The sequence below is a fragment of the Litchfieldia salsa genome, assembly GCF_900104555.1.
GTDB classification, from domain to species: domain Bacteria; phylum Bacillota; class Bacilli; order Bacillales; family Bacillaceae_L; genus Litchfieldia; species Litchfieldia salsa.
The window spans coordinates 185,559-243,229 of the sequence record NZ_FNJU01000005.1; the positions used below are offsets into that span (position 1 = coordinate 185,559).

General features: G+C 34.6%; 60 protein-coding genes (2 of these 60 cut by a window edge). 30 read left to right on the plus strand and 30 right to left on the minus strand.

Annotated features, from left to right (window positions below; genetic code table 11):
• Window positions 1-640, plus strand: the 3' portion of a protein-coding gene (locus tag BLQ56_RS12290) for an HD domain-containing protein (RefSeq protein WP_090854504.1). 20 nt of this gene lie to the left of the window's left edge; only the last 640 of its 660 coding nucleotides appear in the window; its start codon lies beyond the left edge, outside the window; it ends in the stop codon at window positions 638-640.
• Window positions 641-781: 141 nt separating this feature from the next.
• Here BLQ56_RS12290 and BLQ56_RS12295 read toward each other — a convergent pair whose 3' ends face one another.
• On the minus strand, window positions 782-1,111 hold the full coding sequence (locus BLQ56_RS12295; RefSeq protein WP_090854508.1) for a MerR family transcriptional regulator: 330 nt from the start codon (window positions 1,109-1,111) through the stop codon (window positions 782-784).
• Between the two features lie 253 nt (window positions 1,112-1,364).
• On the opposite strand from BLQ56_RS12295, the gene BLQ56_RS23535 reads away from it, so the two are divergent.
• From BLQ56_RS23535 to BLQ56_RS12310, 4 genes are all read left to right on the plus strand, one after another.
• Window positions 1,365-1,502, plus strand: coding sequence for a hypothetical protein (locus tag BLQ56_RS23535; protein WP_175490286.1), 138 nt, complete (start codon window positions 1,365-1,367; stop codon window positions 1,500-1,502).
• 99 nt (window positions 1,503-1,601) lie between these two features.
• Window positions 1,602-1,766: a Fur-regulated basic protein FbpA gene (locus BLQ56_RS12300; RefSeq protein WP_139163090.1), complete on the plus strand. Its 165-nt coding sequence runs from the start codon at window positions 1,602-1,604 to the stop codon at window positions 1,764-1,766.
• Window positions 1,767-2,295: 529 nt separating this feature from the next.
• Window positions 2,296-3,741, plus strand: a complete 1,446-nt coding sequence (locus BLQ56_RS12305) for an ABC transporter permease (RefSeq protein ID WP_090854513.1) — start codon at window positions 2,296-2,298, stop codon at window positions 3,739-3,741.
• A gap of 14 nt (window positions 3,742-3,755) precedes the next feature.
• The gene (locus BLQ56_RS12310; RefSeq protein WP_238457255.1) at window positions 3,756-4,457 is read left to right on the plus strand and encodes an ABC transporter ATP-binding protein; all 702 of its coding nucleotides are present in this window, start codon (window positions 3,756-3,758) and stop codon (window positions 4,455-4,457) included.
• Between the two features lie 173 nt (window positions 4,458-4,630).
• On the opposite strand, the gene BLQ56_RS12315 is transcribed toward BLQ56_RS12310, so the two are convergent.
• The 5 genes from BLQ56_RS12315 to BLQ56_RS12335 all read right to left on the minus strand — a co-directional run bounded on the left by BLQ56_RS12315 (window position 4,631) and on the right by BLQ56_RS12335 (window position 11,835).
• Window positions 4,631-6,040: a sensor histidine kinase gene (locus BLQ56_RS12315; protein ID WP_090854519.1), complete on the minus strand. Its 1,410-nt coding sequence runs from the start codon at window positions 6,038-6,040 to the stop codon at window positions 4,631-4,633.
• Window positions 6,030-6,731 (minus strand): response regulator transcription factor, encoded by a 702-nt coding sequence (locus BLQ56_RS12320; protein WP_090854522.1) that lies wholly within the window; start codon window positions 6,729-6,731, stop codon window positions 6,030-6,032. Before BLQ56_RS12320 ends, BLQ56_RS12315 begins: the two co-directional genes overlap by 11 nt.
• 193 nt (window positions 6,732-6,924) lie before the next feature.
• On the minus strand, window positions 6,925-8,076 hold the full coding sequence (locus BLQ56_RS12325) for an acyl-CoA dehydrogenase family protein (RefSeq protein ID WP_090854524.1): 1,152 nt from the start codon (window positions 8,074-8,076) through the stop codon (window positions 6,925-6,927).
• A gap of 115 nt (window positions 8,077-8,191) precedes the next feature.
• Window positions 8,192-11,371, minus strand: a complete 3,180-nt coding sequence (locus tag BLQ56_RS12330; protein WP_090854527.1) for an MMPL family transporter — start codon at window positions 11,369-11,371, stop codon at window positions 8,192-8,194.
• Window positions 11,368-11,835: a MarR family winged helix-turn-helix transcriptional regulator gene (locus BLQ56_RS12335; RefSeq protein WP_090854530.1), complete on the minus strand. Its 468-nt coding sequence runs from the start codon at window positions 11,833-11,835 to the stop codon at window positions 11,368-11,370. Before BLQ56_RS12335 ends, BLQ56_RS12330 begins: the two co-directional genes overlap by 4 nt.
• A gap of 482 nt (window positions 11,836-12,317) precedes the next feature.
• On the opposite strand from BLQ56_RS12335, the gene BLQ56_RS12340 reads away from it, so the two are divergent.
• Window positions 12,318-12,542, plus strand: a complete 225-nt coding sequence (locus BLQ56_RS12340; protein WP_090854533.1) for a YppG family protein — start codon at window positions 12,318-12,320, stop codon at window positions 12,540-12,542.
• Between the two features lie 92 nt (window positions 12,543-12,634).
• Here the strand turns inward: BLQ56_RS12340 and BLQ56_RS12345 are convergent, their stop codons facing one another.
• Complete coding sequence (locus BLQ56_RS12345) at window positions 12,635-12,793, minus strand: YjcZ family sporulation protein (protein WP_090854537.1); 159 nt, start codon at window positions 12,791-12,793, stop codon at window positions 12,635-12,637.
• 52 nt (window positions 12,794-12,845) lie between these two features.
• Window positions 12,846-12,947 carry a YjcZ family sporulation protein gene (locus BLQ56_RS12350; RefSeq protein ID WP_090854540.1) on the minus strand — a complete coding sequence of 34 codons (102 nt, stop codon included), beginning with the start codon at window positions 12,945-12,947 and terminating at the stop codon, window positions 12,846-12,848.
• Between the two features lie 173 nt (window positions 12,948-13,120).
• Here BLQ56_RS12350 and BLQ56_RS12355 point away from each other — a divergent pair, with 173 nt between their 5' ends.
• Window positions 13,121-15,250, plus strand: a complete 2,130-nt coding sequence (locus BLQ56_RS12355; RefSeq protein ID WP_090854543.1) for a GDYXXLXY domain-containing protein — start codon at window positions 13,121-13,123, stop codon at window positions 15,248-15,250.
• Window positions 15,251-15,558: 308 nt separating this feature from the next.
• On the opposite strand, the gene BLQ56_RS12360 is transcribed toward BLQ56_RS12355, so the two are convergent.
• Window positions 15,559-16,230, minus strand: coding sequence for a phosphatase PAP2 family protein (locus BLQ56_RS12360; protein WP_139163091.1), 672 nt, complete (start codon window positions 16,228-16,230; stop codon window positions 15,559-15,561).
• A gap of 141 nt (window positions 16,231-16,371) precedes the next feature.
• Here BLQ56_RS12360 and BLQ56_RS12365 point away from each other — a divergent pair, with 141 nt between their 5' ends.
• The gene (locus BLQ56_RS12365; RefSeq protein WP_090854549.1) at window positions 16,372-17,574 is read left to right on the plus strand and encodes a M20 family metallopeptidase; all 1,203 of its coding nucleotides are present in this window, start codon (window positions 16,372-16,374) and stop codon (window positions 17,572-17,574) included.
• Window positions 17,575-17,776: 202 nt separating this feature from the next.
• Here the strand turns inward: BLQ56_RS12365 and BLQ56_RS12370 are convergent, their stop codons facing one another.
• The 3 genes from BLQ56_RS12370 to BLQ56_RS12380 all read right to left on the minus strand — a co-directional run bounded on the left by BLQ56_RS12370 (window position 17,777) and on the right by BLQ56_RS12380 (window position 20,550).
• Window positions 17,777-18,487 (minus strand): EcsC family protein, encoded by a 711-nt coding sequence (locus tag BLQ56_RS12370; protein ID WP_090854551.1) that lies wholly within the window; start codon window positions 18,485-18,487, stop codon window positions 17,777-17,779.
• 112 nt (window positions 18,488-18,599) lie between these two features.
• Window positions 18,600-19,817: an ABC transporter permease gene (locus BLQ56_RS12375; protein ID WP_090854554.1), complete on the minus strand. Its 1,218-nt coding sequence runs from the start codon at window positions 19,815-19,817 to the stop codon at window positions 18,600-18,602.
• Entirely contained in the window at window positions 19,810-20,550 is a 741-nt protein-coding gene (locus BLQ56_RS12380; RefSeq protein WP_090854557.1) for an ABC transporter ATP-binding protein, read from the minus strand. The genes BLQ56_RS12375 and BLQ56_RS12380 overlap by 8 nt, the downstream gene beginning before the upstream one ends.
• A 711-nt stretch (window positions 20,551-21,261) precedes the next feature.
• Between BLQ56_RS12380 and BLQ56_RS12385 the strand changes: the two genes are divergently transcribed.
• From BLQ56_RS12385 to BLQ56_RS12395, 3 genes are all read left to right on the plus strand, one after another.
• A complete protein-coding gene (locus BLQ56_RS12385; protein ID WP_090854560.1) occupies window positions 21,262-21,681 on the plus strand; it encodes an HIT family protein in 420 nt (139 codons plus the stop codon).
• Between the two features lie 216 nt (window positions 21,682-21,897).
• Window positions 21,898-22,980 (plus strand): 3-phosphoserine/phosphohydroxythreonine transaminase, encoded by a 1,083-nt coding sequence (gene serC / locus BLQ56_RS12390; protein ID WP_090854563.1) that lies wholly within the window; start codon window positions 21,898-21,900, stop codon window positions 22,978-22,980.
• Between the two features lie 120 nt (window positions 22,981-23,100).
• Entirely contained in the window at window positions 23,101-23,625 is a 525-nt protein-coding gene (locus BLQ56_RS12395) for a tryptophan transporter (protein WP_090854566.1), read from the plus strand.
• Between the two features lie 62 nt (window positions 23,626-23,687).
• Here the strand turns inward: BLQ56_RS12395 and yhzF are convergent, their stop codons facing one another.
• Window positions 23,688-23,873, minus strand: a complete 186-nt coding sequence (gene yhzF / locus BLQ56_RS12400; RefSeq protein ID WP_476638777.1) for a membrane protein YhzF — start codon at window positions 23,871-23,873, stop codon at window positions 23,688-23,690.
• Between the two features lie 214 nt (window positions 23,874-24,087).
• Between yhzF and BLQ56_RS12405 the strand changes: the two genes are divergently transcribed.
• Together BLQ56_RS12405 and BLQ56_RS12410 are read left to right on the plus strand one after the other, a co-directional pair.
• The gene (locus tag BLQ56_RS12405; protein WP_090854572.1) at window positions 24,088-24,447 is read left to right on the plus strand and encodes a YtxH domain-containing protein; all 360 of its coding nucleotides are present in this window, start codon (window positions 24,088-24,090) and stop codon (window positions 24,445-24,447) included.
• A 120-nt stretch (window positions 24,448-24,567) separates the two neighbouring features.
• Window positions 24,568-25,161 carry an HTH-type transcriptional regulator Hpr gene (locus BLQ56_RS12410; protein ID WP_090854575.1) on the plus strand — a complete coding sequence of 198 codons (594 nt, stop codon included), beginning with the start codon at window positions 24,568-24,570 and terminating at the stop codon, window positions 25,159-25,161.
• Here the strand turns inward: BLQ56_RS12410 and BLQ56_RS12415 are convergent, their stop codons facing one another.
• Complete coding sequence (locus BLQ56_RS12415; RefSeq protein WP_090854577.1) at window positions 25,162-25,503, minus strand: DUF1878 family protein; 342 nt, start codon at window positions 25,501-25,503, stop codon at window positions 25,162-25,164.
• 249 nt (window positions 25,504-25,752) lie between these two features.
• Between BLQ56_RS12415 and BLQ56_RS12420 the strand changes: the two genes are divergently transcribed.
• A complete protein-coding gene (locus BLQ56_RS12420) occupies window positions 25,753-26,292 on the plus strand; it encodes a DUF3267 domain-containing protein (protein ID WP_090854579.1) in 540 nt (179 codons plus the stop codon).
• A 100-nt stretch (window positions 26,293-26,392) separates the two neighbouring features.
• The gene (locus BLQ56_RS12425) at window positions 26,393-26,572 is read left to right on the plus strand and encodes a hypothetical protein (protein ID WP_090854581.1); all 180 of its coding nucleotides are present in this window, start codon (window positions 26,393-26,395) and stop codon (window positions 26,570-26,572) included.
• 227 nt (window positions 26,573-26,799) lie between these two features.
• On the opposite strand, the gene BLQ56_RS12430 is transcribed toward BLQ56_RS12425, so the two are convergent.
• Together BLQ56_RS12430 and BLQ56_RS12435 are read right to left on the minus strand one after the other, a co-directional pair.
• Window positions 26,800-26,886, minus strand: a complete 87-nt coding sequence (locus BLQ56_RS12430) for a YjcZ family sporulation protein (RefSeq protein ID WP_090854583.1) — start codon at window positions 26,884-26,886, stop codon at window positions 26,800-26,802.
• A 61-nt stretch (window positions 26,887-26,947) separates the two neighbouring features.
• Window positions 26,948-27,034, minus strand: a complete 87-nt coding sequence (locus BLQ56_RS12435) for a YjcZ family sporulation protein (protein WP_090854586.1) — start codon at window positions 27,032-27,034, stop codon at window positions 26,948-26,950.
• Window positions 27,035-27,284: 250 nt separating this feature from the next.
• Here BLQ56_RS12435 and BLQ56_RS12440 point away from each other — a divergent pair, with 250 nt between their 5' ends.
• Window positions 27,285-28,109: a peptidylprolyl isomerase gene (locus BLQ56_RS12440; RefSeq protein ID WP_090854588.1), complete on the plus strand. Its 825-nt coding sequence runs from the start codon at window positions 27,285-27,287 to the stop codon at window positions 28,107-28,109.
• 101 nt (window positions 28,110-28,210) lie between these two features.
• Here BLQ56_RS12440 and BLQ56_RS12445 read toward each other — a convergent pair whose 3' ends face one another.
• From BLQ56_RS12445 to BLQ56_RS12475, 7 genes are all read right to left on the minus strand, one after another.
• Window positions 28,211-28,411 carry a sporulation YhaL family protein gene (locus BLQ56_RS12445; protein WP_090854591.1) on the minus strand — a complete coding sequence of 67 codons (201 nt, stop codon included), beginning with the start codon at window positions 28,409-28,411 and terminating at the stop codon, window positions 28,211-28,213.
• 103 nt (window positions 28,412-28,514) lie between these two features.
• Window positions 28,515-31,511 carry an ATP-binding protein gene (locus tag BLQ56_RS12450; RefSeq protein ID WP_090854594.1) on the minus strand — a complete coding sequence of 999 codons (2,997 nt, stop codon included), beginning with the start codon at window positions 31,509-31,511 and terminating at the stop codon, window positions 28,515-28,517.
• Complete coding sequence (locus BLQ56_RS12455; RefSeq protein WP_090854597.1) at window positions 31,508-32,755, minus strand: metallophosphoesterase family protein; 1,248 nt, start codon at window positions 32,753-32,755, stop codon at window positions 31,508-31,510. The genes BLQ56_RS12450 and BLQ56_RS12455 overlap by 4 nt, the downstream gene beginning before the upstream one ends.
• A gap of 156 nt (window positions 32,756-32,911) precedes the next feature.
• Window positions 32,912-34,165 carry an ABC transporter permease gene (locus BLQ56_RS12460; protein ID WP_090854600.1) on the minus strand — a complete coding sequence of 418 codons (1,254 nt, stop codon included), beginning with the start codon at window positions 34,163-34,165 and terminating at the stop codon, window positions 32,912-32,914.
• Window positions 34,158-35,057: an ABC transporter ATP-binding protein gene (locus BLQ56_RS12465; protein WP_090854602.1), complete on the minus strand. Its 900-nt coding sequence runs from the start codon at window positions 35,055-35,057 to the stop codon at window positions 34,158-34,160. The genes BLQ56_RS12460 and BLQ56_RS12465 overlap by 8 nt, the downstream gene beginning before the upstream one ends.
• 158 nt (window positions 35,058-35,215) lie before the next feature.
• Window positions 35,216-36,259: an aldose epimerase family protein gene (locus BLQ56_RS12470; protein WP_090854605.1), complete on the minus strand. Its 1,044-nt coding sequence runs from the start codon at window positions 36,257-36,259 to the stop codon at window positions 35,216-35,218.
• A gap of 265 nt (window positions 36,260-36,524) precedes the next feature.
• Window positions 36,525-38,033, minus strand: a complete 1,509-nt coding sequence (locus BLQ56_RS12475) for a coproporphyrinogen III oxidase (protein ID WP_090854608.1) — start codon at window positions 38,031-38,033, stop codon at window positions 36,525-36,527.
• Window positions 38,034-38,198: 165 nt separating this feature from the next.
• On the opposite strand from BLQ56_RS12475, the gene BLQ56_RS12480 reads away from it, so the two are divergent.
• The 5 genes from BLQ56_RS12480 to tatC all read left to right on the plus strand — a co-directional run bounded on the left by BLQ56_RS12480 (window position 38,199) and on the right by tatC (window position 42,621).
• Entirely contained in the window at window positions 38,199-39,155 is a 957-nt protein-coding gene (locus tag BLQ56_RS12480) for a calcium/sodium antiporter (protein WP_090854611.1), read from the plus strand.
• A 52-nt stretch (window positions 39,156-39,207) separates the two neighbouring features.
• Window positions 39,208-39,780 carry a hypothetical protein gene (locus BLQ56_RS12485; protein WP_090854616.1) on the plus strand — a complete coding sequence of 191 codons (573 nt, stop codon included), beginning with the start codon at window positions 39,208-39,210 and terminating at the stop codon, window positions 39,778-39,780.
• A 352-nt stretch (window positions 39,781-40,132) separates the two neighbouring features.
• A complete protein-coding gene (locus tag BLQ56_RS12490; RefSeq protein ID WP_090854619.1) occupies window positions 40,133-41,566 on the plus strand; it encodes an alkaline phosphatase PhoX in 1,434 nt (477 codons plus the stop codon).
• Between the two features lie 28 nt (window positions 41,567-41,594).
• Complete coding sequence (locus BLQ56_RS12495) at window positions 41,595-41,822, plus strand: twin-arginine translocase TatA/TatE family subunit (RefSeq protein WP_090854625.1); 228 nt, start codon at window positions 41,595-41,597, stop codon at window positions 41,820-41,822.
• Between the two features lie 70 nt (window positions 41,823-41,892).
• Window positions 41,893-42,621, plus strand: a complete 729-nt coding sequence (gene tatC / locus BLQ56_RS12500; RefSeq protein WP_090854627.1) for a twin-arginine translocase subunit TatC — start codon at window positions 41,893-41,895, stop codon at window positions 42,619-42,621.
• Between the two features lie 54 nt (window positions 42,622-42,675).
• On the opposite strand, the gene BLQ56_RS12505 is transcribed toward tatC, so the two are convergent.
• The 4 genes from BLQ56_RS12505 to BLQ56_RS12520 all read right to left on the minus strand — a co-directional run bounded on the left by BLQ56_RS12505 (window position 42,676) and on the right by BLQ56_RS12520 (window position 47,193).
• Complete coding sequence (locus BLQ56_RS12505) at window positions 42,676-43,191, minus strand: GNAT family N-acetyltransferase (protein WP_090854630.1); 516 nt, start codon at window positions 43,189-43,191, stop codon at window positions 42,676-42,678.
• A gap of 479 nt (window positions 43,192-43,670) precedes the next feature.
• Entirely contained in the window at window positions 43,671-44,534 is an 864-nt protein-coding gene (locus BLQ56_RS12510) for a Cof-type HAD-IIB family hydrolase (protein ID WP_090854632.1), read from the minus strand.
• Window positions 44,535-44,861: 327 nt separating this feature from the next.
• Window positions 44,862-45,215 carry a YlbF/YmcA family competence regulator gene (locus BLQ56_RS12515; RefSeq protein ID WP_090854635.1) on the minus strand — a complete coding sequence of 118 codons (354 nt, stop codon included), beginning with the start codon at window positions 45,213-45,215 and terminating at the stop codon, window positions 44,862-44,864.
• A gap of 844 nt (window positions 45,216-46,059) precedes the next feature.
• Window positions 46,060-47,193 carry a DUF445 domain-containing protein gene (locus BLQ56_RS12520; RefSeq protein ID WP_090854637.1) on the minus strand — a complete coding sequence of 378 codons (1,134 nt, stop codon included), beginning with the start codon at window positions 47,191-47,193 and terminating at the stop codon, window positions 46,060-46,062.
• Window positions 47,194-47,324: 131 nt separating this feature from the next.
• Between BLQ56_RS12520 and BLQ56_RS12525 the strand changes: the two genes are divergently transcribed.
• From BLQ56_RS12525 to BLQ56_RS12555, 7 genes are all read left to right on the plus strand, one after another.
• A complete protein-coding gene (locus BLQ56_RS12525) occupies window positions 47,325-48,692 on the plus strand; it encodes a YheC/YheD family endospore coat-associated protein (RefSeq protein WP_090854640.1) in 1,368 nt (455 codons plus the stop codon).
• A 6-nt stretch (window positions 48,693-48,698) separates the two neighbouring features.
• On the plus strand, window positions 48,699-49,781 hold the full coding sequence (locus tag BLQ56_RS12530) for a YheC/YheD family endospore coat-associated protein (protein WP_090854642.1): 1,083 nt from the start codon (window positions 48,699-48,701) through the stop codon (window positions 49,779-49,781).
• A 5-nt stretch (window positions 49,782-49,786) separates the two neighbouring features.
• Complete coding sequence (locus tag BLQ56_RS12535; protein ID WP_090854645.1) at window positions 49,787-51,151, plus strand: YheC/YheD family endospore coat-associated protein; 1,365 nt, start codon at window positions 49,787-49,789, stop codon at window positions 51,149-51,151.
• Entirely contained in the window at window positions 51,148-52,341 is a 1,194-nt protein-coding gene (locus tag BLQ56_RS12540; RefSeq protein WP_090854648.1) for a YheC/YheD family endospore coat-associated protein, read from the plus strand. The genes BLQ56_RS12535 and BLQ56_RS12540 overlap by 4 nt, the downstream gene beginning before the upstream one ends.
• Before the next feature lie 76 nt (window positions 52,342-52,417).
• The gene (locus BLQ56_RS12545; RefSeq protein WP_090854651.1) at window positions 52,418-52,603 is read left to right on the plus strand and encodes a hypothetical protein; all 186 of its coding nucleotides are present in this window, start codon (window positions 52,418-52,420) and stop codon (window positions 52,601-52,603) included.
• Window positions 52,604-52,862: 259 nt separating this feature from the next.
• Window positions 52,863-53,771 (plus strand): PucR family transcriptional regulator, encoded by a 909-nt coding sequence (locus BLQ56_RS12550; RefSeq protein WP_175490287.1) that lies wholly within the window; start codon window positions 52,863-52,865, stop codon window positions 53,769-53,771.
• A 121-nt stretch (window positions 53,772-53,892) separates the two neighbouring features.
• Window positions 53,893-54,990, plus strand: coding sequence for an ABC transporter ATP-binding protein (locus BLQ56_RS12555; RefSeq protein WP_090854657.1), 1,098 nt, complete (start codon window positions 53,893-53,895; stop codon window positions 54,988-54,990).
• Window positions 54,991-55,057: 67 nt separating this feature from the next.
• Here BLQ56_RS12555 and BLQ56_RS12560 read toward each other — a convergent pair whose 3' ends face one another.
• On the minus strand, window positions 55,058-55,300 hold the full coding sequence (locus tag BLQ56_RS12560) for a hypothetical protein (protein ID WP_090854660.1): 243 nt from the start codon (window positions 55,298-55,300) through the stop codon (window positions 55,058-55,060).
• A gap of 286 nt (window positions 55,301-55,586) precedes the next feature.
• Window positions 55,587-55,712 carry a hypothetical protein gene (locus BLQ56_RS24070; RefSeq protein WP_274380232.1) on the minus strand — a complete coding sequence of 42 codons (126 nt, stop codon included), beginning with the start codon at window positions 55,710-55,712 and terminating at the stop codon, window positions 55,587-55,589.
• Window positions 55,713-55,913: 201 nt separating this feature from the next.
• Between BLQ56_RS24070 and BLQ56_RS12565 the strand changes: the two genes are divergently transcribed.
• Together BLQ56_RS12565 and BLQ56_RS12570 are read left to right on the plus strand one after the other, a co-directional pair.
• The gene (locus tag BLQ56_RS12565; protein ID WP_090854663.1) at window positions 55,914-56,126 is read left to right on the plus strand and encodes an alpha/beta-type small acid-soluble spore protein; all 213 of its coding nucleotides are present in this window, start codon (window positions 55,914-55,916) and stop codon (window positions 56,124-56,126) included.
• Window positions 56,127-56,506: 380 nt separating this feature from the next.
• Complete coding sequence (locus BLQ56_RS12570) at window positions 56,507-56,887, plus strand: hypothetical protein (protein WP_090854666.1); 381 nt, start codon at window positions 56,507-56,509, stop codon at window positions 56,885-56,887.
• Between the two features lie 215 nt (window positions 56,888-57,102).
• On the opposite strand, the gene BLQ56_RS12575 is transcribed toward BLQ56_RS12570, so the two are convergent.
• Window positions 57,103-57,671, minus strand: partial view of a hemolysin family protein gene (locus BLQ56_RS12575; protein WP_090854669.1) — the 3' portion only. 694 nt of this gene lie beyond the right edge of the window; the window shows 569 of its 1,263 coding nt (coding positions 695-1,263); the start codon falls outside the window, past its right edge; its stop codon occupies window positions 57,103-57,105.

Genomic DNA, 57,671 nt, shown 5'->3' on the forward strand with positions numbered 1-57,671 from the left:
TAAAAGTCTCTCTAATTTAGAAGGGATTATTCGTTGTCCAGGCAAATTTAAATACCAAGAACATTCTGTTGCAAGTCATTCATTTAAAGTAACTAAAATTGCACAATTCCTAGCAACCGTTGAGGAAATGCATGGAACAACCATTAACTGGAAAGTAGTATATGAGAAAGCGATAAATCATGATTACTCGGAATTATTTACTGGAGATATCATGACCCCAGTAAAGTATGCATTGCCAGAACTGAAGGAACTTTTTTCTCAAGTCGAAGAGTCTATGATTAAAGACTTCCTAGATCGGGAATTCCCAAAAGAATTTCAAAAAGTTTATGAAGAACGATTTAGGGAAGGAAAAGATGACACAATAGAAGGAAAGATTCTGGCAATCGCTGATAAGATTGACCTCTTATACGAATCCTTTGGAGAAATTATTAAAGGAAACCCAGAGCCTCTTTTCATTCAAATTTATCAAGAAGCTTTGGAGACCATCCTGCAATATAAAGAAATGAATTGTGTACAGTACTTTATAGATAATATCCTTAAAGAACTTATTGAAGAAGAAACAGCATTGTGCTCCACAGTTCAAAAGGTAACAAAAGAAACAATTGATAAGGTCAAAAAATCCCCGTTTGAAGGGCAATGAAATAATGTTCTCCTCAAGCTCCTTTTCCACTTGTTTTCAATGGTTCCACTATTAGTTAAAAGCATTATAAGATTCAAAATCATTGACTTTATGACTGTTATAATAAAAAAAAGACAACTTTCAAAAGTTGTCTTTTTTACTTTATTGTCTTCGTTTAAAATACGCATTTAGCTGACCACGTATCATTTGTTCCTTCGATTCAGATTTCTGTTCCCCTAAACGCTTACTCGTAATTTCTTTTCTCAAATCTGATGTTTGTAAGCCATCTTCCATCTTATTAGCAATATCCATTAGAGCTTCTACATCTGAAAAAGAATATTTTCGATTACCTTTATTAGACCTTTTAGGGAATATTAATTCTCTTTCTTCATAATACCTAATCTGCCGTTCGCTTAATCCGGTTAGCTCACAAACCGTACCTATTGATATAACCTTCTTATGAATATAAGAATTATCACTAGAAGACAACATTGCCTAACCCCCTTGTGTATAAGAACCTCTACAGTAAATATACACAAAAAGAAAGGGTTTGTGGGAAACTATGTTAGATTTCCTTACATATTTTTTATATTTTTTTACATTTATGTGTTAGTATTCCTAACAACATTGTGGAAATGATTATAAATAGTGATTACAATAGTTCTTAATCAAATAAAAAAAGGTTTTTTCAAATAGAGGATCCGTACAAGGTTTTACCATTAGTAGTTCTAAGGGGGGGGTAATCTTGAAAAAGGAAAAAGCGATATCGATTGCGAATGAAATCATTCAATTAGATCTTCTAAGAGACGAACTATATGAAGAGTTAGTTGCTTTGCTCGGAAACAAAGCTTCGGAAGTATTAAGAATCATTCAAAATTCATAACATGATTTCAACTCTGTCCTGGTTAACTTTGTTTTAAGTATAGCACATTCTCTATGTTTAACATCCATGCGGAAATTTCACAGAAATAGGGTGATTATTATGACAAAGTACCTTCGTAATGCAGTGGAGAAAATGAAAAACCATTACATTGATAAACTATTAGAATCCGGTGCTTACAATAATTATGAAGATCAACTTCAATCTCTCACTTTAAGTGAATTAATTGAAGAATATAACAAAATTTCACTCGAGACAAATCGTTAGTGTATGATTCTTCAAGGGTCTAAGTAGGACTTTACTTCGAAGCCACCTTTAGACCCTCATTCTTTCTATTATTAATAAAAAGGATTTTAGGACCACATTCACATAGCTTTGAATGCTTTAATTGACGAATTGTCTTTTGACAAACGGGGCATATATTTTTCTTCAAGACGCTCAACTCCTAATATTTTGATTCTCAACTTTATATAACTATTATAACTTTTTTAAAATTAAAATCAATACTTAATTATAATTATTATAATTAAGATTAAACAGACTCTTTTTTCCCTCTATATGCATTTTATCCCACATTTTTCTAATTATTCTGTTAGCTTGCCGTTTCCATTTCATATCCCTACCATAATCCATCTACTTATAAAACCGGCATCTTAGTTATCGTTTATTTATTAATTATGTTATTTTTTCTTTTTTTCTTACACTTTAAGAAATAATTAAGTCATAATTTATTCATAAACTTAGGATAAGCTTCTCTTATCGATCGATATACCAATCTTATCTTAAGGAGAAAAAAATGAACTTTATTAAGAGAGCCGTATTAAGTGTTAAATCACGTATAGGAAAGAGTTTATTACAGGTTTTTATTTTTACAGTCATTTGTGTTTTAGTTTTGTCAGGAATTACTATTCAATCGGCTGCCAATACTTCAAGTGAACTAGCACGACAGAAACTAGGTGGAGAAGTTACTTTACAAATGAATATGGAAAAGATTAGGGAACAGCAACAGACTGCAGGAGAAAGAACAAGATTCCAAGCAGTACCAATTAATGCCGAAGTAGCTGGAGAACTTCTTTCGTATTCTCAAGTAAAAGCCTATAATTTCTTTTCATCAACAAATGTATTAGCTACGGATTTTGATCCAATAGAAAATGAAACCAATGAAGAGGGAACAGAAAATGAAACCAATGAAGGCAACGGTTTAGGTGGTAGAACTGGTTTTAATGTAGATGTAAGCATTCAGGGGGTTGCTTTTACAGATTCTGTCGATAATTTCCTCGATGGGACTTCCATTTTAATTGAAGGTAGACATCTTACAGAGGAAGACGTTGATCAAAATGTTACACTGATTGAGAGTTCACTCGCAAGTGAAAATGAATTAGTCATCGGAGACACAATTACTGTCACATCTCCAAATGAAGAAACTTTATCATTAGAACTTCAAATTGTTGGCATCTATGAAACCACATCAGCAGATACAACAGACCAAGGAATGAATCTTACATTCATGAATCCTTATAACATGCTATATGTTCCTTATACAGCTTCAGCTACACTGAAAGGTGAAGAATATACTGGAATGATTGATAGTGCCATCTATTATATGAATGATCCAGCCACAATCGATCAGTTTGTTAGCCAAGCTATGGGTGAAAGCTCAATAGACTTTGATACTTATAAATTAGATGCAAATGATACGTTATATCAACAAATGGTTGGTCCGATACAAAATGTTGCTTCATTCTCAAAAAATGTCGTATATCTTGTAACGATAGCAGGTGCCATTATTTTAGGCTTAATTGTCATGATGTCAATAAGAGAACGCAAATATGAAATGGGTGTACTACTTGCAATTGGTGAAAATCGTTTTAAATTAATCGGTCAGTTTATTACTGAGATTATTATTGTTGCTGTTTTAGCTCTAGGTATTGCAACTATGAGCGGAAACCTGGTCGCATCAAAAATTGGGGAACAGTTATTAGCACAAGAATTAACACAAACTGAAGAAATATCCGCAGAACCGGCTTCATTTGGTGGTCGTGGTATGGGCTTTGGAATGGGGAGAGGCATACAAGCGACAGAGCAAGTTGATACAATCGATGAGCTTCAAATAGCTGTTACATCAAAAGATTTAGTAATGCTAGCAGGTATAGGCCTATTAATTGCAATAATATCAACACTAGTCCCTTCTTTATCAGTGCTACGATTACAACCTAAAACAATACTAACTAAACAAGATTAAGGAGTGAGAAAATGGTGGCATTACTAGAATTCAACTCAATTAATTATTGGTATAAGCATGAAAACAAAAAACATGATATTTTAAAAGGTGTGAATGTCAGTTTTAAAAAAGGTCAATTTTATACAATCGTAGGTCCATCTGGTTCCGGTAAAACTACCTTTCTTGCACTAGCAAGTGCACTAGATCTCCCCAAGGAAGGAACTATTCTATATGAGGGAAAGGATATAAAGAAAATCGGATTATCGAAATTTAGAAATAAATATGTATCGATTGTCTTTCAATCTTATAATCTTCTTCCATATATGTCTGCTTTACAAAATGTAATTACAGCTATGGATATTACTAAATCTCCTCAAAAGAACAAACGACAATACGCAATAGAAATGCTTCATAAAGTTGGAATTAATGAAAAGCAAGCACGACAAAAGGTCTTGACTTTAAGTGGCGGGCAGCAGCAACGTGTTTCTATTGCTCGAGCTTTAAGCTGTGAATCTGATTTAATTGTTGCAGATGAACCTACGGGGAATTTAGATGAAGATACAGCAAAAGAAGTGATTCGCCTTTTTCAGGATTTGGCACATAATGAAAACAAGTGTATTATCGTTGTAACACATGACCAAAGCATTGCTAGCATTTCTGACGTAAAGGTAAAATTATCTAAAGGCGAAATTTCTATTATAAACAATAAAGAAACATCATCGATGATTTCTAGTTAAAAAAAGCTGCCTTTGCAGCTTTTTTTCATAAATATAAATTAGATGATAGCTATTAGGATTGATAGTTAGAAATGAGAGGGTATTTTGGAATAAAAAGGATACGGCTATCATGCAATATCTAATTTTTTTAAAAAAAGAGATTATAATGTTCTTGTAAATGGATCTTCCTGTTGTTAATTTTTTGCAGGAAATCGAATTTCAAATTTTGTTCCTTCATCTTTCTCACTTTTTACCTGAATTTCACCATTATGAAGCTCTACCAACTTCTTAACAATTGAAAGACCTAATCCTGATTCACCATACGGGTTATTCGTTCTAGAGATATCAGCTTTAAAAAATCGATGCCAAATGGATTCAATCTCATGTGCCTCAATACCAATCCCTGTATCTTCAATTTCAATAATCGTTTCTTTATAACCAACTTTACCCCTTAACCATATTTTCCCTTGAGAAGTAAATTGGATGCTGTTCTTAGTGATGTTAATTAAGATTTGAATTAGTCGGTCATAGTCAGCGTATATTTGTAAACACTTTGGTACTTCAACGATTATTTCGTTATTCTTTTCCTCTGCTTGGAACATAAGTTGTTCTTGAATAATCTCCAAAACTTCGCCTAGCTCAATCATTTCTTTTGTTAATAACACTTGATTTGACCTTATTTTCTCATAATCTAAATTCTCATTCACAAGTCGAATGAGTCTTTTTGTTTCTCGATTTACTAAGTGTATTGCTCTTTGTTTTTCATTTTCAGCGATCATGTTATCTCTAAGCCCTTCAATCATCCCACTAATGGTTGTAAGCGGTGTTCGAAGTTCATGGGAAACATCTGCAAAGAATTGCCTTCTTCTGTTCTCAAGACTTTCAATTTCATTCTGTGATTTATTAAGCTTCTCCACCATATCATTGAAATCATTTGCAAGTTCACCGATTTCATCAAAGCTTGAAGAAGGTACATTCACATTATAATCTCCTAAGGAAATCAATGATGTGGCATCACGTATTTTTTGAATCCTTTTCACATGAATCCTGGAAAGGATCCAGCTTAGTAATAGTGCGATAGTAAGCGCAATGATCACCGTGATAAATAAATATCTATTAATCTGACTAATCATTTCGCGTGAGCCACTTATAGGAGATGTTAATAACACTCCACCAAGAAATTGACCATTATTAATATAAGGTACTGCAACGAATGAAACAGCTTGGTCAAATCGCTCAATATCACTTTTTACAACAATGGTTTCACCTTTACTTAGTTTAGTTAGTTCTTTACTTGTCCATCTTATCATTGGGATTTTTGCTTTATTTGGGTAATTAACAATAAGTTTTTCATCAAAAACTAAATATTGGATATTTCTAGCTCTTAATACCTGACTATATTGATCCGCTGTTCGACTCTGCCGATTTGGCATTAGTTGAAGATCTTCTAATATGCTTTTTCCATACGCATTTAGTTCCTCAGCTTTATTTTCATAAACAAGGGTTTCAACATAATGAGCAAATAAAATGCTTAAAATGGAAAAAGCCACAATTAAGATACTTATATGACTTGCAAGTAATTGATACAAATACCTAATTCGCATTTACTTCCACCGATTCATCAAACTTATAACCAACACCCCAAACAGTATGAAAGAAAGGTTGGTTGTCAGTACCAACTTTTTTTCGTAGCCTCTTAATATGAACATCGACTGTCCGTTCATCACCATAAAATTGATACCCCCAGACTCTTTCTAGTAATTGCTCCCTCGAAAATACCTGACGTGGATGTTGAACAAAATAATAAAGTAAGTCAAACTCTTTTGGTGTTAAGTTTGAAATAAGTACATTGTTCAGGAATACTTCTCTAGTTTCCCTACTTATTTTTAAAAATTGAGTTTCCAGAAAATTGGTTTCATTTAATTCAGTTGTTTGACTGTACCTTCTTGTCACAGCTTTGATTCTAGCCATTAAAGCAAGAGGGCTAAATGGTTTCGTCACATAATCATCAGCTCCCAGTTCCAACCCTAATACTTGATCTGATTCACTGTCCTTAGCAGTAAGCATTATAATAGGTACTGTACTCTTATCTGCCCTTATTTTTCTACAAATTGTGACTCCATCCATCCCTGGTAACATCCAATCAACAATGATTACATCAAAGGTTCCATTCTTATATGTGTTATATCCTTCTATTCCATCATTAATAAATTGTCCGTCAATACCTTCTTTCGAAAAAAACATTTCTAACATTGAACAAACACTTTCATTATCTTCAATAACAAGAATTTTCATGTTCTAACCTCCTAGCTAACTGTCTATCAGGTCTAACTTCTCTTACTCAAAATTAAATCTAAATTGAATGATAAGCAATGATTTTCTATTCATTCTTTAAAAGTTACAGGTTCTGAAATGATTTGTTAATAGTTTGTTCATATAATGACATAAGAAAACCCTTTACAGCGTGTTTCATGTAAAGGGAGGTTTCTTATGTAAGGGAATTAAAGGCAGATTTAGAAAGGTTTAATATCGTCATATCATCCATTGGTGGATTATGCAGTCCTGCTCTTACGTCACGATAATAGCGTTGTAATGGATTAGAACGCTGTAGACTTTTTGCACCTACAATTCTCATTGCCTTATCAACAACTGAGATAGCTGTATTCGTCGCTATGTATTTCACCACACCAAGTTCAGAGGTAAATTCAGCTTTATTAGGTGTTTCATCCCACTGTCTAGCCACTGAATACATGAAATGACGGGCATGGATTAATTCAGCTTCTATTTCACCCACTAATCTTTGAACATTTGGCAGGTCTTTTATTGTTCCTTGAATACTGTTTGGGGAATACTCATTCGCAAATTTAATTGCATAATCTCTAGCAGCAAGGGCTATTCCCAAATAGCAGGCCGGAATATGTAATAACCAACCATTGGGAGCTGCATTCTTCTTATCGATCACATGTACAAGATCCTCCTCTGAAACTGATACTTCTTCAAGAATTAAATCATGACTAGCCGTTCCTCGCATTGAAATCATATCCCATGTTTCATTAATAGTTACTCCCGCTAACTTTCTATGAATAACAAATTCACCTAGTTGATCAGTATCTTCAATTGCAGCAATCACAAGGAAATAATCAAGAGCCGGTGACATTGTAGTAAATGTTTTCCTTCCGTTAACGACCCAATGATCTCCTACTTTTCTTGCAGATGTTTTAGGCTTACCACCTCTTGTAGGACTACCAGTTTGTGGCTCGGTTGCCGCACGATTCATCAAGCTTCCGTTCAGTACATTAGCAGCCATTGTGGCTATTCGGTCATCTTGCCATTCCTTCTTTTCTTCAATATCCATCATTACTCCAAGATGCCATCCGATTGATAACGCAGTTGACCCATCTCCTTGTGCTATACGTTCTTGGTATAATAAAAACTCATACAGAGATATCCCTTCACCCCCGAAACGCTTAGGAACTGTTAGTGACGTGTATCCAATTTTTTTTAGATCTTCTATATTTTCAAAGGGAAAACGTCCCTCTTCATCATTCTTAGCAGCTCTTTCACTAAATCGATCAGCCAAAATAGAGATTTTAGAATAAAGTTCTTTTTGATTTTCATTCTTGATAAACGATATCGTCATGAATGAACTCTCCTCTCTCTTCATTTAATAAGATATTTCATGTTCATTTTCTCACATATTTCCTTTTTAAGCCATTAAAAGGACTGTCTGGAAGACAGCCCTTTGTTCAAGCATATTAACCTTTAAAGTTATTATTTTGATCTTCTTGATGGTATTCTCGTTGGTTTAAAAATGGCCACCAATTTGCTTTCCCAAAGGTTTTAACCATTACTGGAACAAATAATGGGAGCATGACAAAGCCATACAAGAATAATCCTGTTAATAGAATAGTAGCAATCTGGAGCAACGATAATACCCCTGAAGGCATCATTGCCGCAAAAGTGCCACCTAAAATGACTGCTGCCGAAATAATAACTGTCCCCATTTTACGCATGGAAACTAAAATAGCTTCCTGAACAGATAAATGCTTATATTCATTAAATCGATCCATTAAGAAAATACTATAATCAATTCCTAGCGCAACTAAAATGACAAAAGCAAAGAATGGTACTGCCCAACTAATCCCAGAGTATTCTAGGAGATTCACGAAAATCATCTCGGTAATTGCCATAGAAGTATAGTAAGTTAGAATCAATGAACCGATTAGATACATTGGCATGATAAAAGAACGTAATAACACAACTAATATAATACTAATACCTGCTAGCATCAAAATGACGGTACGTGTATAATCCTGCTCTGAAATTGAATCCAGATCAGAATATACACTTGTGACTCCACCAATTGCCACAGTTGCATTTTCTAATTTTGTCCCCTTAACAGCGCGTTCCACTGATGCTTTAATTTCATCAATTTGCTCTAGTGCTTCACTAGAATATGGATTTGCAGTAAAGATAACTTCCATCGTCATAACTTTTCGATCCTGAGACATATAAGCATCAAGAGCATGCTCAAAATCATTACTCACTAACACATCCTCGGGTATATAAAAGCCTGTCATTTGACCATTAGAAGAAAGTCCTTCTAAATAGTCCTGGGCTGAATAAAGCCCCTCCGACACTTGACCCAAACCATCTGCACTCTGAGTCAAGCCATCTGTCAATTGAGTCATTTGACCATTTAAGTCTTTAAATCCATCCAGGAGTTGCTGCTGACCAAGATTAATGCTTTTTAACCCTCCATCAACACTTGAAAGGCGAGATATAATTTCTCCCTGACCATTAGCTGCTGCTTCAAGTCCTGTTTGTTGTTGTGAAATGCCCTTAATTAACTGATCCATTCCACCTATTAAAGCTGTTTGACCATTAATGATTGTTTCAAACGAACTATTTGCTTCACTGATGCCTGAAACCAAACCATAAAGACCTTCATTTACTTGACTTAGTCCCTGTACAATTGTCTTCGTTTGTTCTGCAGAAGCAAGAACAGTTTGTTTTAGAGCATAATATGATTGTTGGTATTCTGGATCAGCTAATAAAGCCTGATGCCCTGGATTAGATTCCATTGTACTGAAATAGCTATTTGTAGACTGTAAGTATTCTGAAATCTGTGAGAGACCAGAATGGACTTCGCCGTATTTTCCAGCAAGCATTTCTACTGTTGAACCTACTTGTTTATAACCATTTAATAGTTCTTTACTACCTGCAGATAATCGCTCAGCATTCTTTTTTATTTCATCCAAACCTGTTTTAATTTGTCCTGAACCCGCAGAACCCTCTCGAAGCCCCTGTTCAATTTGAGATAAACCTGCTTGTAATTGAATGATCCCATTCTTTAATTCGGTAGTTCCTGAGATTAAATCACCAATTCCAGATGTGGCTGTCTCAAGTTCAGGTGCTGATGATGTTAATTGATCACTAGCATCTTGTAGTCCATTACTGATTTGTTCTATTCCATCATTACCTTCACCTAGACCTTCTCCAAGTGTTTCAGCCTGCTTTGCTACGAATAAGTCTTCAATTGGCTCACCTGTTGGTCTCGTTGCAGACCTTACTTTCCCTACTTGATCGACTTTTACAAGCTCTTGGCTGATTTTTTCAGTCAAAGCTAAATACTCTGACGTATTCATTTCTTCATCATTCTTAATGACAATAGTTGTTGGCATGCTTTCCCCTGGACCAAAGCCAGCAGCAATAATATCAAATGCTTTTATTGCCGGAACATCATCACTAAGCTCTTCTAAAGAATTAAAGGAGAGTTTCCCATCATATGTTAGCAATGATGGAACAACAATAGCTGCTACAATCAGTATAGCGATTAAAGGACGCGCAAGTGAAAAACGACCAACTATATCCCATAGTTTACTATCCTTATGTTCAAGTTTTCCTTTTGAAGGCCAAAACAGCTTTGGTCCAAGAACTGCCATAAAGAAAGGAACAATGGTTACTAAAGCTAACAAAAGAATAGCAACACCTATCGCGACCGCTGAAGCCGATTGGTATAGTTTAAATGTAGACAAACCAATAGCTGCAAACCCAATCATAACTGCCAGCCCGCTAAAGAAGACCGTTCTACCGGCATTTTTATATGTTTCAATAATAGCAGTTGAAACATTTTCAGTCTTAGACATTTCTTCTTTAAATCGACTTAGGAGTAAAATACAATAATCTGTTCCAATTCCAAATAAAACAGCTACTAAGAAAATTTGAGTGAAATTTGACAACGGAAAATTCACCTTATCTACTAATAAAGCTACAATCGATTGTGATGCAAGATAAGTAAGCAGAACCGTAACCAAAGGAATAAAGGGTGTGATAATGGATCTAAAAACGATAAGTAATACAGAGAGAATAAAAACAACTGTAATCCATTCGGTTTTCTTTAATCCTTCCTCCGAGTTTTTTACTAAAGCCTCATCAATCATCCAACTACTTGTATAATAATGAGATAAATTTACTTCTTCAATTGCTTCGTATAACTTATCTGATATTTCCTCAGCTGATTGATTACCTTTATCTACACTAAGTGAAATAAGAATGGTTGTACCATCTTCTGATACAAGCTGTTTTTCTAATTCAATCTCATTAAAATGAGTAATGATTCCAGTAATACCTAATTCAGCCTTCTTTTCTTCCAAAATATTTATTGCTGCTTTCGCTTGAATTTCGTCTTCTTCAGTCAAACCTTTTTCATTATGAAAAACTAAAGCAACTTGAGAATCTTTAGATGCATTTTCTTCCTTCTGCACCTTATTTAAAATTTCATCTGCCATTGTGGAAGAATAACCATTAGGTACTGAGATTTGACCTTTTTCACGAACTAGATCTGCCATATTCGGTGCAATTGTAAATAAAACAGCTACAACTGCAATCCATCCAGCTATAATAAACCATCTGGCTTTAATAATTGTGTTCACTTTTTATCCTCCAACCCTTCAATATTTATATTTTCTAATATCATCGAAAGCTTCTCATAGGTCTTAATAAATGCTTCTATTTCTTTTTCATCGAATTGTGTAATGAAATGCTCAACTAGTTTACAGATTTTTTGTTCAGTCTTATAAAATAAATCCTCACCCTTTTCCGTAAGTGTTAAATACACTACACGACGATCATTTTGATCCCTAGTTCTTGTAATTAACTCTTTATCTGTAAGACGATTTATAATGGCGGTAATTGCACTTTTTTTCACACTAAAGACTTCTGATAATTCAGTAGATGTACAATTAGTTGTCTTTTTGATATACCTTAAAGTTGTATGTTGTTCATTGGTTAAATCGTCACTAATCTGATCTCTTATCAAGGATTCACCTTTTTTCATTACTGAAAAAGACACCGATATATATCGATCTACGAGTTCTTGTATTTTCTGATGATCCATAAACTCACCTTCCTTCCTTTTAGTTCAACAATTTAATAGTTCACTTGTTTAACTATATGGCATTTTTTGATCATTATCAATATAAAAATAAATAAAAACCTGAGGAATAACCACAGGTTTAGCAGTAAATTTATACGAATCCCATCGTAAATTATCCTTTAATTCCCTGCAACCACTCAGAGTAACACTCACTGCACAATACTTCCTCCTGGTGCTGGTTATTATTATTAAATGAAACATGATGAACGCTATTTTCTTCTACATCATAATCACAGTAAAAACATTTTGAAGACATATAGATCACACTCCTTTTATCCATAGTCTTTCAAAATGTTCTCTAATATCTCTATGTAATTTTATCCTTTTGCTCTAAAAAAAAAATAAATTTTAGGTACTTGTCTTAAACAAATTAAATGATTTATACGTATTCTATAATAAAGGAGACTTCAGCTCCTTAAGATCATAACTAAAGGAGGGAAATCATGTTTCCACCAAATCGATTTGGACCACCAAGACAAAGACCACCTTTCCCACCACCCAATAATGTAGGGCAGAATCCACAACAAAATCCCCTGAATTATTTTAAAAAGCCTGACGGACACTGGGACATCGATAAAATCTCAGGTTCAATTGGTCAAATGAACAAATTGGTAGGCCAAGTAAGTCCTATGGTTAAACAACTAAATGGATTCATGAAGAAACTTTAGAGATGGAGCTTATCGTTCCATCTTTTTTTTTTGGAAATCAAAAAAAAAAGGGAGCAATCGTTCGATTGCTCCCTTTTTTTAACTATTTAAATTTAGCACCAAGCTGCTCCAACAATAATTAGCAGAATGAATAGAACAACGATTAACGCAAATCCTCTACCTGCTCCGTAGCCAGCACCAGCAACGGGAGCAACGGGAGCACCGTAACCACATCCATAACCTGCTGCACCATAACCATATCCAAAGCCCATGAAAGTCACTCCTTTCTTATTTATGTTATTTCTGGTTTTTTAATTCATTTGTTTAGTATCCGTAACCAACGTAAGAAGCACCAATAATAATAAGGAGAATAAACAATACAACGACTAAAGCAAATCCTCCGCCATAACCTGCAGTTGCACCCATAATTTAACACCTCCATATGTGTTTGTTATACTGTATGTAAGAAGGGTGCTTTTCGATATAGGTAAACCCCCAACTTCTTTATTTTGGGCGATTAACTTATAAAGGAATTATCGGATTCATTCTAGAACTCTTATCATATACTTGATTTAAAGTTATAGAATGGAGGGAAAAGATTGAAGAAGTTTATTCCGTTAGGATATCTTGGATCAATTATCTTAATTTTAACTAGTATCATTTACTTTTTTGCAGGAAATTGGGCTACATTTTCTCGTATAGACAAAATCGGGTTATCGATTAGTGCTATGATGATTTTTTATCTTTTATCCGTTGTTGCCTCTAAATTCATTTCACATCATTCATTTTTAGGAAAGTGGTTTATTGTTACAGGAGCCATTACATTTGGGGTAAGTGTTGCATTAATTGGTCAAATATATAATTCTCATGCGGATAGCTACATACTCTTTGCAGTTTGGCTAATTCCAACATTTGCATTCGCACTTATTACACGTTATCTCCCTTTTTGGTTAATGAGTTATTTCTTATTTCATTTTACGTTCTGGTTTTATATGAATCCTTCATCCTACCGTATTGTACGATCGGATTTTCAGGAATGGAGATTATATTTCATATTAGCTCTTATTAATGTTTGCATATTTGCTTTGACATTTTTTCGGTTCTTCAATTACAAGTATATACGTTACTTAAGTTATATAACGACACATGCCTTTCTTATTGGGATTAGTTTTTTTGAACTGTTTAATCCTTATAGTGGTTGGACGAATCTCCTTTATATAGCCTTTACACTCGTTTCCTACTATTATTTTTCTTCCAAAAAAGTAGACAGAGGGTTAACGATTATCTTATTTATCATGGCGATTCTTTATGTAAACGTAAAACTAATTGAGTTGCCGTTTTTATTCGACCTTGGTTTTTTTGCGTATCAACTAAGTGGAATTTTCCTTTCAATTAGCTTAATTTTTGGTGGAATCTATTTGGCAAGAAAAATTACGGCCCAACATCAATCCACACCTACAAATCATGTTCTTAGAAGAATTTTGATTGTGATTGTGACGCTATTTGGTTCTGGAATGTTTGTTACAAGTTTTGGCGGAATTTTGTATATGATTACTGAAAATGAATATGCTTCAGTATTTCTAAGTCTCCTTTTTATCACACTAGGATTATTGCTTAAAAAGTTGGATCCAGCAGCAAGGCATACCTTATTGTTTATTGGTTTTTTCTCAGGCTTGGCCGAAGCAATATTCCTCTCCTTACCTGTAACTCTTCTATTCCTATTACTAGGAGTGGCTGTTACAGCCTCTATAAAAGATGGAATTGTTCGGTTTATCAGCTATACAACCGCGTTAGGTTGCAGTCTTTCTCTTGTATTAGGAGAATTTAATCTAACTGAATACTTGGATATTGTATTTTTGGGGTTCATCCTTCTAAATTCTGTTGTAGCATATCTGTTTAAAACAAATAAAGCTATTCATCGTATTGGATACTTTTACTTTTTAATTTTCTTATTATCATTAACGTTTTTAGAAAACGGGGTTTTATTAGAAGTTATATATAGTCTGACTTTCTTCTTAGTTACCACCTATCTAATTGTTTATTTTTCTAGAATAGACGAGAAAGCTATTGTTACGATGACAACTATCTTTTGGCTAGGATTCTTAGTTTTCACTTATTATGATTTTGTTTGGTCCCTTGTCCATAAGTCACTCTCGTTTTTCATTATTGGTCTAATCTTATTATTGGTGACAAGATTAATAGACCGTCATACCTATAACCATATATATGTAAAACACGCAATTCCATTTCCAAAGCAAAGCGTCTCAATCTTAATTATTATAATCCTTCAGATCGGACTCTTAGGTTATCAAATAGGCTCTAATGAATGGTTATTAAAGAATGGCAAGGTCATCACACTGAATCTCTCACCTATTGATCCAAGATCACTACTACAAGGTGATTATTTGAGACTTGGCTATGAAATTGCTGAACAAGATTCACTTATGATTGAGTCTGGAGCAAAACTTTATGTTTTATTAGAAAAGAATCAGGATGGAATTTATGAAAAGAAAAAGGTGATAACAGAAAGGATAGACCCAAAAAGCTATCCTCTAAATCAAAACGAGGCTCTTATTACAGGAAAATATAATGGATATGATACGATTATCTATGGAATTGAAAGTTATTTTGTTCAAGAAGGAACAGGCTTGGAAATTGAAAGAAATGCTAAAACCGCAAAAGTAATCGTATCTAAAAAAGGTGATGCTCTACTATTATCGGTTGAGTAGCAAAGAGCAAGACGTATGAGTTAACATAAAACTATTTTTTAAATGTTTGACTGTTTTCTCAAAGTTTGTTGATTAAGACCTAAAACATTCACCAAGCAGGCTGAATACACGTAGACTCCTGCGGGATCAGTGGCCAAAGTGAGACCCCACAGGAGCTGTGCGACGAGGAGGCTCACTGGTCACCCGCCGGACGCGGAGTGTATTCGGCCTGCGGCTTTTATAAGCAACAATTTAAACGAAAACAGCCATATCAAAAGGATAGCCTAATGGATGTTAAAACATAGTCCAATTGGCTATCCTTATGTATTTTACTTCTTTTTATTAATAAGTTTGCCTACTTCCTCATAAACGAGGATGGAGATAATTAGCATGATTAACCCTATTGCAAATCCCCCAAATACGTCAGTAGGGTAATGAGCATTTAAAACAATTCTACTTATCCCGATCAAAAAGATAATAGTTCCCATTGACCATCCAACAACTCTCTTAATCTTCTGATCTTTCATTCGTGCGATCAAATAATAAGCGATAAATCCGAAAAACATAATTCCGACCATTGCATGTCCACTTGGAAAGCTGTACCCTTCAGCATAAATTGATGGATCAATCAACGGTCGTTCTCTTCCAATTGATCCTTTCAAATATTTATTTAACTGATCTCCCCCTGCAGCTACGATGATTAAGATTGACATGCCCAAATAATCTCGATATTTCCACCAAATATAAAGGACAGCTAAAATTAAAACAGTAATAATGCCCCACTTTGAGCCGATATTAGTAAATATCGAAAAAAACGTAACGACAAATTCAGTTGATATACTTGATATTAGTTCTCCAATTACTTTATCAACTGAAATAACTTCCCCACTTTTTAGTTCATTTATGAAGAGCCACGTATAAATGACTACAAATACAGTAAGAGGTATAAGAAATAGAAACAACCTATTCCCCTGCGTATTCTCTGTTTTTTTTATCTCCACTCAATCACTCGCCCCTTTTTTTAAAAAAATTTTATTCATGCTCAGATTTTCATTTTACAATATATGTCCAACTTTTTTAACTATCTCATGCTATAATTAAAAATTATACAAATAGTTTGAATTTAATGAGGAGGTTGTTAAATGCAAGTAGATTTATTTGATTCATTAGAAGGATATTATGATGAAATGGTTAGTATAAGAAGACATTTGCATCAACATCCTGAACTATCATTTCAGGAATATAACACAGCAGCATTTATTGCTGAATATTATAGAAATCTAGGCATTGACGTTCGTACAAATGTTGGTGGTAATGGGGTTGTTGCCAAGGTTGTTGGTCGGAAACCCGGACCTACAGTTGCATTGAGAGCAGATTTTGATGCACTACCTATTCAAGATGAAAAAGAGGTTGAATATAAATCTAAAGTACCTGGAGTCATGCATGCGTGTGGACACGATGGCCATACTGCTGCTTTACTTGTCCTAGGCAAGGTCTTACACGAAATGAAAGATGAACTTGAGGGTTCAATTGTTTTAATTCATCAACATGCAGAAGAATTCGGACCTGGTGGAGCAATTAGTATGATTGAGGATGGTTGCCTTGAGGGTGTAGATGTTATATTTGGCACCCATTTATGGGCAAGCGAACCAACTGGGACCATCCAATACCGTGTAGGACCTATAATGGCAGCCGCAGACCGTTTTGATATTACCATTCAAGGGTCTGGCGGACATGGTGCACAGCCCCATAAAACAAAAGATGCAGTCGTTACTGCATCTCAACTTGTCGTAAATTTACAGCAAATTGTAAGCAGAAAGGTAGACCCTACAAAGTCTGCAGTTCTATCTGTTGCTTCATTTATTGCTCAAAACGCATTTAACGTTATTGCCGATTCTGCCCAATTAGGCGGTACTGTCCGAACATTTGATGAAGAAGTTAGAAGTCAAGTTGAAACTGAAATGGAACGAGTGATTAAGGGAACTTGCATCACTTCAGATTCATCCTACACATATACGTTTACTCGCGGATATCCAGCCGTTGTAAATCATAAGCAAGAAACACAATTTTTAACTGAAATTGCTAATAGTATCCCTGGAGTAAAGGTGGTTGAGGAAGCAGAACCTCAAATGGGTGGTGAGGATTTCGCCTATTATTTACAGCATGTCAAGGGGACATTCTTCTTCACTGGAGCAAAACCACAAGGTGTTGAAAACCCATATCCCCATCATCATCCTAAATTTGATTTCGATGAAAAAGCTTTACTGATTTCCTCAAAAACACTCGGCTCAGCCGCTTTAGGTTTTTTGAAAAATAATAAGACTACGGTTGAAACAGCACAGTAATTTAATTAGAGAAGGTAGTATAAGCAGGCTGAATACACTTAGACTCCTGCGGGACCAGTGGCCAAAGTGAGACCCCGCAGGAGCTTTAGCGACGAGGAGGCTCACTGGTCACCCGCCGGACGCGGAGTGTATTCAGCCTGCGCTTTAAAAAAGCAACACTGTATACAAAAACAACCTTTCATAAAGATGACTTCAGAATTGTTTATGAAGTCATCTTTATTAGCCTTAAATGATAGCAATTTATAGCCGTCTCACCTAAATGATCAAGTAAATTATAGTTAGCATATGCACCAACAATCGCCCCAAATCCAGGTACTAATTGCAGCATTTTAATTAAATCTATATAGTCCCGATATTCCTGCTGGAACACTCGCCAATCAATCTCCACTAATTCTTCCTTAACTATGTCCCATTGCTCAATCTCCTTTAGGGTATCGATTCGATGTTGATCACTTGAAAAGGCTAACTGAAAAATATAGAGGATGAATAACCTTTCCTCGTATTTCTTCGTATCAAACCCATAGATTGAAGCTACCTCAAATAAAAACTTCATTTTAATTGATAATAGTAAAGGGAAATCTGCCATTCCTAAAAATATGCCACCTGCACCAGTTCCTGCTCCCTCAACTGCAGCAGTTCGTTTATAAGTATTTAGTACCTGCCGTACAAGAATGTCTTTCTCTTCAAGGGTTGGTGGGATTTCTTTTGCTTTTGTTGTGTATTCGGATCCAACTAGAGTAGCCTCAACCATTTTTTTTATACTCTCTGTCAGGATATTATGGAATTTTTGGGGGATTTTATCATTCACTTTTGTTTGAACTTTTTTAGAAAACCGATTAATAAAGGACGATTTCGCTGTTAACCTTCTTCTCCAATGAAATAAATCATCTCTTATCTTTTCTTCATAATTCATTCATTCACCCCCCTATACCCGTTCTTAACAATAGACTGAAATAACCAATCATAAAAGGGAAATCCACTTATTCATATTACGAGTAAGTAGGACTTCCCATGAACATTTACTATTAACCAATCTTCTTTAGCCTTGCTTTCACATAAAAGTGAACAAATAAATAGGTAAAAATCGTCCCAAAAATTAACAAGTAAAGAGCAAATATAAATTGTCCGGAGAACAAAATAAATAGACAAAATAATAGTACTTGTATAAACAAAATCGTGCTTAAAAGCTGAAGGAATGACTTGGTTCGCTTAATAATTGTAATGGGATATAAATCCAACCATACCTTAAGGTGATGATGTCTCCAAAGCGTAATAAGTTGATATCCTGTTAAGTATAGGAACAATAACCCAATAAATATCTTCCCATAGTCCATTGGGAGAAAATATAATGCAATCCCTCCAATGATGGTTAAGCGAATATACATTCCAAAATAGTCACTTGAGCGAATGAAAGTACGGAGATATAAATAGTTAAACGTCTTTTCCTGTGAATACGGAGAAAGTGCAATTAACCAATTCAACCATTTACGCTTTTTAACTCGTTCCTTTAATTTCGGTACATCTGTAAATAAATTAGCTAGGCGGTAAAAGGTAAGCATTCGTTTGGACTCGAGTTCAATTAATACATCCCATTTAAGCCCTTTTTGTTTTCTATCTTTATAAAAGTATGTCAGCAGAAATAACATTATCACGATCATAGCAATCGTATAGAAGATTGATGCTGTAGTAAACAGAAAATAACATAATGCTAAATTCACAAAGAAACGAATGATCCTGTCTGTAACCTTCGACAATACATCATGTGAATACTGAAGATTCCACGTCATAAGTAAATTCCACAACTTACTCATGAGGACGATCACAAAGATCATACTTAAATGTGCAAAGCTTTGATTTGTTGCACTTAAATACAAAGGAGCAATAACCGCAAATAATAGTAACAATATGTATCCTTGAAAAATTGCACTCCACACAAAGGATTTTTGAAAGTAGTCATCTAATCTCTTTTCAACGGGTAACAAAAAGACTAAGTCTGGTTCTTTTAATAGTGTTTGTACAGATCCACGCGTTAAAAAAAATGCTAATACGATTGCAATGATAAAAGAATACGGAACATTTTGTGGAAGATCTTCCAACCAGCGGTTATAGTAATATGCTGCCCCACCAGTAAAAAAGATCAGGGCAATTAGAAGGTGATCATTTAGCATATAACGCAAGTATCTTCTAATTTCAGTTGTATATTGACTGTACCTTTTTTTCCAAAGCTCCTTCGTATTAATCATTGCTATCTTCCTTTGTTAATTCTAAGTATAAGTCATCTAATGTGGCTTTAGACATGCTAAATTGGGCCCTTAAATCCTCTAATGTACCTTTTGCCTTCACCTGACCATTATGTAAGATAATAAACGAGTCACAATAACGTTCAGCTGTAGCAAGTATATGGGTAGACATTAGAATGCCTGCTCCGTTTTGTTTCATACGATTCATTAACTCTAAAAGTGATTGAATGCCTAAAGGATCTAACCCAACAAAAGGTTCATCAATTATATAAAGTGATGGTTCAACTAAAAAAGCACACATAATCATAACTTTCTGTTTCATCCCTTTTGAAAAATGTGCTGGGAAAAATTTCAGTTTCTTTTCCATTCGAAATTCTTTCAGCAAGGGAGGTAATCTCTTTTCAAACTCAACTTTACTTAGTCCATAAGCCATAGCTGTAAGCTCCAAATGCTCATGGAGTGTCAATTCATCATATAAAATCGGCGTTTCAGGAATGAAACTAAACTGAGAACGATACAATTCTAGATCTTCTTGTATGCTTTTGCCATTAATTTTTATTGTTCCTTTTTTCGGTTCCATCAAGCCAATAATATGTTTGATGGTTGTACTTTTTCCGGCTCCATTTAACCCAATTAAACCTACTATTTCATTCTTATTAACATGAAAGGATACATCCTTTAGCACAGGATTTCGTGTATATCCTCCGGTTATTTTTTCAATTTCTAATAGTCTCATGACATTATTATCCTTCCTAATCATTTGACATCATTTTTTACTGGGAACGATTTCCCTTCTCACCTCTCTTAATGATAACAAATAATAGAAAAATTACATAGTTAAACTATTGTCGAAAATCCTGAATATCTTACGTAGATATGGGTATTCTAAACTTTGAAGAGGGAAAGGCTTAATCAATACCTTCTTTACAAAAGTTGAAAATGAGGTGTCTGCTAAAGACAATTTCCTTATTAGACAAGGGTAAAAGAATGGTATGGGGGATGATGGTATTGAATAATTTAAATGTGAGTGACTATTAAGAAAATATTTTAAGCAATAACCAATTAACGAAATGAGGTGTCTACGGGCCATAATTTATTTGGAACCCGAATAGATATTTAATATCTCCATCATTTTGTGAATGAGGTGTTTGTTAAAGACTATTTTCTAGCTATATAAGTTGTGAAACTTATGATTCCTTTAAGAGGAGATGGTCCGATTGGACAATTGTTCAAACTCACAAAGTAAGTACTTCCATTTTTAATTCACATTAAAGATGAGGTGTTTATCAAAGATTATTCTTTTGAATTTATCCAGTAACCTTTACCCATCTTCATTGAACAGGGTGCATCCTAGCGATTGCACCCTGTTCTTTTTTACTTATGTTTTTTTGCGATGATCTAATATGATAAAATGAAATAAAAAATTCGGTTAATGGAGGATACTAATATGAGTGATTGTATTTTTTGTAAAATTATTGACGGAGAAATCCCTTGTTCAAAAGTATATGAAGATGAAAATGTCTTAGCTTTTCTAGATATTAGTCAAGTTACAAAAGGACATACTCTCGTAATACCAAAAGTACATAAGAAAGATATCTTTGAACTTTCACCAGATTTATCAAGCCAGATTTTTTCAGTAGTGCCTAAAATTGCAGAAGCAATCAAGAAGGAATTTGAACCTATTGGGCTAAATCTACTTAACAATAATGGTGAGGATGCTGGGCAGTCTGTATTTCATTACCATGTTCACATCATTCCAAGGTATGGAAAAGGTGATGGTTTTGGTGCTGTATGGAAGACACACGCTGATCAATATACATCACAGGAACTGCAAAAGATTGCAGAATCAATCTCCTCTAATTTATAATTAACTGAATTTCAAACCGAGAGGCTATCCCTGAAGAGCTTGATTATCAAAGGATCAGCCTCTTTTTTATATCACTTTATTAAATAATTCGAAAACTTTACTAAATTCACTCTTTTTTCTTTAATATTTCATGTTAAAATAAATCAAACTTTGTTATTTAAAACTATGTTTTAATTTTTCACTTCACCAAATTAGCGTAATACAGGAGGTAGTAAAATGAAGCGTGTTCACAATTTTAATGCAGGTCCAGCTGCGCTTCCATTTGATGTGTTAAAAAGAGCTCAAGAGGAATTTATTAATTTCAAAGACTCTGGAATGGCATTAATGGAATTAAGTCACCGAAGCAAGGAATATGATCAAGTTCACGAAAAAGCAATTGCAGATTTAAAAGAGTTATATCATATTCCAAATGATTATGAGGTTCTGTTTCTTCAAGGTGGTGCAAGTTTACAATTTGCAATGATCCCTATGAATTTTCTTTCTTCAGAAAAAGTAGGTAATTACAGTTTGACTGGATCATGGTCTGAAAAAGCTCTAGCAGAAGCAGAAAAGCTTGGAAAAACCGCGATTATCTCTTCAAGTAAGGAGTCAAAATATAATTATATTCCAAATATCAATGAACTGATTCCAACAGATGATGCAGCATATGTTCATATCACATCAAACAACACAATTTATGGAACACAATGGGCTGAATATCCTGATCTAGGAGATATCCCTTTAATTGCAGATATGTCTAGTGATATTTTAAGTAAAGAAATCGATATTAGTAAATTCAGCATGATTTATGCTGGTGCCCAAAAAAACCTAGGTCCTTCAGGTGTGACTGTTGTGATTGTTAAAAAGGATTTGCTCAAAGATATTCCAAGTAGTATCCCAACTCTTTTAAACTATCAAACACATGTAAAAAATAATTCTCTTTACAATACACCGCCTACATTCTCAATCTATATTTTATCACTTGTACTAGATTGGGTTAGAGCTCAGGGTGGTGTATCTGCGATTGAAAAAATTAATCATGAAAAAGCTAGTCTCATTTACAACTGCTTAGATGAATCAAACGGATTTTATACTCCACACGCACAAGTTGGAAGTCGCTCAAATATGAACGTTACTTTTACACTTCCTTCTGAGGAATTAACGAAGGATTTCCTTGCACAAGCTAAAGAACTGGGATTCGTTGGTCTTGCTGGTCATCGTTCAATAGGTGGATGCAGAGCTTCAATTTATAATGCCGTACCGATTGAATCTTGTGAAGCACTTGTTGCATTTATGAACGATTTTAAAACAAAATATTAACAGAAAATTTCGCTATTCATTTTATACACAGTTTGTTATACTTAAATTGTAATTTTCTCGCTATAGGTCATAGGACACTATGGGAGGAAAAAGCATAGACAAGATGAGGAGAGATGAGAAATGAATACAAAAGTGCTAGTGTTATTATCATTATTAATTGGGATGGGTGCAGTTTTACACTCTGTAATTCCAGGAGTTTTTGGTGGAATGAAGCCAGATTTGATGTTAACAATGATGTTTTTAGGGATTATGTTGTTCCCTAATAAGAAAAATGTTCTATTACTATCAATTGTTGCTGGATTAATTTCTGCATTAACTACACAATTTCCTGGAGGTCAACTTCCAAATATTATTGATAAGCTGATTACTGCCTTTGTGTTTTATGGATTATTTTTGTTAGTAGGTAAGTTTGCTAAGTCAACTATGGGAGCAATTGTGATTGCTACTATCGGGACGATGATTTCTGGTGTTATCTTTTTATCATCAGCTTTATTAATTGCTGGTTTACCTGGTTCTGCAACATTCGTTGGTTTATTTATCGGTGTCGTTCTACCGACGACAGCATTAAGTGCCATTGCAATGTTAATTATTTATCCAATTGCACAACAATTAATTAAGCGAGCGAACCTTCCTATTCAAGCTTAACACTCTTATTTTAAGGGGCTATCCCATTGGTGCTTGGCACTCTGATGTGGGATAGCCCTTTTTCAATGTGAAAATATATATAAAACAATGGCTACGACCAATACACCTGCTCCAATTGCAGCAAACCCCATTGCCTTTTGGATGAGTATTCTTTTGGGCGGATAAGCACCAGCCCTTTTCGAAAGCAACAAATAATTAAATGCTCCCAAAAACAATAATAAACTTATAACAAAAAAACCAAATATCACACCAACCAAATCTCTCACCCCTTTATATATATTTATGCGTAAAAGCTCGCTCCTATGAGAATACGTATGAATATTGATAGCAATCACGTTTAAGATCACTGTCCGAAGGAAAAGTTATTGTAAAAAGAGGAATTTATAAACAATTGGCGAATTCTGGATTCATACAATTAGAAGCTTATATGATTCCTTCAAAATAACGAAAGGAGTGATTAGGATGGCAAATCGAAAAGCATTACTACTTGGAGTTCTTATTGGAGGTACAGTTGGGAGTGTTTCTACGCTTCTTACAACATCAATGTCAGGTAAAGAATTAAGAAAAAAAATAAAAAGGAATAATATTATTATAGGAAATCATTACTCTTCAATTAAAGCTAATGGATTAAATTTAGTAAATGATTTAAAGAAGGCAACTAAATACTCCACTCAGGAATTAGGACTACTGGCTGACGAAATAAAAACATCGATACTAAAATGGGAAGAAAGTACTAAAAATTCTAGAGATCGCATACAAAAAGAACTTTCAGAAATTGAAGATTCTTTAAAAAGCCTAGAAAAAGCGGTCAAACAGAAGTAGTTTTTATTCATTTTTAGGCGTGTTTATATTTTTATTTAAAAATTTAGTAAATTTAGTCTTTATTAATTTTTACTTTATTGGCATAATAGTAATAATAGAATGATATAAGAAGGTGTAATGATGAAACAGGATGAAAAATACTACTCTATTAAAGAAGCCATGCTTTTCAGCCAACGTATGGCACAACTAAGCAAAGCACTTTGGAAATCAATTGAAAAGGATTGGCAGCAATGGATTAAGCCTTTTGACTTGAATATCAATGAGCATCATATTTTATGGATTGCTTATCACCTGCAGGGTGCTTCCATCTCCGAGATTGCCAAATTTGGAGTAATGCATGTTTCAACAGCATTTAATTTTTCAAAAAAATTAGAAGAAAGAAATCTTTTACAGTTTTCGAAAAAAGAAAATGATAAAAGAAATACTTACATCGAATTGACTCCACAAGGAGAAGCCATCTTGTTAGAATTAATGGAAAACTATGATCCTAGTAAGAATGCAATTTTTAATGGCGCACTCCCTCTTCACAATTTATATGGGAAATTTCCTGATATCATTGAGATGATGTGCATTATACGTAACATTTATGGTGATGACTTCATGGATATATTTGAAAGGTCTTTTAATAATATTGAAGAAGAATTTATTGAAATCGATGGTAGACTTTATAAAAGAGTGAATGACCAAGAAGTAAGCAAAGTGGTAACTAAGTAATCAATCATTCTCTTTCAATAAATCATAAAACTCTGTCATTACCGGAACAAACAAACCTTGTTTTAATAGAGCTTCGATTGTATTTTTTATATTCAGTTTAGGATTAAGTAACCCAGCAAATTGTGTAAGAAGCGGAGAGAAGATCACCAGACCTTCCGCTTTTTGCTTTTTATACTCTATGCTCATCAATTCACATAGGTTTAACAGGTCATTTACCTCATTCTCTTGTAAATTAGATTCAACTATCAATTTATAAAAGTTGACTTTTTCTTTATCTAAAAGTTGGAGTAAAAGTTTTTGATAATATTCCAGTCGGTTAACTCTTGCTTCTAAGGATTCCATTTCAGTTTTTTCTCCTTCTATTTTCGTTTCTTCTGCATATAAAATATTTTAACCCACCTGTTTTATAGTCGCAACATTATCAAAGGTTGAATTATATAGGCTGACTTAGAATGTTGACTTTTTTCATCAAAAAAAAGAGAATTCGACACTTAGATAATGTTACCTAATTACTATTGATTTTTAACACAAAAAATCGTAAAGTAGGTAAATGAGTTTGATTAACTATTCTCTTTCTCGGAAGGTGATTTTATGACTTGCTGGAAAACCATTAATCTCTCGAGAGAATATGGGTTTCACCGCATAGTAATTGTTTCGTTTCTTACAATGCTAATGACGTTTATTTTACTTTATCTGCCCTTAAATTTAGTTTACTCCAATATTCCATTAACCGAAGATGGCCTTGTACTATTTGTACTGACTTTGTTAGTCATTTTCCCTATTCATAAGTTATTACATTCATTCCCATTGATTATACTTAGAAAACAAGTCAAAATTACTATAGAACGTACTATTTTTATGTTACCCGTTATCTCTGTACGTCCTAAGTGTTTACTATCTAAGCCTTTGATTATGCTTGTATTAATTACACCATTTGTAAGTGTGACGGGATTCATGCTCTATGGATGTGCACTTTTTCCACAATACATTCATTATTTCACCATTATCATAGCTGTTCACCTTGGAATTTGCGTGTCTGATTTTATCCTTCTAAAACAATTATTCAAAGCTCCTCGAGCCTGTATTGTTGAAGAAATCGATAATGGTTATGATGTTTTAATAAACAACTAGTTATATAGCCTAATATAACTTTTTACAAATTTTTATACACTTTTCATTAAATCTTTGTTAATGTTAATATATATTATGTAAGTTTAGGAGGGGTCTCATGATGATGGTTTTATATATTCCATTTGCTGTTTTTATTCTATTTAAAATTAATGATATGACTAATAAACTCTGCATACAAAAAGAGATTCCCGAAGATCGCCAACATAAAGTTTTTCGAACGATTAACATCTTAATTACAATACTGCTCATATCTTCCTATGTAGAGATCCTATTTGCGTAATAAGAAAAGCGCAAGGCGCCCGTTTATCGGCGACAGGCATAAGACAAGCCAGCTTGACGGTTGCTTTTTAACCTTCTTGACGGCTTGTCTTATGACCCAGAGCTGATGGCGCCTGGAGCTAGACACTAAAACTAAGTAAGAAATTTGGCATACTTTATTACCTTTCAAAAAAAAGTGGCGATAAATTATCGCCACTTTTTGTTTACTCATTTTTCTATATTAAATTACTATGCCCAAGAAGCACCAATGATAATTAGTAAAATAAACAATACTACAACTAATGCAAACCCGCTTCCATGTGTAAATGTTGACATAAAATACAACTCCCCTTTATTTTTATATTCTTATGGTCTTTATTTGTCATTATGCTTTATATTAGGCCAAAGAAGCACCTACAATAATCAATAAAATAAACAACACAACGATTAACGCGAATCCACCATTAAAACCAGTGTGACTCATAATAACACCTCCTCTTTGAGTTGTTACTTTATCCTATGCACTTACCATGAAAATGTCATGGGCATGCGCCCTTACCCTTCAATTTAGGCTTGTTCGGATCTTTTAGTCTGTTTCCTAAGTTAAATAGCAAACAAAGTTTCCAAAAACAGCTAAATAAATAAATCATTAGCTTTCAATCTAAAGGGAAAATATGATATAGTATTTCATGTGGCTTTTTCCAATAAACTTACATAGTAGGAGATGTATCTAAATGAAGAAATTCGTGATTGCGCTAACAACTACAGCTAGCCTACTCGCACTAAGTGCTTGTAATAATTCAGCTGATAATTCTGATGTAATTGCTGAAACGAGTGCTGGTAATATTACAAAGGAAGAGTTCTATACTTCCATGAAAACACAGGTCGGTAGTGAAATCTTGAAAGATATGATCTATGTTAAAGCATTAGATGAAAAGTACGAAGTGACAAAAGAAGAGTTAGACAAGCAATATGAAACAATTAAAACAAGCTATGGTCCACAATTTGATGCAATTGTTGAACAACGTGGAGAAGAAGCAATCCGAGAATTAATTCGTACTGATTTACTAAAGCAAAAAGCTGCTAAAGCATCAATTACCGAAATTGTAAAAGCTAGTCATATTTTAGTTGAAGACGAAGCTACTGCAAAAGAAGTACTAGCTAAGTTAGAAGAAGGAAAAACGTTTGAAGAGCTTGCAGCTGAATACTCTTCAGATGGATCTGCTGCTCAAGGTGGAGAATTAGGATGGTTCCCAAAAGGACAAATGGTACCAGAATTTGAAGAAGCAGCATTTACTTTAGGTAAAGGTGAAGTAAGTGAACCTGTTAAATCACAATTTGGATATCATATTATTAAAGTTACTGAAACAAAAGAAGACTTTGACAAATTAAGTGACGAAGAAAAAGATACAATCATCGGTACGATTCTTCAACAAAATACAGCATTACTACAAACAGCACTTGATGAAGCAATAACTGATGTAGAAATTGAAATAAAAGATAAGGATTTAGAAGGTATCTTTGATACTGCAACTGATACTGCAACAGATACCAAATAAATTCTATATACTAAACGATACTAACTGTACGTTATAAAAAGGCTGTCCCATTCAATGTGCTAAGCACTTATGGGACAGCCTTTATGTTTGTGTAATCTGTGTTACATTGTTTCTACTTTTTTAATTTCAGATTTTCTAAGTTCCTTTTCATTATTTATTCTGTCAATATAGACTTGTCCTTCACGTTCAATAAAAGAATCTTCAACCTGCTTCTCTTCTTTTGAAGTTCTGACGATCATATAAGCACTAAAAACAATTCCTACAAGAGCTAAATAAATCCACCATGGAGTTGTAAATAACATGAACAACTACCTCCTTGTCCCATTCGTTTTTACTACTATATGACCTGAATCTCTCTCTTATAACTACTTTTTCCTTATAATAGATCCAACTTCTTTATCTATCTTAAGCCCTTAACTCGCTTAAGCTGATACATTCTTGTGGATTAAATAAACTTACAACATGTTCATGACATGTGAAGAACATAACTTGCTGGTTATTCGAAATTTCTTTTAATAGCACGACAACATTTTCCAGTCTTTTTCCATCAAAATTGACAAAACTGTCGTCAATTAAAAAAGGAACCTTTTCATTTACACTAATGGTTTTTGCTAATGCAAAGCGAATCGCTACATATATTTGTTCTGCTGTTGCTTGACTTAACTCATCAGGGGTGAACCTTATACCATCCTTTCTTTCAATTATAAAGCCCGCTTTCCCCTCTTTAGGATACACCCTTACATATGTTCCATTTGTAAGTATAGTCAAATATCTTTCAGCAGTCTTTAATAACTGTGGTAACCGCACATCTCGATATTGTTGGATCGTTTTCTCAAGTAGATCTTTGGCTACAGACATGATTGCCCATTCTTTAGCGTGCTCTTGAAAACTAGATTGTGCAAATCGATAATCATGGAAAACTTCAGCATACACCCCACCCTCTTCAAGCTCTTCAATTCTTATCTTCGTTTCAGAAAGCTGATGCTGTATTTCTTTTAGTTTCTCTTTATTATGTCTTAGTTCTATTTCAACTTTTTCAATCTTCCTTTCATCATTCAAAGCATCTAGCCACTCCTCTTCAACTAAAGGATAGCTTGATAGTTGAGCATCTACTAATAATAGGCGTTCTTTAATTCTACTAGCTCTCTCAGCTACTTTAGCTTTTCTTCTAAACTCCTCTTCTGTTTGCACATTTGCTTGTGCTAACAATGTTTCTACATCTTTCAAAACAAAATTAACTTCAGATTGCAACTGGGCAACATCTTCATCTATCTCTTCAACCTTTTTAGTAGTATGGGTTAATTCTTCTAAAACAGATGTTTGTTGTTTGATTGCTTGGTTAATCCTTTCTAAAACAATGAGTGAGTCTGACTGATCGACTTCAACCTTACATGCCTCACCAATAAATTTGATCATGCTATCAAACTCTTCTATTTGTGACTTTATTAAGTTTATCTGCTCTATACACTCATTCTTTTCTCTTATACATTGTTTTAATCTTACAATCACGTTATAAATATCAATGAGCTGCTCACTAGTCTCAGGTATTTTATATTTTTCACATTGTTCTACTAATTTCTTTTTAACCTTAAAATATTCCTGTTCCCATATTTCATACTGATTAACAATACGATCATATGAACGTTCTAGTTGACCAAAATTCGCTCTTTCCACCTCTAAAAGTTGCTGTACTTGTGAATTCTTTGATAACCTTACTTGTACTTCGTTATAGTCAGCATCATTAAACGACTCCACATCTGGTGTGAGTTCTTTTAGCTGCTTTATCAATTCCATTTTATCCGCTTGAAGTTCAGATAACATGCTGCTCGTTGATTGTTTCAATAAACTAAAATAAATGATAGGTGTCACAAACGCAAATAAGAGTGGAAACAGACCAGAAGTCCATGTACCGGCAGTAAATAAATAGATAGAAAATCCTAGTAAAACAAGTGCTATAACTAAAAAGATTCCAAATCCTTTCTTCATTTGTCTGTTTTTACTAGTTTCTATGTTTACTCTCTTTCGATCATTTTGATCAATAGATTTAAGTAAGCTTTCCTTAACATTGTTACGATGTCCTCGAGACTTAAAACGATCATATTCTCTTTCTAATTGTCTTTGCTCTCCCTCAGGAAGTAGCTCATCCTCATACCCTTTTATTTTAAGATCACAATCTTCAAGTGCATCTTTTGCATCATTAAAACTTTGATCTAATATCCTTTTTCTCTGTCGTAATCCTTCGAGTGTTGAAGATGTTTGTTTAATATGTTCTTTTGCCACTAAACTTGTATCAAATTTCATGATCTCTTCTTCAGCTGCTTCGGTATGTATTAGTTCTTTTTGTTGCTCTATCTCTTCTATTCTATTTTTACGGACATTGTTTAATTGCTGCAGTTTAAGCTTATTTTCCTCATAGATATTTCTTAAGCGATTCAGTGACTGTATTTCTTGATCATACTTTAAAATATCTTCATCCAGTAATAGTTCTTTGATTCTCTTCTCCCACTTCGATTTTCTTTCATTGAGGCCGACCAATTGAGTGTTATATGGTTGAAGCTGTGAAAGTAATCCATCTAATCTCTTTAAACCATCAATAGGGAAAGGCTCATAGGATGGGAGTTCTTGAAGACTTTCATTTAAATTGTTTTTCTCTTTTAATAAAGGCTTTATTGATTGAATGAATTCATATGTTTTAAGTTTTTGTTGGTAGTCAATCAAAAGCTGCTCAATTTGCAGTAACTCATTCTGTAATGCTTCTTTATCCTCCATTAATAAATAATAAGTCTCATTTTTTTCTTTCAGCTTTTTTACTTTTTGATTCATGTCCTTTAATTGTTGAAGTTCTAAATTCAAGAACGGTTTCTTGCCATTTGGCTTAAAAAGGGATTCAAGGTTTTTTTCAAGCTTTTGATTGATCAATAATAATGCATCCGTACCTATCGCACCTGAAGAGAATAGAAATCTACCTAAATCATCTGAACTAAGACGATGTATATTTTGTAGTCCATGCACATTAAACGAAAAGATGCTTTGATAATAACTCCGATCTAAATTACTAAGTAATTCATGTAGTAATTCCTCTCCATGTATTGAGCCATCTTGCAATTGTACCCTTACATCACCAACAGCTTTGCCAGGAAGCCTTTCTATCGTTACTAGTCCAAACTTCTCTGTACCTACAATTAGCTTTCCACCATAGCTTTGAGTGGTCTTTGGCTCATAACGTTGTTCATTTTGTTGTTTTGTCGGAAAACCAAATAAAATGCTTAAAATAAATGACATCAGCGTAGATTTCCCAGCTTCATTTTTTCCATAGAATACCTGGATATTAGCTGATAGATTATTAAATTTTACATTTTCGAATTTACCATAGCCGTAAATATGTAAGCCAATAATCTTCATGAATGTCCTCCAATCGACCGTTGGTTATAAATTGAATTTAACAGCAACTCTTCTGCCTGTTTAAGGATTTCTTCCTCTTCTGCTTTAGTTAATTCATCCAAAAACCTGCGGGCTATTGGATGTCCATATAAAGGATTTATAGCGTCTTTTGTATAATCATACGAATCAATGATATTTACTAAATCACCTAGGAAGGATGCTTCACTTTTAATGCTCTCCCGATCTATTTTAATTTGACTATAAACTTTAAGAGAAATAACATATACAAAGTTTTCTAGCTCTTCTTCACCTTCCTGGATCATGTGAAGTACGTCTTCAAGAACAAGCGAATCCATTAAGATAGGATGCAATTCACCATTTCCGGTCAACTCAATAGAAAGGAATACAGCTTCCATACCTTTTCGATAACCATTTATTACTTGAAAAAGATGATCAATTAATTCCGATATTTTCGACATGTTATTAATTGAGATACTCACATGTTCCCAAATGATATCAGCAGTTTTGTGGAAAGTGGGTATCGCATCTTCTGCGGTTAGGTGAACGATATACCCTCCCTTATCACCACTTTCCTTCCTATGCCTTCCCTGTATATTGCCAGGATACATGATGAGTGGTTGATTAGAAAGAACTTGACTCTTATGTATATGTCCTAGTGCCCAATAATCAAATTTCTTCTGAAGCAATTGTTCTACCTTAAAAGGTGCATATTGATTATGCTCTTTAGCTCCTTCAACGCTCCCATGTAAAATACCAATATGAAAATCTGCATCTTCTTTCTTGGTATAGTATTTAGTCATATTTTCAGTTACTGCTCTTTGTGGGTAACTAAATCCGTAGATATGAACCCTACTATTTAAATCTTTTGTAAAGGTCTTTACCTCCACTTCATCACTTTTGAAAACATGGACATGGTCAGGCCACTCAATTTCATACCATTCTGCACCTACGTGATCATGGTTACCATGAACAATATATACTTGAATGCTATGGGTACTTAGCCTTTGAAGTTCTTTTCGAAAACGGGCTTGAGCGCGAATACTTCGATTCTCTTGGTCAAAAATATCACCTGCAATGATCATAAAGTCTACTTTTTCTCTAATAGCAAGAGAGATTAGTCTTGTAAACGACTGAAAAGTACTTTCTCTAATTCTTTTATATATTTGCTCTGGTAGCTTTTTTAATCCGATAAATGGACTATCTAAATGCAAATCTGCAATATGTAAAAACCTAACTGATTTCATAATACTCTCCCTTTTAATTAACACGATCTTAATATTTCTTATTTTATCATTTCAAAAACACGAATGCACGTTCTACAACCATATATCACAAAAAGCTCAGAGTTTATATTTACTCTGAGCTTTAATATTGAATAATCAATAAAGATATTTTCCAAGCTATTTTGATTTAGATAATTGAATGGCTTTTATTATATCCTTGAAGGATGAGCTTTTTCCATACATCAATACCCCACCACGATAGACACTTGCACCGAAAATGGCTAATGCTGTAATCGTTAAAACAAGCAACCCAATACCCAATCCAATTTCCCAGAAAGGAATATTTAACATTCCTACTCGTAAAAACATGATCATAGGAGTGAAGAATGGTATAAACGATGTAACCGTCACAAATGTAGAATCTGGATTACTCAACCCAAACATGGCAATCATAAATGCTCCTACAATTAAGAGAGTCATTGGTGTAATCATTTGCTGTACATCTTCAATTCTACTTACTAGTGAACCAAGAAATGCGGCAAGAGTCGCAAATAGAAAGTAGCCTAAGAGAAAGAAGATAATCGCATACACAAAGGTTGCTACAGGTAATTGTCCAAATCCAAAGAATTCAAACATCCCACCTTCTAGACTATTTAAATTCTGTTTAAGGGACGTATATCCAACTAATAGAATAACTGCGAATTGGGTAATGCTCAGTAAGCCAATACCAAGAATCTTTCCAAACATTTGTTTCACCGGAGACACACTAGAAATTAAAATTTCCATAACCCGTGAGGACTTTTCTGTCGCCACTTCCATTGCAATCATACTAGCATACATGATTACAGCCATATAAATGATAAATAAAAGAATGTAGACAAGTCCTCTTGCCTGATTTAATTCTTCCTCTGTTTTGGCATTCTGCTCTAAAGCAACCTGTTCCATCTTAACAGGTGAGAACAATGTATCTAATTGCTCTGAAGTAATGCCTAAGCTCTCAGTGGCAATTGCAACCTTCAACGATTGCAGACCTTGTTGAAGCTGTGATGAAACTTGAGTATCAGTCACAGTCATAGCCTTATATATCCCCTGAGGCAATTGCTCTTGATCTAAACTAATTTTCAAGTAACCCGTGTAATCTCCATTAATAACCTTGTCCTCTAACTCTTGTTCTTCCATTTTAACTTCCTCAAGAAGTAATTGTGTATTAATCATGGACAATTGCTGTTCAAAGGCTGGATATAATTCACCGGTTTCATCCAAAACGGCTATCTTTTCTTTTTGATCATTTTGATCAAATGTATTAATTATATTTTCAATGTTTGTTAGTCCTACAACAATCAATGAAGTAATAATGGTTGTAATGATAAACGATTTCGTTCTTAATTTTGCCCAATAAGTATGCCATAGAATAATCCAGAACTTATTCATATGATGCACCCACCTTTTCGATGAAGATATCATTTAATGATGGTTCTTCTAGAACAAATTTGCGCACAAATCCTTTATTTGAGATTGCTTTGAACAGATCCTGAGCAATCTCTTCATTTTCAATTTGAAGAATTAACCCTTCTGCTGTTTCCTTCACCTTTGTTACACCTTGAATGTCTTTAATCTCTGATAAATCAAAGTCAGCATGTATGATAACATTCTTCCGTCCAAATGAGCGCTTAATTTCTTTAAGTGATCCGTGAACAATTGGTTTCCCGTGATGCATGATGCATAGCTGGTCACATAACTCTTCAACATGCTCCATTCTGTGGCTCGAAAACACAATTGAGGTTCCATTATTCTTCAGTTGAAGAACGGCATCCTTTAATAATTCAACATTAACAGGATCAAGTCCACTAAATGGCTCATCTAATATTAGAAGCTTTGGTTTGTGAATGACTGACGCGATAAATTGGATTTTCTGTTGATTTCCCTTAGAAAGTTCTTCTACCTTCTTATTTGCGTATTCCGGTACATTAAATCGTTCTAACCAGTAATGCATCTCCTTAATAATGGATTTTTTATCCATCCCTCTTAATCTTGCTAAATAAACAAGTTGATCTACTACCTTAAGTTTTGGATAGAGTCCACGCTCTTCTGGTAGATAACCAACTAGATGACTTGTTTCATAGTTAATTGGCTTCTCTTGCCAAGTAATCTCTCCACCTGATGGATGAAGCAGACCAAGAATCATCCTAAACGTTGTGGTTTTCCCAGCTCCATTTGCCCCTAAAAATCCAAACATCTCTTTTTCTGGTATTTCAATTGATAAGTGATCAACTGCAATAAAAGAGCCAAACTTCTTGGTCACATTCTTTATTCTCAATGTCATATTTTTTACCTCCCATTTATTCCAATAGACACTACGTGTTGGATGTTATAAAAGATTCATATATTTCAAATTAACTTAAACTAAGCACCTATAATAGGAAACTGGAATAAATAAAGACCAAATCTTGGGATTTGGTCGGTTCGTTCATTCAATTTAGTTTATGTAGAAAAAATAAACTTTGTCTGAGTGCGATATTCTTTCCCTTTTTCTACTACACAAGAAGAAAAATGTGGTTGATGAATTGAATCAGGCGGTCCTTGAGTTTCAAGGCATAGACCATAATGTTTTGTAGACGCTACTCCTGGGAGATGGAAATTGCCTTCTAGCTGATTTCCAGTATATAAAACTACACAAGGCTCATCCGTTTCAATGGTAAGTTTTCTTCCGCTCGTTTCATCTACTAAGACAATTTCTTGATCATGATTTTGGGATAATAAGAATGGATGATCATACCCATTACCTGCAAGTATATTTTGCGCATATGTTGCTTCAATTCCATCCTTAATTTGTCTACCTTGACGGAAATCAAATGTTGTATCCTTTACATCAATTAATTCACCTGTTGGCATTAATTCGTCATTTAGTTCAATAAACTGATCACTTTTCATCGTTAATACATGCTCAGCAATACTACGTTTACTATCTCCACTTAAATTAAAATAAGTGTGATTAGTAAGATTAACCAGGGTTGTTTTATCAGTAGTACCTTGATAAGAAATAAGAAGTTCATTTTGGTTATTCAGTGTATAAACGACTTTTAGACTTAATGTTCCAGGATAGCCCTCTTCTTGATCAGGACTTGTATAATAAAATTCAACACCTGCTTCATCTGCACTTTCAAATACAGCAGAATTCCAAAGAACATGGCTATAACCTTGTTCTCCACCATGTAAATGATTATTTCCATCGTTCTTCGCTAATGTGTAGGTTGTAGCTTCTAATTCAAATTCAGCACCGCTTATACGCCCTGCAACTCGGCCACACACAGCACCGAAAAAAGTAGGGTTTTTCTTATATTCTTCAAAAGTATCAAACCCTAATACAACGTTTTCAATATTCCCATCACGGTCTGGTGTCTTAATATTAGTTATTACACATCCAAAGTTAATACAAGACAGCTCCATACCATTGTTATTCTTTAAAGTGTATTCAAACACTGTTTCTCCGTTCAATTCTCCATAGTTTCTTTGTGATACATTCATTTGTTAATCAACCTTCTTTCTGCTTTTTATAAAATTAAACTTAATGACTCTTGAGTAAGCGTTTACTATCAAAAGAGATATAATCCTATTAATTCTTTGAAAGGCTTCTTCCAATGATTACATTTTACCGATTTTTCCACATAAATGAAACATATCTTTTGAAATTTCCTTAACAAAATAATAAATCATTAACATTTATAAAAACAAGTAGGATACGCTAACGTTTCCTACTTGTTTTTAGGATTACAGTTATGTTAGTAATTTGTTAATGTGTAATCTTGGATGAAAATAGTTCATTTAAGATTTTAATTTTCTCATTTGTATAATGGATATAATTTTCATTATATGCCTTAGGTTCTTTAGGATTTGCAAATTGCGTAATCTTTCCACTACTAGGATCAACAAATTTACTTGCCGCACCGCAGCCTAATCCAATAATAGATTGTTGCTCTTCCATGATCATAATATTATAGATGCTTTCTTGACCAGGCAATGAATAACCTACATTTTCAAGATTACCCAAAATATTTTTCATACGATATAAATAGTATGGAACATATCCATGTTCTTCTGTCCAGGATGTCGCATGATTCATCATTTGCGTGATTTCATCTCGATCAGCAACTTTATATTTTTGTTTATTTTTTGTCATTTCAGAGGCCCGTTTGAAAGATAGAGTATGGACTGTTAAAGACTCTGGCATTAACTTTTTCGTTTCTGATAGAGTGTAGTCAAACTCTTCCACACCTTCGCCTGGCAATCCGATAATTAAATCCATATTAATATTGTTCATACCCATACTTCTTGCTAGATGAAATTTCTCAATCGTTTCTTCCACAGTATGATGACGACCTATCGCTTTTAATGTCTCTTGAATATAAGATTGAGGATTTATACTAATTCGATCAATGTTCCATTTATTCAATACATCTAATTTTTCCGGTGTGATTGTATCAGGTCTTCCTGCCTCGACAGTAATTTCTCTTATTTTCTCCACGTTAGGAAATGATTGAACCATTTCCTCATAAAGCATGTCCATTTCCTCAGCAGAGATACTAGTCGGTGTTCCACCACCATAATAAACAGTCGTGATGTTGATTCCATTGTCTTTTAGCCAACTACCAATTTCACGTATTTCATAATGCAACCCACCTAAAAATGAATCTACAGAACCTTGCTTACCATTGATGGCATAAGCAGGAAACGTACAATAGGCACACTTAGTAGGGCAAAATGGAATTCCAATGTAGATACTTACTTCATTCTTCAATTCGTATAAGTCAGGGATCATCGTTAACTGACGATCAACGATTCTTTGCATAAGTTCAATTTTCTCTGAACTGATTAAATATTGTTCTCTAAGCTTTTCATGTGCCGTGTCCTTTGAATCACCATTAAGAAGCATTTTATGCAACAACTTAGTGGGTCTTACACCAGTTAAAAATCCCCATTGTTGAATAACACCTGTTTGTTTCTGTAAAACCGAAACAAACACATGTGAAACAGCTCTTTTTTCCTGTGTGAACAGTTCTTTTAAATTTGAATATGAAAGGACTTCTTTCTCAATGCCTTCCTCAAAAACGTTATCCCCATCTTCGATTTTTGCATAGGCCTTAATTAGTTTATCTTCTACTGAATACCCAATCTCAACTGTTATATCACCATTTATCGACGTATCAAATGTTGTTTCACTATCTTCAAAAAATAAATTCGTTATTGCACCTAGTGGTCTTAAGAAGCGTTCATCACTTAGACCCTTTACAATGATCTTCACATTATCACCTTTTCATAAATAAGCTCTTTATAGTGTACTTAATATCAACTTGTTTATCAATGGAAAGAAAATCACACCAAAACCAACTCACTCTCTTAAGCTTGACGTATACTTTTTAAGTAAATGTCAAACAATTACAAAAGAAGTATAGAAAGGGGTTTATAAATGACTTATCTCTTGTTGTTAGTAGGATTTGCTCTTTTAATTAAAGGAGCTGATTACTTTGTAGAAGGGGCTTCAACAATAGCACAAACTTTGAGGGTTTCACCAATGTTAATAGGCTTGACAATTGTAGCCTTTGGTACGAGTGCACCGGAAGCATCAGTCAGTTTTATTGCAGCTCTCGAAGGAAACAGTGATGTAGCTATTGGAAATGTCGTTGGAAGCAACATTTTTAATACAACCTTCATTTTAGGAGCCACAGCCATCGTTTTCCCACTGGCTGTTCAGAGCGATACAATACGAAAGGAAATCCCATTTGCTTTGTTGGGAGCCATTTCGTTACTAATCCTAATTAGTGATGTACAACTTCAATTCTCAGAGGTGAATTTGATAACGAGAACTGAAGGTATCCTTCTACTACTTTTCTTTGTAATATTTCTATACTATGTATTTGAGATGGCAAGGAATAATCGAAATACGCAAGAAGAGGTTCCCACTGACACGATTAATGTATCATGGATAAAAAACCTTATATTCACTATTGGTGGTCTGGCAGGCATCGTGTTTGGAGGTAGTCTTGTAGTTGAGAATAGTATCGATATAGCTCTTTCACTTGGAATGAGTGAAACACTTGTTGGTTTAACTATAGTCGCTGTAGGCACATCATTGCCTGAGTTGGTAACTTCTATTACGGCAGCCTTAAAGAAACAGACTGAAATTGCTTTAGGTAATATTGTTGGGAGTAATATATTCAATATCTTTTTTATCTTAGGCGCTTCAGCTACTATCCATCCATTAGCTGTTGATCCAAAAATATTCATGGATATTTGGCTTATGATCTTTGTAACATTTTTATTACTAATCCTATCAAGAACCCAACACAAGATATCAAAGATAGAAGGTGTAATTCTAGCCATTATTTATATTATTTACGTCACCTTTATTATTTTACGAAATTAGATGTAACAGAACATAATTAACATTTATCAATCCAATGGAGGACAGTAAAATTATGATCATTTTTTATGGGTTTATAAGAGAATTTAATCATTTTAATAAAGATATGATTGCCCTTCAACATATAAAAAATGATCTAAATACAATTGGATACTGGTTCACTTCTGATATGCATTCGGCAAAACCCTATGCAATCGGAACTGAAACAGTGTTCGAAAAATCAGATACGGAGTTTTGGGAAGACGGAGAACCTAAAGTAGTTCAAATTGATAAAAAAGTTCATGGTTTTGTATATAAGGTTTTTATTAATGAGCCAAATCTCAAGGTTTACCAATCGGATTCAGTGGATTCAGTGGATTCACTTGATTTATTTATGCAGGAACGTGACAAATATTGTGATTATTTAGGAGCAAATAAAAGAAATCTTACCTGGAAGGATAAAGCAATCCTTTTAAATAAAGAAGAAGCAAATATGAAATTTCGCAAATCTCTTTTAACTCAAGGATACGAGGGTTTTATAATCCGAAGCACTAAACAACACAACAATGTTACAGATTTATATTGTATTTTTTCAGAGGATTTCCTCCAAATTGTAGATGTTCTGTCAGCAGATGACATACAGTCCTAATAATCGGCCCATAACTTAATATAATTATTACAAACTATACAAGAAATTAATAAAGATTTTCCAAAAAACGAATATAATCTACTCTTCATCCCTCCCATTTTACCTAGATATTTGGGTTACAGATTCCAATTTGATTACTCGATGTAAGTAATCATGACTATTTCTTACAACTATCCCTCCTTCTTATTTTTATATAAGTCCATCTATATAACTATTTTTAATATTAACACTATTTTAATAGTGTATTCATTTGCAATTAATCTTCATTTTTTATCCTATTCAATAGATTGACTTTAATTCTTTTTACAACAACCTAGTACTAGTAAACTATTTAATTTCAGGAGGCAAATCAATGGAAAAGGAAAAGAACGGTTTAAACAGAAGAGATTTTTTAAAGGTTGGTGGAATGAGTACACTTGCACTGACTTTAGGTACTACAGGTCTTTTATCTGTAGGTGGACAAGCTACTGCTCTAGCAGCTGGTAAAGGAAATAATCCAACTAGCGGTTTTGGCGGTTATGGTCCTCTAGTTCCAGATCCAAATGGAATCCTTGATCTTCCAAGAGGCTTCCATTACAAGATTATTTCCAGAGAAGGCAACCTGATGACAGATGGAAGTCTAATCCCTGGAGCTTTTGATGGAATGGCGGCATTTGAAGGGCCTAACAATACAACGGTTCTTGTTCGTAATCATGAATTATCAGGAGGTCCAGCATTTGGAAAAAACCCTTATGATGCGAATGCTAAAGGTGGTACAACAGCTCTAGTAGTAGGAGCAAATCGCGAAGTAATTAAAGAATATGTTACCTCTTCAGGTACAATTCGAAATTGTGCTGGTGGAGCAACACCTTGGGGTACTTGGCTAACTTGCGAAGAAAACCGTTCAGAGGGTCATGGATATGTTTTTGAAGTAGATCCTCAACAACCGGAAAACGAGTTATCAAAAACTCCAATCAAGGAGATGGGACGTTTCGCTCACGAGGCTTGTGCAATCGATCCTTCAACAGGCTATGTATATCTAACTGAAGATGCAAGTCCAAGTTATTTGTACCGCTTTATCCCTAATGATGTTAGTCAAACAACAGGTTCGTTACAAAAAGGCGGCACGCTTTATGCTGCAGCAATTGAAGCAGTAACAGATCCAGCAGCAAGTACATTTAAGACAGGACAAACATTTAAGATTGTATGGAAGCAAGTAGATCCTCATTGGTGTCGTGAAGAAGCTGATGCTCAAAACTGTATTAAGTTCTCAAGACTTGAGGGAGCATTTTTCCAAGAAGGTGTATTCTGGTTTGATGATACCTCTGCTGGTGACAAGAAACTTGGACGAGTTTATCGTTATGTGCCTCACACTAATACGCTGGAGCTTTTCTATGAAGGAAATGATGCACAACAAATGGAATATCCTGATAATATCTGCTGTACTCCTTGGGGTGATTTGTGGTATGCAGAAGATGGTTCTGGGCAAGATCGCATTATGGGTATAACTCCAGAAGGCAATGTTTATCCTTTTGCTGCCAACCGTTTAAGCAATTCTGAACTGGCAGGTCCAACATTCTCACCAGATGGAAACACACTTTTTGTTAACATTCAAAGTCCTGGTAAGACATTTGCTATTTGGGGACCGTTCGCACGCAGAAACGCAGCACGTGCAAGGGAAATGTCTTTTGCTGCACCAAAAAATCTTGCACCACAAATTTCGGAACAAACAGCTAAGGTCGCAGAAGCGCAGGGGATGTCCGTGTTAGAAGCGGCAGCATTTGAGCGCCACGGTATAAATCTATAATCATCTCACATCATAAGGAGGTTCAAACATGCTTCAAAACATTGGAATTCCTGGTCTAATTCTATTATTAGTCCTAGCTCTTATTATATTTGGTCCTTCAAAACTACCTGAAATAGGACGAGCATTCGGTACAACTTTAAAAGAATTTAAAAAAGCAACACGTGAATTAGTTAGTGGTGATGATAACCCACAGAAAACAGAAGAAAAAAGTACCTTGCACACAATTGATCAAGCTAACAAAAAAACAGGAAGCTAACTAACAGATAGATGTAGGTAGGCCTAATCCTACTTACATCTATCTTTTCTATTGAAAGGAGGGTCTCTAAATGGAAAAAGAAACCATGCAACTTACTGACCATTTAGCAGAATTACGCAAAAGACTTATTATTACATTACTTACTTTTATAGTAGCTTTGATAGGATCTTTAGTTTTTGTTGGAGATCTCTATCATTATTTAGTAAGAGATTTAGATGGAAAACTAGCCTTACTAGGTCCAGGGGATATTCTATGGGTTTATATGGTCATTGCTAGTGTATTTGCAGTTGCCTTTACGATACCTATAGCTGCCTATCAAGTTTGGAGTTTCATAAAACCTGCTTTATCAAATGAAGAACAACGAGCAACCCTAATGTTTATTCCAGGATTATTTATTTTATTTATAATAGGTATTTCATTTGGTTACTTTGTTCTTTTTCCACTAGTGCTCTCTTTTTTACTTGAAATAGCTGGAGATCAATTTCAAACCTTCTTCACAGCAGAAAAGTATTTCCAATTCATGCTTCACCTAACACTCCCATTCGGGTTTTTGTTCGAGATGCCAGCAGTTGTCATGTTCCTTACTAGACTAGGGATTGTAACTCCACAAAAACTTATAAAAGGAAGGAAGATTGCATACTTCTTGCTTGTTGCCATCTCTGTATTAATTACACCACCTGACTTAATTTCGGATGTATTAGTCATCATCCCTTTGTTCATCTTGTATGAAATAAGTATTTCTCTTAGCAAGGTCGTTTATAAAAAACGAGTTTCTTCAGAAGCTGCTGCTGTTGCATAAGAAGGAGAAAATAGAATGAGCCAAATTTGAAATTTGGCTCATTCTCCCTTTCGTTTAGACGGTCCACTCTTCTTCTAAGATTGCATAGAAATACTCATCCCACCAATCGTCTCCTCGTGGAATACACTTCTTAAAAAGTCCTTCTCTTCTCATTCCCACCTTTTCCATAATTCGATATGATGCAATGTTTTCAGGCTGACAGGTTGCAATAATTCTATGTAATTTCAAAGTCTCAAATCCATACTTCAAAACTGAACGTGCAGCTTCAGATGCATATCCTTTATTATAATATTTCGGATTAAACACCCAACCAATTTCATATGTATGATCTCCAAAAACCTTATGGAAGACAATATGACCAATCAAAGTCTGATCTGTCTTTAATAACACAGGGAAGTGCTTCGCCTTTTCACCAATATTTTCAGTTACAAATTCCTGTGCACTTTCCTTAGAAAAAATACCTTCAGGTATATATTTCATAACAGTAGCATCATTAGTATATTCATAGACACTTTCCCAATCATCATGTTGAAAATTACGTACTATTAATCTTTCAGTCGATATGTTCATTTGGTTTCCCCCATAAGCTGATACTCTTAATTGCCTTTATACAGTCGAAGTATAAAAGGATAATAACATCTAGGTGAAAGAATCTCTAAACTAATAATGATTTTATAAATTCTATTGATCGTTACTAATTCCTCCTATTTGAAAGAAATTTTCTTAATACAGGCTATATTCCATATTGTATTAGGCTGTTTTCGTATAGATTGTTGCTTTTAAAGCCGCAGGCGAATACACTCCGCGTCCGGCGGGTGACCAGTGAGCCTCCTCGTCGCTGAATCTCCTTTGGTGTATCACTTTGGCCACTGGTCCCGCAGGAGTCTACGTGTATTCAGCCTGCTTGTAACTACCATTTCAGTTATATGTCTATGTCTATCTGTTTTCACCTCCTAACACAATAAAAATAGCATACCAATCAATATCCAATTGGTATGCGATGGTTGTTTTATTTGGCTAAGTATTAACTAACAAAAGGTGAATGATTATTATTCTATCTTAATCTTTCTAAGAAACTCAATTCGTTGTTGCTTCCTAAAATGCTCTTTAATCATATAAGAAACACCGTGCTGATTATTTGATCTAGTTACCCAATCTGCCGCTTTCTTTAATTCATTTGGAGCATTCCACATCGCAACACCAAGTCCAACTGATTCAATCATTTCCTGATCATCCATTGAATCACCAATTGCTACAGTTTGCTCTAATGGGATTCCAACATGATTACATAAATTCTTTAACCCGTTAATCTTTGAAACACCTTTTGGGACAATCTCAAGCTTGCGGTTATCAATTTTATTTAACTTTAAATCATGAAAATTCTCCTTTAATAATTGAACGGCTTGCTCAAGTTCAGATTCATTTCCAAAGTACACCTCTATCTTTTGAGGATCTAATGGATTATCTCTTAAATAATCACCTAAGGAAGTAACGAATTGCATTGGATAAAATAATGGATCACCTGAACCGAATACAGCTTTGGAAATTAAATTCCTTGGCATTCTAAGACGGTTTCCGACTGAGAATCTCTCATGAACTAAACGAATATTACATTTATAGTTCTCCAGAATTTGAACCAAGTTAAAGGCTCTTTCCTCAGAGAATCTTTTTTCCATCATAGGTTCATCCAAGTTTGAGCTAATAAAGGCCCCACTATGGGTAATTAACAATGAGTCTAACTTTAATGCTTTTGCCACTTTTTTAGCAGATAAAAAGTGCCTATTGGTTACTAAGGTTACATAGACTCCCTTATTTTGAACATATTCAATCGCTTCCTTTGTTCCACTCTGAATACGACCATTAGGACGTAATAACGTACCATCGATATTAATTGCAAGTAATTTGTAACTCAACTGAAGTCCCCCTTGTCTGTGATGTAGCTTGCCCTTAACTATGGATATGAACATATATACATCAATAGAACAGCAGACTGGTTACGAATTAAAAATTTCTATTTTAAGAAAAGCGCAAGCGCCTTGGTCAGCCTCAGGCAGGCATAAGGCGAATCACGCAGGAAATCTTGTTTTCCGTAGTGATTCGACTTATGACCCCGAGGGGTAGGCGCTGGAGCTAGACACCAAAACTAAGTTCGAAATTTTATTCTATCTTACCTTTGGAACAGAAAAGTGCCAGGCACCACAACTTAGTGGTGCCTGGCACTTTGTACAGCCTTATATGTATTACTGTTCCATACTTCCGTATAGTTCCTCTAAAGGCTTCATAATGATTTTATTTAATTCTCCAATTAACATACTCATACGTTGTTCGTTTTCCATCAGCTTTGAAATAGAAGCATGTTGTTGCACTAAACCAACCATTTGCTGTGCTTTCTCTACTTCTTCTTGGGAAATTTCTTCACCCATCATTTGTTTTTGCTGAAGCTGCATTTGAACATCACGGAAATTTTCAAACATTGTTTTCGCAGCAGGATCTGTGTTAACCTCAGAATAACTTTGTTGTAGTGATTTAAACTCATCACTTTCACGAATCGCTTTTTCAAGATCATAGGCTACATCATATAAATTAACTGCCATTGTATCTTCCTCCTAACATTCATTTCCATTATAAATTGGATACTCCCCAACTATAACAGAGTATTTAACAAAATTCAGCTAAAGACCTTTTTTCTTTCTAGATGGGTTACTAAATATCTTTAACTAGACTGTAAACATTGTAAGGGATCTCTCCTAGTACAAGACTTCAGCATATTTGTGCTGATTTTGTCCAATAGGATGTCTCTATCAGACATAACTCATGGACTGAGCATAGATTCTGTCCAATAAAATGCCTCTATTAGACATAACTCATGGATTGAGCATAGATTCTGTCCAATAGGATACCTCTATCGGACATAACTCATGAACTGAGCATAGATTTTGTCCAATAGGATGTCTCTATCGGACATAACTCACTTCCCAAGACTAGATTTTGTCCAATAGGATGCCTCTATCGGACATAACTTACTTCCCAAGATTAGATTTTGTCCAATAGGATGCCTCTATCGGACATAACTTACTTCCCAAGACTAGATTTTGTCCAATAGGATGCCTCTATCGGACATAACTCACTTCCCAAGACTAGATTCTGTCCAATAGGATGCCTCTATCGGACATAACCCACTTCCCAAGACTAGATTCTGTCCAATAGGATGCCTCTATCGAACATAACTCACTTCCCAAGACTAGATTCTGTCCAATAGGATGCCTCTATCGGAAATAACTCATGAACTTAGCATAGATTCTGTCCAATAGGATGCCTCTATCAGACATAACTCACTTCCCAAGACTAGATTCTGTCCGATAAGATCCCCCCATAAACAATAAGCGAGGGTTAAAATTGTCCTTTAGTATCAACCCAACTTTATATCTAGCCAACGGCTCAATTAATAAAAAGCACAATCAATCCTTGAATCACACCAATTAGACCTCCAAGAAAAGCCCCTAAAAAGGTGATCATTTTAAATTCTCTTCGTGAAATTGAAAGGACCATTTCCTCTAAACGCTCAACCGAAAAAGACTCTACCTGCTGTTTCACTATTTCTTCAACACGAAGTACTCTCATCATTTCATCAATTCGATTAGATATTAACGTTAATGAAATATCAACTAGCTTTGGTGCACTACTCATAATCGCTGTATTATATAACCCGAGCAATTCATGTATTGGTTTATTAGCATACTCTTTGATTGGGAATACCTTGAGCACAGACGATTTTATACCAGAAAGAATAACATCTCTTCCTACTCTTTCTTCTAAATCTCCAACTGTCCATTCTTGTATCTTATCCCATTCCTTCTCAATAAGCTGCGTTAAAAGATTGCTTGTACCTGGACTATTAATGAATTTCAATATCTCTGGCTGAATTTTATCAATTAGGCTTTGCTGTCCTAAAAACATTTGAACCATATTACCAAGCATTTTTCTACTTGCAAAGAAATCATCAATCATTATCCCTAGTCTTTGCTTTCCCTCTTCACTAGCAAAGTATTCTTCACCTTTTTCAGTAATATAAGATGCTAGTATTGGAATTTTTGAGGAGACGTTTTCTTGAAAATGTGGCGGTAACACAACCTTAAGTTTATTTTCTTGAAGACTAATCATCCAATCAATATATTTTGATTCAACTAGCCTAATAAGTTTTTCTTCTGTTTTTCCACCTACATCTTCGATTCCAAATTTATTTACAAATTCATTTACCGAGCTCTTTGAGGTAAGAAATTTGTCAAGCTCATCCCGAGCCCATTTTTCCAGGGCATCCTTAAACTGTGGATCTAATAATTTATGTTTAATACTCTCTGGAGTTAGTAAGTGTTCAACAACCATCTTACCAAGTTGGTTAGCAAGTTCATCTCTTCTCTTCGGAATCAATCCTGGTGTAAATGGGAGTTTTTTTCCAAAGACATAGATAGGATTATACGGTCTAAACAACATTTTAATGGCTAATGAATTTGTAAATCCCCCGATAACTGCTCCAATCACTGTCATAAATAATACTACAAGTAAACCTTCCATTTTTATCAACCTTTCAAATCTCTAAATAATTCTCACAAATATGGGTTAATGTTCATACGATACGATATCAGCATTCGCCTATTTATTAATTATAAAGATTGTTTAACTTGTCAGCAAATGAGGGTATCTGAATGACTAAAAAAATCCAAATTGAAATCAGAGCTGAGTCTGACGAACTGTTTCCTACACCACATACGATTAAAATTAGTGGTCCTGTCACCTCGCTATTTAAAATTGAACAAGGTCAACCCATTAATCTTTATTGTGGGAGGAATAGTCAGGAAGTTCAGACCGTAAGTATAAAAGAAAGTGAACCAATTATATATTGTAGCCTATCTTTATTAAAAAAACTTTCATTACCACATGAATCATTCTCCATCACATTCGCTCAAATTGGCAACCATACGTTTTCCCTTGGGCCTATTTTGTGTGTTGTAACTGAAATTCGTGAAAGCAAAGGTGTGATTTCACTTGGCTCAATAGAAGGATACTGTGAGGAGTTGGCCACATATTGCGAACGTTTAGGTATACTTTTTTATTTAACTGGTCTTACACTTTTCCATGAAAATGTAGGATATATTTTTCAACAAGGATCTTGGAAAAAAAGTACCGTACCTAACCCTCATGTTGTCCATAATCGAATTCATTCGAGAAAAAGAGAAAAATCCGAGCTATTTAAGCAGTTTTCAACAAAATTAACTGAACTAGAAATCCCCTATTATAATGATCACTTTCTCAATAAATGGGAAGTTCATGAAGTGTTAGAAAAAGAAGAGCATCTATCACCTTATGTACCTGAAACGAACTTGCTCCTTAATAAACAAGTCTTAGAAGAAATGCTTGCCAAACACTCTTACGTATTCATAAAACCAATTCACGGTAGTCAAGGCAGAAAGATATTTAAAATTAACGTGTTGGATGATGGTTCCTATGAACTTGATTATACAACCTTTGCAAAAGAGATGGAGACAAAATATGATACGATCCATTCCTTGTTCCTTTCATTAAGAACTAGGCTAAATAAGCAAGGTTATATTATACAACAAGGTATACCATTGTTTTCGTATCAGGGAAGACCATTGGATTTTCGCTTTCTATGTCAAAAGGCTGAAAAGAATGACTGGAAAATCACCTCAATCGTAGCACGTGTTTCAGCAAAAGATGATTTTGTTTCAAATCTTTCCAGAGGTGGAGAAGTTAAGAAAATTGAAGAAGTACTAAAAGAGTCCTTTTTAGAAAAGGACATACGACAAATCAAAAAATTGATGAGTGAATTAGCAACAGAGATTGCCTCATTAATAGACTCATCAATACCTGGCTTCTTTGGCGAGTTAGGGATTGATTTAGCTCTTGATAAGGAGGGAAAACCTTGGTTAATTGAAGTTAATACGAAACCTTCAAAGGACCAAGACCCAAAACGCTTTTCTTCCAAAATTAGACCGAGTGCAAAAGCAATTATCAAGCACTGTTTATATTTAGCAAATTACCCCGAGGAGTGATCATCATTGGTATCGTTAGGATTCATTACTGTCCACCCTGCACAAGAAATTACGTATATTACTGAAATAGCAAAACGCGCAAAGCAATATGGAATAATCGTTTACCGTTTTACTCCAACTAATATCGAACCTGGTTCACAGCTCATACATGGTCAAGTCTATGATCAACAGGAAGAACAATGGAAACAAGATACCTTTTCACTACCGGAATTTCTTTATGACCGTTGTTTTTATGGGAACGACCCATTATCAAAAAAAGCCCAGCCCATTATGAACTGGTTAAAGTTAAATCCTAGTACAACATTTATCGGTTATGGTCTCCCAAATAAATTAGAAATATATCAAACACTGAAACAAGATAAAGATCTAACATTTTATCTTCCACACACAAAGAAGGCGACATCAAGCCAAAAGATATTGAGTTACTTGGCAAAGGAAAAAAAAATCATTTTAAAGCCTATTAGTGGATCAATGGGAAAAGGAATCATCGGCTTGTTCTTGGAAAAAGAAGGGATTAGGGTAGTTACTCATCAACGTAAAAATCTGATTAAAAAGTTCTTTTCTACGAAAAAGTCAATAACCGATTACTTGGATAGACTTCTACAAACTCAATCATTTCTTTGCCAGCCATTCCTTCCTATTCAAGATTCTCAGGATTTCCCCTTTGATCTCCGAATATTAGTACAAAAAAATAAGGATGGTCAGTGGCAAGAAATAGGTCGAGGCATTAGAAAAGGTGGAAAAAACTTTTTAATATCCAATATTGGAAGTGGAGGAGAAGTTATTCCTTTTGAAGAGTGGTCAAAGGGTCTCTCCCAAAGTGAGCTTTACTTATTAAACGAAAATATAAATACCATTATTAGCAAGCTCCCTAACGTATTAGAAACCAAGGTTCAACGGTTATTTGAATTAGGTATTGATCTTGGTTTGGCCAGTGATGGGTCGGTTTGGATACTTGATACGAACTCAAAGCCTGGTAGAAAAGTTGTCTTAAGCACCAGTCCAAATAAGACAGAAGAAATTTATCAAGCACCACTTCTCTATTGTTTATACCTTTCAGAACAATCAATTAAGACAAATGGGAGTTGAGGTTTATGGATACATTACAGATAAATATAATTTCAGGTGAAGAGTCGACCATTTATTTACCCAAACAACTTAAACATCTGGGTGAGATTACACATGTAGCATTTGGAACAATCTCATGCAAATGTAGGATGAAACTGACAGACAGTGAAGAGAAAATACTAACTATTTCAGAAGACCTCTACACTACTCTTAAATTACCAAATAATAGTACTACTTATTTAATTGTCCATGAAAATACTCTGTATTTAGGTCCACTAGTTGGGATTTTTACTGCAGGATTTACGGATAGCTTATTGAGACCTATTGGTGAAAGATCGATCTTTTTTTCTAAACTACTTTCTGCGGAGAAAGCTGTAGGTGCGATTCCCTTTGTATTTGGTGCACACCACATTGACTGGGAAAATGGATTAATAACTGGTTTATTTTATCTAAAAGATGGTTGGAAAAAGATTGAAGTCCCTTTCCCAAATGTTATTTATGATCGTTTGCCCAACCGAAGAATTGAAAATCATCAAGCCTTAAAAAAAGTGAAAGAAAAACTAACTCAAGAGTATTTAATTCCATGGTTTAACCCAGGGTTCTTTGATAAATGGGAAATACACCAATTATTAATGAATGTTGATAACGTCTCTTCCTTTTTACCTGAAACACATAAAAATCCAAACTTTGCATTGATTGAGACAATGTTATCTAAATATCAACATGTTTACTTAAAACCAGCAAATGGGAGTCTTGGCCTGGGCGTATTCCAAATTATTTATTCACGTGAAGAAGAAGCTTATTATTGTAGGTTTAAAGATGTTGAGACGCAAAAAAATCGTCTCCAAAAGTATTCATCACTTGAAGCACTGATCAACTTTTTATTTAGAAAAAAACAACTCAAACATTATATTGTTCAACAAGGGATTACCCTTCTAAGAACCGATCATAAGACCATTGATTTCCGTGTTCATACGAATAAAAACAAGGAAGGAAAGTGGCAGTTAAGTGTCATTGCTGGGAAAATTGCCGGTAGAGGAAGTGTTACAACCCATATTAATAGTGGTGGTGTTGTAAAAACGTTAGATGAAATATTCACTGATACAAAAGAATGTCAGGAAATAACACAAAAACTAGCACATACAGCTTTGGCTCTAAGTAAAGCAATTGATAGCAAAATTGTTGGGACGATTGGAGAGATTGGTTTCGATTTAGGTATTGATAAGCAAGGAAATATATGGGTTTTTGAAGCTAATTCTAAGCCAGGTCGATCCATTTTTGCACATCCAAGATTACGTGAAAATGATCTGTTAACAAGGAAATTATTTCTTCAATATGCCATTCATTTAACTGAAACTACGATAAAAAAGCCAGAGGAAGTTCATCAATGATTCAAGTTTACTATGACCCAACAAAAAAAAACTGGTATCATCAATTACAATCACAGAAATTTACGTGGGGAAAGGAAAAGAAAGTCATTTCCTATTTCGGGGGCAATGTGAAAACAATGCTCCCTTTCTCTATATCCGAAAATAGTGGAAGACTAAGCCCAATTGTTGGAATTTTAGCAGGGAATTCTAAGACTAAAACGACATTTAGTGGTAATGCAGCTACCTTCATTCGGATACAGAAAGAACTGGAAAAACAAGGATCTTTATGTGTAGTGTTCACACCATCATCAGTAGGAGCTAGCGAAGTAAATGGATTTTATTATCTTAGAAAAGTTAAAAAATGGGTACGAATTAAAACACCGTTACCTGATATCGTGTACAATCGAATACCTTATCGGAAAATGGAAAAGGACTTTGACTATTCACAATTACTAACACTATTAGAACAAAAGAACATCCCATATTTTAACCCCTCCTTTTTCTCGAAATGGTCTGTTTATCAGTCATTGAGACAAAATCCAAAAATACAGAGCTATCTTCCTGACACAACCCTATATTCATTAGATTCCTTGATTATGATGATTGAGAAATATAAATGTGTCTACCTTAAATCAGACCAAGGTCATAAAGGAAAAGGTCTTTTTAGGATAAGAAAACACAATCACGGCTTTTCGCTTGCTTCCTTAGACCAACAACTGCACTTCAATAGCCTAATTGAACTAGATAACTACTTAGGTCCCTTCTTAGAAAAAGATAAGTACTTAGTGCAAGAATCAATTGTCTCTGATACGTTCGAATCTAAACGGTATGATATTCGTATTCTAGTTCATCTAAGTCATGATAATCACTACCGGATAAGTGGTACTGGGATTAGATTGTCTGGAAAAAACGATCTTACTACACATGTTCCTAACGGGGGAAAAATTATAAGTTTATCTATTGTTGAAGATCGTATTAATGAAAAGCTACTAAGCAACATTGTGGAGGAAATTGGCCATCAACTAAGTAAAGATTTAAAAGCATCAATTGGTGAGTTTTCCGTTGACATTGGGAAAACTCCTAAAAATGACTATTATATATTCGAGGTCAATTCCAAACCAATGGTCTTCGATGAACCTCATATTAGAAATGACGGTTTAGCTAATCTAATAGCCTTCCTAATTACACAAGCGAAGGATTATCAAAACTAGATTTTCTTTACACATAAATTACCATTATTGATTCTCTGGCTTTAATCAAACAATAAATGTTAAAGGGGGATTTCTAATGGCTTCTTATAATAATAAAGAACGTGAAGATTTACCTAATGAAGGTAGGGAAAAAGCATTAATCGATATTGAGCGGTTCATTGATGACGGCCTAGCAGGTGGAACTGTGAACCGATATCATGGATCTACAAACATCGAAGAAGCACGGGATTTACCACACGAAGACCCACCAAACGAAGGATAAAATAATCGTACAAATAAGGATGAGACAAAACCAAGTCTCTCCTTATTTTTTTTGTTATAATAAAAAGAAAAGCGCAAGGTGCCCGCTTATCGGCGACAGGCATAAGACGAGCCGGCTTGAAGGTTGCTTTTTAACCTTCTAGACGGATTGGCTTATGACCCCGAGCCGATGGCACCTGGAGCTAGACAATAAGAAAAGCGCAAGGTGCCTGTTCAGCCCCGACAGGCATAAGACGAATACTATAGAGGAGAAATGGTTTATGTTAGAAAAATTAAAAAATCATTACAAAGATGCGTTTGTCCTTGGGTATACTGTTGACTTGAAAAATCTTTATCAATGGTATGTTTCTGATGAAGGAATTACATTTGGGTTGGATATAAAAAAGATATCTGAGCGTGAACGGTCCCTACTATCAACTTTATTTACACCTATTGAACAGCGAACAATCCAAATGAATGAAGAACAGAAATCGTGGTTTAATTTTCTCTTTGGCTCACAAGATTCTGTAATAATTAACAAGAACTACCAAACCTGCCGATTTATCCATTTTCAAACAAATAAGCCAATTACAGAGCCTACTGATTTTAGCGAAGCTTTACAGGCTATGTTTCCTTATACCATTAATATCTTGTGGGAAAATGATCGTCATGGAATCGTAATTGATACACATTTTGACCAAAAGGAAGATTTTCAAGTCAACTTTGAAGAAATCTCCGATACCATCACAACTGACTTCTACATAACCATTCGTTTTTTTATTGGACAAGTCTATCCTTTTCACAAAGGTCTAAAAGAGGATTTTCTGTGGGAAAAAACTTGTTTTAATAAATCGCTTCAATTTCTGTCTAAACGTACTACCTTTCGTTTACATGAGGTTCTACCCTATATAATTCTTGAGGAACTAAACCCCCTCTTAAAGCAAAAGCTAACAGACTCTGTATTACAAGAATTACATTCAGATAAAGAACTACTTGACACCGTGAAAGTATTTTTGGAAAGCAATTTAAATGTTAGTTTAGCAGCAAAAAAACTGTACATGCATCGCAATAGTCTACAGTATCGCATAGACAAATTCATTGAAAAAACAGGGATTGATATTAAGCACTTTCAAGGTGCAATCACGACATACTTAGCCATTATAAATCAAGAACAATTCTTAGATTCGTAGACATGCACGAAAGCACTTTCATTTCTTTGTGCAACGTTTACATATACGATAATAGGCCGATTACGCTAAACTATGGTTATAAAGAAAACGATTTCAAAACAAAATCATAGGAGGCACTAAAATGGCTGAACTTAAATTACAAAACATTTATAAAATTTATGACAAAGATGTAACTGCAGTAACTGATTTTAACCTTCACATTCAAGATAAAGAATTTATCGTATTCGTAGGACCATCTGGTTGTGGTAAATCAACTACTTTACGTATGATTGCTGGATTAGAAGAAATTTCACAAGGAGATTTCTACATTGATGACAAGCGTGTTAACGATGTAGCTCCAAAAGACCGTGACATCGCGATGGTGTTCCAGAACTATGCATTATATCCACATATGAATGTTTATGATAATATGGCATTTGGTCTTAAACTACGTAAGTTTCCTAAAGCGGAAATCGATCAACGCGTAAAAAATGCTGCTAATATTCTTGGTCTGACAGAATATTTAGATCGTAAGCCAAAAGCGTTATCTGGTGGACAACGTCAGCGTGTTGCACTTGGTCGTGCAATCGTTCGTGATGCAAAGGTTTTCTTAATGGATGAGCCTTTATCAAACCTTGATGCAAAGCTTCGTGTAGCGATGCGTGCTGAAATTTCAAAGCTTCACCAACGTCTTCAAACAACAACTATTTATGTAACGCATGACCAAACTGAAGCGATGACAATGGCTACTCGTCTTGTTGTTATGAAGGATGGTATTATCCAACAAGTTGGAGCTCCAAAAGAAGTTTATGATAACCCAGAAAACGTATTCGTTGCTGGATTCATCGGTTCACCTGCAATGAACTTCTTCACAGGTACTCTAAAAGACAATAACTTCGTTACTGGTAATGTTACAGTTGCTGTACCAGAAGGCAAAATGAAAGTGTTACGTGATCGTGGGTACTCAAACAAAGAAGTAGTTCTTGGTATTAGACCAGAGGACATTCATGATGAGCCAGTATTCATTGATGCTTCTAAAAACACAACAGTTACAGCTAAAATCGAAGTTGCAGAACTGATGGGTGCTGAAACAATGTTATACTCTCAAGTAGCTGGACAAGAATTCGTTGCTCGTGTTGATTCTCGTACAGATATTAAACCAGGTCAAGAATTAGCCTTAGCATTTGATATGAACAAAGTTCATTTCTTCGATGCTGAAACAGAAGAAAGAATCCGTTAATAGGCCCCCTTATTAATTGATATATATATAACAAGGGACTGCACATTTAATATGTGCAGTCCCTTGTTTATTCCTGTATTAATTTAATTTCTGACAACGAACAATTCTCACAGTAAAATAAATGCGCACATTTGTGTTCACTAAGTGTTGTTGCAAATCCATCAATTTGTTTCATTCCATCTATCTCCATATAGGCACTGTAATCATCAAAGTAATCAATTACTCTCCCACCGTCCATTAATTGCTGACCACAAGTAACACAATGGAAATCAGCTGTTTCAAAGCCATTGCAAAGCGGACAAATGTACATAATGGCTACCATCCTTCTTTTATTAAGGCTGTTATCTAAAAGATTGTTGTTTTAAGACTTATTTACTTTGGTAGAGCTCGTTGATTGGAACGGAAGGTATGTGACTCCTGCGGGATGCGCAGGAAGGATGAGACCCCACAGGAGCTTGGCGACGATAGGTTCATCCCTGCACCAAGGAAAGCACATACCTGGAGTGCAAATCAACCTAACCTAGTCAAATAGCAACATTTTACGATAACAGCTTTTATTAATAACTACATTACTATTTTAAGACGTACCGTTCACTCTATGTATGATTATTAAAGGAATCATTTTCCATTATATTTTTTGAATAGATTTCGCCTTCTCCTGCCATAATACTTATTACACGCAGGGGAATTAAATAAATTAAATCAATTAAATCAATGAGCATTTAGCACCCCCAGGAAAGGCGTTTAAAACTTAAAAAAAAAAATAAAAAAAAGTGAATAAAAAATAAAAAATTACACATTCTAATAAACGTAACACACAAAAACATTATTGGGTTCGCCAAGAGGCAATGGATCATTATATCCATAGTTGGTGCAATACCAGCAAACCCAACCAAAAAAAATTTTAGAGGAGCTGAAAGAACATGGCAAACAACAACAGTGGAAACAGCAACCAATTACTAGTTCAAGGAGCTCAGCAAGCGATTGACCAAATGAAGTATGAGATTGCATCAGAATTTGGTGTAAACTTAGGTGGAGAAACTACTTCTCGTGCTAACGGATCAGTTGGTGGAGAAATTACTAAGCGTCTAGTTTCTATGGCTCAACAATCTATGAGCGGTTTTAACGGACAATAATTAAAAATTTCATAATATGGCCTTAGGTCCCAAGTTCTCTTGGGACCTTTTTATTATTAGAAACTGTATCAGACAAACCATAAACCCCATATAGTAGAGTAAATGCTAAATCTTCCTACTATTACAAGAAAGGGGGTCATATGTATGTTTGAAGCAGTGGACTGGAAACTCGTCACATTTGTCTCCTATACCCTCTTCCACGAATATATCGTCCACATTCGATTCCCACAGATTTACTACATGGAACAAATGAAACAACAAGAACTTGATACTCTTCTCAAAAAGGATTAGTTGTTTCCCTAATATTGGCCTCTTTACTTATTTTAAATTAGGCAAAGATATAACTAAGGGACCAAAATGAGTAACAGGGGGAATTCTAAATGAATCAATTATTGCAATCCATCCTTGAAAAAACACGTGAGTCGGTAGAACAGACTACTCACTTGATTGTTGAACGAATTGAAACGCTTTTACATGAGCCTACATTCTCAGTTGAAGAACTTGCTTCATTTGTTGCTTCACATCCCAATACGTCTTTTTCACAAAAGTTTTTACTTGGGATTCACTATTACTTTTATGAACTAAAGCTAAATAACATGGTGTTTTACTTAGAAACGAAAGGCACAAATGGTTCGTATATATTAGAACTGTTAATTACAAATGAAACCAAAACTTTGTTCCAATTTTATTCATATGAAAATAAATTAAAACCCACAAAACCACTTAAGCTTTCTGAAACCATAAATCGTGAAATCAACTAACACAAAAAGGAGCCATAAATGGCTCCTCTCAGGCTGTTGACAAACGCTCGCATTCTTCGTTGCGAATCCTCGCTCAGTGCTCATTACCCTCATGGTAACTCCGCTCCTCCCAAGGGTTCGCGCCTCGACTTCAAGCGTTTTCAATCAGCCTGGGTTTTATAAATTAAACTTTGTCTACACTCTAAAGAGGAGCCATAAATGGCTCCTCTCATTTCTTAATTATTTGGAAGTGGTTCATTAATAATGACGCCAACTTTTCGTATTCTTCGATTTTCTACCTCTTGAATTGTAATTGTTACATGTTCATAGTCAAAATGTTCTCCAACTGTAGGTATTCGTTCAAGCGCCTCTGAAATCCATCCACCTAATGTGTAATAAGATGTATCTGGTTCATTTATATCAACTAATTTTACAAAGTCATCAAGAGGTAATTCTGCATTAAACTCATAATTTTTTTCATCTATTTGATTAATATTCTTTACTTTCTCATCGTGTTCATCCCAAATATCCCCAACGATTTCCTCTAGTATATCCTCTAGAGTGATCAAACCTGATGTCCCACCAAATTCATCAACAACAATGGCCATATGAGTCTTATGTTTCTGAAGTTCTGGAAGAAGGGTTGATATCTTCATGCTTCTAACGACAAAGAATGGATCTCGAAGTAAACCTCTAATACTAATTTCATTATTTTGCACGAGTTGGCTTAAAAATTCTCTCTCAGAAAGAACTCCAATAATATTATCAATATTATCTTCGTACACAGGTACCCTTGAATAACGTT

What these genes read in the sequence shown, in the direction of transcription:
- BLQ56_RS12370 (WP_090854551.1), bottom strand. Translation starts at nt 18,487, where the DNA reads ATGAATTATGAAGAAAAGATAAGAGATGATTTATTTCATTGGAGAAGA.
- BLQ56_RS12565 (WP_090854663.1), top strand. Translation starts at nt 55,914, where the DNA reads ATGGCAAACAACAACAGTGGAAACAGCAACCAATTACTAGTTCAAGGA.
- BLQ56_RS12320 (WP_090854522.1), bottom strand. Translation starts at nt 6,731, where the DNA reads ATGAAAATTCTTGTTATTGAAGATAATGAAAGTGTTTGTTCAATGTTA.
- BLQ56_RS12440 (WP_090854588.1), top strand. Translation starts at nt 27,285, where the DNA reads ATGAAGAAATTCGTGATTGCGCTAACAACTACAGCTAGCCTACTCGCA.
- BLQ56_RS12395 (WP_090854566.1), top strand. Translation starts at nt 23,101, where the DNA reads ATGAATACAAAAGTGCTAGTGTTATTATCATTATTAATTGGGATGGGT.
- BLQ56_RS12570 (WP_090854666.1), top strand. Translation starts at nt 56,507, where the DNA reads ATGAATCAATTATTGCAATCCATCCTTGAAAAAACACGTGAGTCGGTA.
- BLQ56_RS12480 (WP_090854611.1), top strand. Translation starts at nt 38,199, where the DNA reads ATGACTTATCTCTTGTTGTTAGTAGGATTTGCTCTTTTAATTAAAGGA.
- BLQ56_RS12425 (WP_090854581.1), top strand. Translation starts at nt 26,393, where the DNA reads ATGATGGTTTTATATATTCCATTTGCTGTTTTTATTCTATTTAAAATT.
- BLQ56_RS12375 (WP_090854554.1), bottom strand. Translation starts at nt 19,817, where the DNA reads ATGATTAATACGAAGGAGCTTTGGAAAAAAAGGTACAGTCAATATACA.
- BLQ56_RS12520 (WP_090854637.1), bottom strand. Translation starts at nt 47,193, where the DNA reads ATGGAAGGTTTACTTGTAGTATTATTTATGACAGTGATTGGAGCAGTT.
- BLQ56_RS12470 (WP_090854605.1), bottom strand. Translation starts at nt 36,259, where the DNA reads ATGAATGTATCACAAAGAAACTATGGAGAATTGAACGGAGAAACAGTG.
- BLQ56_RS12545 (WP_090854651.1), top strand. Translation starts at nt 52,418, where the DNA reads ATGGCTTCTTATAATAATAAAGAACGTGAAGATTTACCTAATGAAGGT.
- BLQ56_RS12455 (WP_090854597.1), bottom strand. Translation starts at nt 32,755, where the DNA reads ATGAAATCAGTTAGGTTTTTACATATTGCAGATTTGCATTTAGATAGT.
- BLQ56_RS12305 (WP_090854513.1), top strand. Translation starts at nt 2,296, where the DNA reads ATGAACTTTATTAAGAGAGCCGTATTAAGTGTTAAATCACGTATAGGA.
- BLQ56_RS12350 (WP_090854540.1), bottom strand. Translation starts at nt 12,947, where the DNA reads ATGGGTGCAACTGCAGGTTATGGCGGAGGATTTGCTTTAGTCGTTGTA.
- BLQ56_RS12450 (WP_090854594.1), bottom strand. Translation starts at nt 31,511, where the DNA reads ATGAAGATTATTGGCTTACATATTTACGGCTATGGTAAATTCGAAAAT.
- BLQ56_RS12535 (WP_090854645.1), top strand. Translation starts at nt 49,787, where the DNA reads ATGGATACATTACAGATAAATATAATTTCAGGTGAAGAGTCGACCATT.
- tatC (WP_090854627.1), top strand. Translation starts at nt 41,893, where the DNA reads ATGGAAAAAGAAACCATGCAACTTACTGACCATTTAGCAGAATTACGC.
- BLQ56_RS12465 (WP_090854602.1), bottom strand. Translation starts at nt 35,057, where the DNA reads ATGACATTGAGAATAAAGAATGTGACCAAGAAGTTTGGCTCTTTTATT.
- BLQ56_RS12315 (WP_090854519.1), bottom strand. Translation starts at nt 6,040, where the DNA reads ATGCGAATTAGGTATTTGTATCAATTACTTGCAAGTCATATAAGTATC.
- BLQ56_RS12380 (WP_090854557.1), bottom strand. Translation starts at nt 20,550, where the DNA reads ATGAGACTATTAGAAATTGAAAAAATAACCGGAGGATATACACGAAAT.
- BLQ56_RS12505 (WP_090854630.1), bottom strand. Translation starts at nt 43,191, where the DNA reads ATGAACATATCGACTGAAAGATTAATAGTACGTAATTTTCAACATGAT.
- BLQ56_RS12525 (WP_090854640.1), top strand. Translation starts at nt 47,325, where the DNA reads ATGACTAAAAAAATCCAAATTGAAATCAGAGCTGAGTCTGACGAACTG.
- BLQ56_RS12410 (WP_090854575.1), top strand. Translation starts at nt 24,568, where the DNA reads ATGAAACAGGATGAAAAATACTACTCTATTAAAGAAGCCATGCTTTTC.
- BLQ56_RS12365 (WP_090854549.1), top strand. Translation starts at nt 16,372, where the DNA reads ATGCAAGTAGATTTATTTGATTCATTAGAAGGATATTATGATGAAATG.
- BLQ56_RS12460 (WP_090854600.1), bottom strand. Translation starts at nt 34,165, where the DNA reads ATGAATAAGTTCTGGATTATTCTATGGCATACTTATTGGGCAAAATTA.
- BLQ56_RS24070 (WP_274380232.1), bottom strand. Translation starts at nt 55,712, where the DNA reads ATGCTCATTGATTTAATTGATTTAATTTATTTAATTCCCCTGCGTGTA.
- BLQ56_RS12555 (WP_090854657.1), top strand. Translation starts at nt 53,893, where the DNA reads ATGGCTGAACTTAAATTACAAAACATTTATAAAATTTATGACAAAGAT.
- BLQ56_RS12515 (WP_090854635.1), bottom strand. Translation starts at nt 45,215, where the DNA reads ATGGCAGTTAATTTATATGATGTAGCCTATGATCTTGAAAAAGCGATT.
- serC (WP_090854563.1), top strand. Translation starts at nt 21,898, where the DNA reads ATGAAGCGTGTTCACAATTTTAATGCAGGTCCAGCTGCGCTTCCATTT.
- BLQ56_RS12550 (WP_175490287.1), top strand. Translation starts at nt 52,863, where the DNA reads ATGTTAGAAAAATTAAAAAATCATTACAAAGATGCGTTTGTCCTTGGG.
- BLQ56_RS12490 (WP_090854619.1), top strand. Translation starts at nt 40,133, where the DNA reads ATGGAAAAGGAAAAGAACGGTTTAAACAGAAGAGATTTTTTAAAGGTT.
- BLQ56_RS12300 (WP_139163090.1), top strand. Translation starts at nt 1,602, where the DNA reads ATGACAAAGTACCTTCGTAATGCAGTGGAGAAAATGAAAAACCATTAC.
- BLQ56_RS12325 (WP_090854524.1), bottom strand. Translation starts at nt 8,076, where the DNA reads ATGACGATATCGTTTATCAAGAATGAAAATCAAAAAGAACTTTATTCT.
- BLQ56_RS12340 (WP_090854533.1), top strand. Translation starts at nt 12,318, where the DNA reads ATGTTTCCACCAAATCGATTTGGACCACCAAGACAAAGACCACCTTTC.
- BLQ56_RS12335 (WP_090854530.1), bottom strand. Translation starts at nt 11,835, where the DNA reads ATGGATCATCAGAAAATACAAGAACTCGTAGATCGATATATATCGGTG.
- BLQ56_RS12295 (WP_090854508.1), bottom strand. Translation starts at nt 1,111, where the DNA reads ATGTTGTCTTCTAGTGATAATTCTTATATTCATAAGAAGGTTATATCA.
- BLQ56_RS12405 (WP_090854572.1), top strand. Translation starts at nt 24,088, where the DNA reads ATGGCAAATCGAAAAGCATTACTACTTGGAGTTCTTATTGGAGGTACA.
- BLQ56_RS12435 (WP_090854586.1), bottom strand. Translation starts at nt 27,034, where the DNA reads ATGAGTCACACTGGTTTTAATGGTGGATTCGCGTTAATCGTTGTGTTG.
- BLQ56_RS12485 (WP_090854616.1), top strand. Translation starts at nt 39,208, where the DNA reads ATGATCATTTTTTATGGGTTTATAAGAGAATTTAATCATTTTAATAAA.
- BLQ56_RS12495 (WP_090854625.1), top strand. Translation starts at nt 41,595, where the DNA reads ATGCTTCAAAACATTGGAATTCCTGGTCTAATTCTATTATTAGTCCTA.
- BLQ56_RS12385 (WP_090854560.1), top strand. Translation starts at nt 21,262, where the DNA reads ATGAGTGATTGTATTTTTTGTAAAATTATTGACGGAGAAATCCCTTGT.
- BLQ56_RS12445 (WP_090854591.1), bottom strand. Translation starts at nt 28,411, where the DNA reads ATGTTATTTACAACTCCATGGTGGATTTATTTAGCTCTTGTAGGAATT.
- BLQ56_RS12560 (WP_090854660.1), bottom strand. Translation starts at nt 55,300, where the DNA reads ATGTACATTTGTCCGCTTTGCAATGGCTTTGAAACAGCTGATTTCCAT.
- BLQ56_RS12420 (WP_090854579.1), top strand. Translation starts at nt 25,753, where the DNA reads ATGACTTGCTGGAAAACCATTAATCTCTCGAGAGAATATGGGTTTCAC.
- BLQ56_RS12415 (WP_090854577.1), bottom strand. Translation starts at nt 25,503, where the DNA reads ATGGAATCCTTAGAAGCAAGAGTTAACCGACTGGAATATTATCAAAAA.
- BLQ56_RS12430 (WP_090854583.1), bottom strand. Translation starts at nt 26,886, where the DNA reads ATGTCAACATTTACACATGGAAGCGGGTTTGCATTAGTTGTAGTATTG.
- BLQ56_RS12540 (WP_090854648.1), top strand. Translation starts at nt 51,148, where the DNA reads ATGATTCAAGTTTACTATGACCCAACAAAAAAAAACTGGTATCATCAA.
- BLQ56_RS12345 (WP_090854537.1), bottom strand. Translation starts at nt 12,793, where the DNA reads ATGGGCTTTGGATATGGTTATGGTGCAGCAGGTTATGGATGTGGTTAC.